This is a genomic window from Neolewinella agarilytica, from assembly GCF_900110645.1.
Lineage (GTDB): Bacteria > Bacteroidota > Bacteroidia > Chitinophagales > Saprospiraceae > Neolewinella > Neolewinella agarilytica.
In genome coordinates this window covers 1-57,671 of record NZ_FOFB01000033.1, presented here as the reverse complement: position 1 = coordinate 57,671, position 57,671 = coordinate 1, and the positions used below count along the sequence as shown (strand labels likewise).

Here is a 57,671-nt window from a genome sequence, read left to right as displayed (position 1 = left end):
CGCGCGCAGGCGGTCAAACTCGGCGGGGCCCACGTTATTGAGCTGCTGTTTGAGCAGCTGCCAGCGGGGGATGGGGCAGGCGGGAGGTCCTTCGGTCATGGAGACAGTTTTATCGTTACACTAAGGTAACGGTTTGGGGAAATGATGGGTTGAGTGGAGGGGTGCGAGGTAACCGGGTGCCGGGTCTTAAAAACTGGCGGGCGAACAATGAATCATGGGCGGTGCGTTATAAACGAAGACACAGGGGCAAATCAGGACTACCCCATACTCAGCGAGTCAATATTCAAATAAAACTATCCTTTATGAAAGCGTACATCACTACCCTACTCTGCTTCATGCTGGCAACGAGCCTGATCTGGAGTCAAAACACCCGCGGAGCAGCGAGCACAGAAACGACTGACTTCTCGACCGTCATCGCAAACACTAACGCAAAAAAAGGAGTCCACCCCAATAAAGCCACATTGGCTTTCGATAAAATCGGCACCATCAGCGAGGTAAACTTCGTGGAAAAAGGGGGATACGAACACATTGTTTTCAACTTCGTCTCCGACGGCGGTATGCGCCGCAGCTTTGACCTACACCTGGAGTTTCCGACTGACTTTCCCACCGAAATCGCCAAAGCCCGGGTCATCCACCTGGGGCACCAGCTGATTGTGTTCGATACGGAGAGTGAATTCAGTTTCAACTTCTTCGTACCCACGAAGAAAAACACCGTAAACCATGCAAAGGAGGTGCCGACGGTGCTGGGTATCGGGCTGGGAATATCGACTCCGAAGCGGGACTCGAATTAGCCCATATTTATAGAACTACTGAGAAACATTGGTGGAGACGCTATGCGTCGAGCCGGGCAAGGGAGCGAAGCGATTTTGACCGTGTAACGGGACCCAGGCGAAAAAAGCTACCGCACCTACACGCTCCGGGAGCCTTCGGCCCCGTTCGCGATCGACGCACAGCGTCTCCACCTGGTTCTTGACGTATTCGACAATTCCGCATTATCTTCCAGCCCAACAAAAGCCCCGCTGGATGAAAACCGTTTTCTACACCCTACTCTGCTCCCTAATCCTCCTTCCCTGCACCTGCGTCAGCGCCCAAAACACCGCTACGAAAAAGACGCCCACCATTGAAGCGAAGATCGCGGGGATGGACAAAAAGGACGGCTACTTCGATTTTTACTGGGACGATGATGCCGGCAAAATCTACCTCGAAATTGACCGTTTTGACGAGGAGTTCCTCTACGTCAACAGCCTTGCTGCCGGCCTGGGCAGCAACGATATTGGCCTGGATCGTAACCAGCTCGGCAATACCCGCGTCGTGTATTTTGATCGGGTGGGGCCGCAGGTAATGCTGCGGCAGCGTAACCTCGGTTACCGGGCCATCAGCGATAACCCGGACGAGGTGGCCAGCGTTCGCGACGCCTTCGCCCAGTCTACCCTGGCCGGCTTTAAGGTCGCCGCCAAAACCGGCGACCGGGTGCTCGTTGACCTCACGCCAATGCTCCTGACCGATGCCCACGGCGTCATCAGCCGCCTGAAGCGCAACAAACAGGGCAGCTACAAAATCGACGCCAGCCGCAGTGCGGTTTATCTCCCTAAAACGAAGAATTTCCCAAAAAACAGCGAGTTCGAAGCCAGCATCACCTTTGCCGGAGAAGCCACCGGCCGCCAGCTCCGAAGCGTAACCCCCACCAGCGGCGCGTTCACCCTACGCATGCACCACAGCTTCGTGGAACTCCCCGATGACAACTACACACCCCGCGCCTTCGACCCCCGCTCCGGTTATAATGCCCGCAGCTACGCCGACTACGCAACGCCCATTGATCAACCGCTCGTGAAGCGATTTATTCCCCGTCACCGTCTGGAGAAAAAAGACCCCAGTGCCGCTATGAGCGAACCCGTGGAGCCCATCATTTACTACCTCGACCGGGGTGCGCCGGAGCCGGTAAAATCTGCCCTCCTCGAAGGCGCCCGCTGGTGGAACCAGGCCTACGAAGCCGCTGGCTACAAAAATGCTTTCCAGGTAGAAGTCTTACCCGAAGGCGCTGACCCGATGGACGTGCGCTACAACGTCATCAACTGGGTACACCGCAGCACCCGGGGCTGGAGTTACGGCAGCTCGGTGACTGATCCGCGCACCGGCGAGATCATCAAAGGACACGTACTGCTCGGCAGCCTGCGCGTTCGACAGGATTTTCTCCTCGCTCAGGGCCTGATCAAAGCCTACGGCAAAGACGGCACAACGCCCGATCCGCGACTAGAGGAAATGGCCCTCGCCCGACTGCGGCAGCTCAGCGCCCACGAAGTGGGCCACACCATCGGTCTGGCGCACAACTTTGCGGCCTCAACGAACAACCGCGCTTCCGTGATGGATTACCCCCACCCCTACATTACGCTCAAAGATGGCGAAGTAGACTTCAGCCAGGCCTACGCCGTTGGCATTGGTGAGTGGGACAAGCAGACCATCAAGTATGGCTACAGCGATTTCCCCGAAGGCGCTGACGAAGCCGCCGAGTTGCAAAAAATCCTGGCCGAGAACCAGGCCAAAGGCTTACGCTACATCAGCGACTCCGACGCCCGGCCGCAGGGCAGCTCCCAGCCCGATGCTCACTTGTGGGACAATGGCGAGAGCCCCATCGTCGAGATGAATCGTCTGCTTGCGTTGCGTAAACATGCGCTTGACAATTTCTCGGAGGCGAATATTCCGGTTGGGATGCCACTCTCCGAGTTGGAATCGGTCTTCGTACCCGTTTACCTCATGCATCGCTACCAGGTGGAGGCTGTCGCTAAGATGATTGGTGGGTATCACTATGATTATGGGGTGCGTGGTGAGCAAGTATCACCACGGGTGAGACCCGTTTCGATAGAGGAACAAAAGGCCGCCACCCAGGCACTGCTTATGACTCTTAGCCCCTCTACGTTAGGGTTTAATGGTAAATTAAGTGGCCTCATCCCACCACCCGCGATGGGTTACTCCCGCAACCGAGAGCTGTTCAGCACGCAGAATGGCGGTGGTTTTGATCCGTTGGCGATGGCGCAGTCAGCCGCCGACAATACGTTTACTTTCCTGCTTCATCCGCACCGTCTAGCAAGAATAGCGGAGCAAGCGGCCCTTGGCCCCCTTGGCGGATACCCGAGTCTGGAAGATTATCTGGAAACAATCCGCATTGAGGTTAACCGGAACGTGAGAAAGAACACTACTAACAGGTTCCCTCTGGAATTGGCGATGATGGTCGACAAAAGATTTGTTGCTCATCTGATCCAACTAGCGGCCAATAAAGACATCAGTGAACGGGTAAGATCGGTCGCTTTTTCTAAGCTTCGTCAGATGTTAGGACCGCTCAGCAATGCCAACAACCTGACACCGATTGAAGTACACGACCATTACCTGAGCGTAACGATCAATCAGTTTTTAACGGACCCAAGGAGTGTAGAAATCAGTCCTGCGCCGAAGTTGCCGGATGGATCTCCAATTGGGTGTGGGGGTTTTCATTAGCCTGGTAGTTTTGTAGCTTGGTAGGCTGCCGCATTTTGGAGGTGTTGGAGGCTGCCGCTCTGTCGCTGCGCGGCTTTGAACACAGAGAGCACACAGAAGTCGGCAAAGTGTCTATGAGGCAGCTCGCAGAGCTTCGTAGCGCAGCACCGGCTTTAGCCGGAAAGCTTTTTCAGCGCGGCCGCAGGATGCAAAGAGGGTTGGAGGAGCAATGGGTTTCAGCACGCTTCCTTAATTTTGTCTTTATGAAACTGATCCGCACCGACAACAGCAGTGAAGACTTCCGCGCCCTCGTCAGGGCCCTCGACGCCCACCTGGCCGTGACCGATGAAGACGAACACGACTTTTACCACCAATACAATGGCCTTGATGCGATCAAGCATGTCGTGATGGCCTACGAGGGAGACAGCCCCATTGCCTGCGGCGCCATCAAGGCCTACGACGACTCGACGATGGAGGTGAAACGAATGTTCACCGCCGAGGCCGCCCGCGGGCAAGGAATCGCCGTGAAGGTGCTGGACGAACTGGAAGCCTGGTCGCGCGAACTCGGCTACACCCGCTGCCTCCTCGAAACCGGCAAGCGACAGCCCTATGCCATCCGGCTCTACGAGAAATGCGGCTATCAGGTTGTCCCGAACTATGGGCAGTATGCGGGGATGGACAATAGTGTTTGTATGGAGAAGACCGTGGGGCAGGCATAAGAGCGTGACTTGCGCCAGATTGCTGCCACAATAGTCGGAGACAAGCCTCTTTTTTCATCTAAGCATACCTGCTTCAGGTACTGGATGGTGGCAAAAGCATTTGTTTATTTGCGAGCGATTGTGAAGAATGAGGAAGCGTGTATCATCAAATCAGCGCCTCAAACAAGGCGTATTGATTGCTTTATGAGGCCCCCACTAAACAATTAGAAAAGAGAAATGACACCAAAAGAAAATTTGAAAGAACACGGATATATACTTCCAGATGCTTCCACCCCCGGAGGCAGCTATAAATCCGTAAATATTGTGGAGAATATAGCCTACATCGCGATTCAGTTTCCAATCTGGAACGAAGAATACAGGTACCAGGGAAGATTAGGAAACGAAATTTCAACGGAAGAAGGGTACAAAGCTATGGAGCTATGCGCGTTGAATGTTTTAGCACAAATAAATAAGAAGGTTGGATTTGAAAGAATTACGGGCTTAAATCATATTGATGCTTACTTCCAGTCAGGTGAAAACTGGGACGAGTCTCCCAAGGTAGTGAACGGTGCATCTGATCTGTTCGTGAAAATTCTGGGCACAAAAGGTGAGCATTCACGGGCCATATTCGGGGTGCATAAGCTTCCACGGAATTTTAGTGTTGGGTTAACCGCCTCGTTTACGATTAAAAGGCAATAAAAAAGGACTAACTTATTCGCCCGAGAAGTCCAACCATGCCCAAAAGCCTGATCATACTAACCCTTTTATTCTTCTGCCCCTTCCGCCTGCCGGCGCAGGAAAGCAACCCGACGACCTTAGCCATAGAAACCGGCCTCGTCGGGCTTTTCGATGCGGAACGATTAGGCCTCTTCCTTCATCTGGAGCCTAAGCATCGGTTTTCTAAAAACGGGGTTGTCGGGCTAAGAATCGGAATTACCCTAAACACCCAGACCATTGAAAACTATGATAGCTTTCAGTTCATCGTCAACCGGAACGAAGATGACCAACGTAGCGACAATGGAGTCATCTCCGTTGTACCAACCTATGACCATTACTTAAAGCAAGTGAATAATTTCCGTCCTTACGTGGGGGCGGGCGTTGGCTACTACATATCGGGTTCCTACGTAGAAGCTTCCCGCATTGTCCCGGTTGATCCATCCGAGGGCATCTTTGAAATTGGGGTCAATAACCAAGTCGGTCTGCTTCTAAGAGGAGGGGTGGAGTCCGATAAATTGAGACTTGGCATCGAATATAATTTCATGCCCAAAACGGACCTGAAGTTGCCAGATAGCACCATCGTCGGAACAGTAGACAAGAGTTACTTAGGGCTTTCGGTGGGGGTTAAGATTGGGAAAAAGAGAACCAATTAGGATACGAAGCCTTCTTGATGTTTAAATAGAATAAAGGCAGGCATAGATCTCAGAAAAACCTTATAGTTTATTAGCATCTACTAGACCACTATGAAACTAATAAAAAGACTAAGCATGTTACGCACGGCAAGCTATTATTGAAGCCAATATTGGCTGATAAAAATGGCGTGCTGGCATAAATTTACTCAGAATGAACTTGCGCAGAAAGCTCTCCTGGAAACAGGAATCAGGCCTCTATACCATAAACCAAGGAAAGACAGCACCTCAACTCCAGGACCAATAATGGCTGGAATATGGATGGACATCAGAAGCAAGCTGAGAAAAGAGAACGGTTTAAAAAGTGTTCATCTGGACCTGTTAAAATAGTGAGCTTCCAAAGCCAATATACCCCGTAAAAAAAGCGGTCAGCCCGCAGCACTCAGGCTAATATTACCTGATTGCTACGTGCTGACCGCTCAATTACATGGAAGCAAAAGCTGTTTCGCCTACAAAATGCGGTAGCCTGTAAGACCACCAGCACTAAGACGGCTACTCCCCTGTTCCCAGGATATATGGCGCCCCGGCTTTCTGCAATTGCGTTTGCAATTCAGGCAGCTTTCCGCTAAGGGCTTTGACCATCGGCATGATCTCAGCAATCATGTCCTTGGCGATACCGAGGCTACGCTTCTGGTTGGGGGTCGGTCCGTAAGTGGTGGACAGGCCGCGGTAGCCGGCGAAGAAGTGATCGCTCACCGAAGGCGGCGCTTTCTCCCCTACGGCATCCCGGCTGGGGCTACCATTCAGTTTACGTTCCATGTCCGCGACCTCTTTACTCAACGCGTAAACCTGCTCATGCAGAGCACCCGGCTCGATGGAAGCCAGGCTAAGGGCAGACTCCATAGCCTTCACCTGCTTGCTCAGGTCGCTGAGCATTTCTTCGCCTTTAGCCATATCGTCCTGAATGGCTTTTACCTGGTCACGGTAAGCAGCAAAAGTAGCCGGGTCTCCTCCCTTAATGGTTGGCGTGTGCAGCGGCTTGACATTGAAGCTCACCGGACCGGCCAGAGCCGTGATTTTACCGCCCACTTCCTTACTCATAGATACGGTGTACTGGCCCGGTGCGGCCATCGCACCGCCGCGGCGGCGGCCACCGCCGCCACGGGTTCCCGGCCGTACCGGCCAGGTAGGGGCCAGGCGTAGGTCCCAGGAAGTCCGCTGCAAACCTTTTCTCAGCGGCTCACTAAATGTACGCACCACGTTACCGTTGGCATCCTTGATCGTAAACCAAACCTTGGGCTTACGCTCTGCTGCTTCCTTATCCAGCGCTTCATAACCGGGGAACGTGAGCGACTTACCTGATTTCATAGCCTCTTTTTCCGCTTTCTTCCGGGCGGAGGCCATGCTCTCAAATTCCGTATTGATATTGTAGGTGAAGACCGCTCCGAAAGTCGGGTTCTCCGCCGCATACTGGTTCGCGCCTACGCCCGGATCATTGTTGCGGGGGGAATACCACCAGGCATCACGGACTGAGAACAGTGCTGCCTCCTCGTCTTCCATCGTACCGACGGTCATTTCCCGCATCGGTGCATAATTGTCCAGCACCCAGAAACTACGCCCGAAGCTGGCTCCAATCAGGTCGTTCTCCCGCTTTTGGATGGCGAGGTCGCGGAAAGGAATCGTCGGGCTTCCGGCCAGTTTCTTCCAGTCATTACCGCCGTTCATCGTCACGTAAATCCCGTTTTCCGTACCGATAAACATCAAGTTCTTTTCTTCATGGTCCTGTACCAGCCGCCAGATCAGATTGCGGTCCGGCAGGTTAGCCCGCAGTGAGGTCCAGCTTTTGCCGAGGTTCGTGCTCTTGAAAAGGTAAGGTGTGTAATCGCCTTCTTTATGATTATCAAGCGAGACGTAGACGGTGTTGGCGTCGTACTTGTCAGCCTTGATGTCATTGATAAAGGCACGCTCGGGAACGCCGGGCATTTTGGAAACCATCATTTTGTTCCAGTTCTTGCCGCCATCGGTGGTTACCTGAATGATGCCATCGTCAGTACCCGCCCAGACGATGTTTTCGTCCACTTCTGACTCCGCCAACGAAGTGATGGTGCTGTAGTTAGACATGGCGTAGATGTCCCAGGGGTTGTCCCAGCTCTGGATGCCGCCCATGATGGGGCGGGCGATGCGTTCTTCGTTACGGGTCAGGTCACCGCTGATCGGTTCCCAGTCGTCGCCCCGGCTATCGGAGCGCCAGACGCGGTAACTGGCGAAGTAGAGCCGCTTGGGGTCGTGGCTGGAGACGACGATCGGGGCGTCCCAGTTGAAGCGCTCGTGGGGATCTCCCTTCCGGGCCTGAGGCTGAACGCTGACGGGTTCACCGGTTTTAAGGTCAATCCGGTTCAGGCCGCCCTGCTGGCTTTCGGCGTAGATGATGTCGGGGTTTCCAGGCTCGGTAGCTGATTGATGCCCGTCCGCACCAAGGGTCTTGTACCAGTCACCATTACGGATGCCGGCGCGGGAATCGGTCCGGCTGGGGCCTCCGTGGGAACCGTTGTCCTGCGTACCCCCAAAGATGTGGTAGAAGGGCTCCCGGTCATCAACGGCCACTTTGTAGTACTGCGTGATGGGCATATTATCGATGAAACGCCAGTTTTCGGCCAGATCGAAGCTTTCATAGATACCCGCGTCGGTACCGATCAGCAGGTAGTTCGGGTCATCCGCGCGGAAGTTGATGGAATGGTTATCGCTGTGCTTGCGTTCTTCCTTCATTCGGCGGAAGGTTTTGCCGCCATCTTCGCTTATCTGGATGCGGACGTCCATCAGGTAAAGACGGTCGAAGTTATGGGGGCAAGCGTAGAGTTCCTGGTAGTAATGAGGGCCGGTACCGCCGGAGACTGCGTCGGACATTTTTGTCCAGCTGGAGCCCTGATTAGTGGAACGGAAGACACCTCCTTTGCGGCGATCAAGAGTAATGGCGGCATAGACGACGTCGGGTTGTTGCGGGCTGATGGCCAGGCCGATCTTACCGAGGTTCGACTTCGGAATCCCGGAGGTGAGTTTCTCCCAGGTTTCGCCGCCGTCCCGGCTGCGATGAATACCGGAGCCGGGGCCGCCGCCGAGGTAGGCCGCTACGGTACGGTGGCGATCCCAGGTAGCAGCGTAGAGCAGGTCGGGATCGCGGGGGTCCATGATGAGGTCAGTGGCACCGGTCCATTCGGTATTCCCGAGCGTACGATTCCAGGTTTCGCCACCGTCGGTAGACTTAAAAACGCCACGATCGCCGCCGCTGCTCCAAAGCGGGCCCTGGCTGGCAACCCAGATGATGTCGCTATTGCTTGGGTGAACGATGATTTTTGATACGTGCTCCGAGTTGGGCAGTCCCATTTTCTTCCAGCTCTTACCGGCATCATTGCTGCGGTAAACACCGTCGCCGTAGGCGATATGGCGACCACCAACATTCTCGCCGGTGCCTACCCAAACCGTTGCCGGGTTATTCGGATCGATGGTGATACAGCCGATGGCGTAGGAACTCTGGTTATCAAAGATGGGGTCCCAGGTAATACCGGCATTTTGGGTTTTCCAGACGCCGCCGGAAGCTACACCGACGTACCAGGTATTTTCGTGTTTGGGGTGAACGGCGATGTCCGCAATTCGGCCGGAAACGAAGGCCGGGCCAACGTTCCGGAGTTGGAAGCCGCCGAGGGTTTCGGGGGTGTCCTGAGCCGACAGGCTCGCTGCAAATAGCAGAAAAAGGCAGGAAAATAGTGCTCTCATGATGAATGGGGGTGGTTAGATTAGGACGTGAAAAGTACGATACGCAGGCCATAACCGACAATCGTTAACAATGTTCTGACAAAGCAGGTGGCGCGAACGCAGGTGCAAGGGAGAGGTTGGGGAGCGGTGTGGGGCACGCATTGTCCGACTAAAGTCGGTGCTGCGTTACGAAACTCTACGAGCTGACAAATAGCATCGTAGCTCGTAGAGCTTCGTAACACAGCACTGGTTTCCACCGGAATTCGACAAACCCTGCTCAAAAAACATCCCCTTGCACCTGCGTCCGCGCCGCGTATCTTTGCAGCCCCAAAAGATAAACGGCCACCATGTCCACCAGAAACAAGCTGCAGAAATTTGCCGAGATCCTGCAAATGCGCAACGTCTATGAGAACTTCGACCCCAAGAACCCTAAATTGGTTGGTGAGGGCGGTCAAATCGTGGAGCGCAAAGGCCAGTGGGCCAAAGCCCACTTCGGCAACGACAAGCCCATCACACTGGAGCTGGCCTGCGGGCGCGGCGAATATACCGTTGACCTGGCACGACAGTATCCCGACCGGAATTTCATCGGTGTAGACATTAAAGGTGCCCGCATCTGGAAAGGGGCTAACATCGCTCAAGACGAAGGTTTGGATAACGCTGCGTTCCTGCGCACGCGCATCGAAATCATCGCCACCTTCTTCGCAAAGGGCGAAGTGGATGAAATCTGGATCACCTTCCCGGATCCTTTCCTGAAAAAAGGAAAGGAAAATCGTCGGCTGACGGCCGCTCGTTACCTGAAGCAGTATCGTCATATTCTGAAAGAAGACGGTATTGTTCACCTCAAGACGGACAGCCGCGACCTCTACGAATGGACCCAGGAAACCTTTGCCCAACAACCTGCCATAAAGGTGCTTTACCACGATCATGACATTTACTCCAAGCCCCTCTACATTCCGGAGCTAAGCACGGAGACTTACTACGAAAAGCTGCACAAGGGGCTGGGGAAAACAATTACTTATACCCAATTCTCATTTGTGCCAGGCGTGGATATTATTGGCGGGAAAGGCATTCCGGGTTTCGAAATCTGAGATGTCGTGCTAAAAACGTTAAGTAAGCGTGAAATCAAGCTCCATTCGTCTCATCGGGGAGCGTCCTATTAGCGGAAGCCGTATTTTTGCGGAGAATAATCCCCCACTGAATCAAAATGGCCTGGACCGAAAATAATAACGCGCTGGAGCGCGAGTTCCAATTTAGCGACTTCACCGAGGCCTTTGCCTTCATGACGCGCGTGGCCTTTGCCGCCGAAGCCGCAGGCCATCATCCGGAATGGACCAATGTATATAACCGGGTCAACATCAGACTGACCACACACGATGCAGGTAATACTGTCACTGATAAGGACCGCAATCTTGCGGCAGTTATCGATCGGATCTACGAATAATATGTACCGACTACTCTTCCTTTTTTTCGTTTTCAGTAGTTCGCTGACCGGCCTGTATGCAGGTACCGACAGTGAGTACTTCTACGACTTTACGCCGCAGGCAAATGCCATCTATGAGCGGGTGATGCGCCTGGAACTGGACGGTGCGCAGGCGGACATTGATGCACTACGCAGCACAACGCCCACAAACCTGGTGGCCTATCACCTGGAGAGCTACATCGATTTTTTCCGGCTTTACCTCAAGGGTAACGAACGAATCGACGCCAAACTCGAGGCCCGTTTTGAGCGGCGTATTGACGCCCTCGAAGACGGTGACCAAGATTCCCCCTACTACAATTATGCCCTGGCGGAGGCGCGGCTGCACCGCAGTCTGATCGACCTGCGTTTTGAGCGACATCTCTCCGCCTTCCGGGAACTGAACAAAGCCAACAAGCTTCTGCGGCAGAACGCTAAGGATTTTCCCGATTTTTTGTTGACCTATAAAAACCTCGGGCTGTTGCACGCTGCTGTCGGGTCCATTCCACCGCAATACAAGTGGGGCGTTGAGTTATTTTCCAGCCTTAGTGGTACCATCGCTGAAGGGCGGGAGGAGATGGAGTTAGCTCTGACGGCCACGGACAGCCCCTTCCACCTGGAGACCGAAGTTCTTTACGCATTCCTTGAGCTCCACCTGGCCGGAGAGCCAGAACTGGCTTATCAGAAGATCAATTCGCTGGGTCTTAATCCGGCGGAGAACCCCGTTCACTGCTTTATTCTGGCTAACCTGGCAATGCGCAACGGGAAGAATGACGTAGCCCTAAAGTTACTGGAAGCTCAGCCCCGTGGCGGAGCGGCAGCGGACTTCCCCTACCTCGATTTTATGCTTGGCCTGGCCAAGCTGCGGACGCTGGACCCGGCGGCAAGGGTTCATTTTCAGTCGTTCAACATTCGGTACACAGGGCGGCATTTTAAGGAAGAGGCCAAGCAGAAGATTGCCTGGTCTTACCTGTTGGATGATGACCTGGACGGTTACGCCCGGGCCATGGAAGCCATTACGGGTGGCAGCCAGGCCGGAGGCGACCAAAATGCCGTGCGGGAAGCGGCGCGCGAACGCGCGCCACAGCCTGGCTTACTGCGTGCCCGGCTTCTCTTCGACGGCAATTATTGCACCCGCGCCCGCGCCCAGCTCGACGCCATCGAACCCAATGACCTGCACCCTACCGAACAGCTGGAATACCTGTACCGGACCGGGCGGGTACTTGACGGACTGAAAGATTACGACGGGGCGCTCTCCTTTTATGGTAAAACGATCCAACAGGGCCGGGACAACCCCGCTTTCTACGCCTGTAAATCAGCCCTTCAGGCCGGGCTGATTGAGGAAAACCGAAACAATAAGGCCAGAGCCCGGGCCTATTTCGAGACCTGCCTGGACATCTCCCCCGCAGAATATAAAACAGGCTTACACATGCTGGCGAAAGCAGGGCTTGACCGGGTGCGGTAGTAAGCCTCGCTTAGGAGTAAAAAAAGTATTCCTCTTTCACAATCTCTTAGACCAGCCGACGGATTGCCCCTTCCTTCCCCGGGTATTGGGCTGACGGTCAGGGTAAGCCGTTCGCCGACTGCTTGAATCATTGCTGAGTGTGTAGAAGCCAAGTTAAAGAAATAGCTTACCTTAATAGCTGTCTTTACACATTCACCAGATTCAACTACTTATGCTTATTCGACTACCCGCAGTAGCTCTGTGCGTACTGTTATGTTTGGCCTTGTCCGCTCAACGAAACAGTGTAGCCAATGACCTGGTATTGCTTCAGGACGGAAGTCGCATAGAGGTTGATTTGAAAAAAAACACCCCGATGGAAATGGGTCGGGCTATTTCCTTCCGTCGCCTTTCTGACGAAAAGGTGGAAAAGTTAGGCCCCGGTGCGGTGCGTGAGTACCTCTTTGCTAAGAGTAACCGTCGCTTCCGTGCGGTTGATGTTGAAATCCCGGATCCCGGCCAGAACGGAGAAGTCCGGATGACCCGTCGGTTTGGTGAAGTCCTCATCGATGGAACGGTTCAACTGATACGCGTAAACCTGGCGGGTAACGAATACAACTCTAAAGCGCTGGGTATGGAGAGCTATCTCTACCTCCTGCGGCAAGGGGAAATTGAGCTTCCGCTGGAGCTTACCTCCATTCTCATCTATGAGCGATTGCACGCTAACCCCAGCCGCTTTCGTAACAAGCTTAAATTCTTCGTGCGCGACTGCCCCGCCGCCCTATACCTGGCCCGACGAGCCGACTTTAACGATGGCGACATCATGCGGGTGCTGGACACCTACTCCCGTTGTAAAAACATTGATGACCTGAGCATGGACCGAAACCGCATCGGTGGCATTGTGAGTTTTGATCATTTTGGCCGGATCGGGAACCTGAATATCCGGGACATGAACTACGATGAGCGTCAGCTATCATTCTCCGCGGGCTATCAGGTAGAGGCACGTTTCACCAACCGTTTACGTCGTTTGGGAATGATCTTTTCATTGGACTACGTCTATCACTCCTTCCGTTGGGAAGAAACCTCTAACATCGGCCAGTCCATGTTGAAGGGTAACTTTTCCATCGGCTACAGCCCTGTTCTCACCGAAGATTTTTCCGTTCAGGTAACGGGGGGGCTTAGCAATTATAATGCCTTCTCCTCCAGTTTCAACAGTTTTTTCTCCAACAATTATTTCCTGCTAAGCAGTGGCCTAAGGGTAAGAAAAGGCAGTTACCTCTTCGGGCTTTCCTACGAGCACATGCCCAATCAGATTAAGCGACAACCAGGAAACATTTTGCTCGTTTCGGCGGGGTACCAGATTAAGTTTTAAAACAACTCTATTGTAGTACAAGCTAAGTTTTTGGCATAGAATCCGGCTCCAGACCGTCAATGGTCACGTCAGGGAATACAATACTCTGATTACTTAGTTTGTTTTTTAAACAAACTACTCTTATCTTTGCTTTACCAAATAGATAACTGCCATGAACATTGCCCTCGCCCAAATAAATGTCCACGTAGGAAACTTCGACGCCAACCTGGCGAAAATGCTGGAATTTACTGCCAAAGCAAAAGAGCAGAAAGCAGACATTGTCGTTTTCCCCGAACTGGCTACCGTTGGCTATCCGCCACGGGATTTTCTGGAGTTTGATGATTTTATTGACCGGGCAGAAGCCGTTGTTCAGCAATTGGCTAAGGCTGCAGTGGGTATTGCCATTGTAGTAGGCTCCGTTAGCCGCAACCCCGTAGTGGAAGGAAAGGATTTATACAACAGTGCCTACTTCCTGGCTAACGGCCGGGTACAGAAAGTGCAGCACAAGACCCTGCTGCCTACCTACGACATCTTTGATGAGTACCGCTACTTTGAGCCCGCTCACGAGTGGGGGGTGGTTCGTTATATGGATAAGACGATTGCGCTGGTAGTCTGTGAAGACAGCTGGAACGTCGGCAACGAAAACCCGCTTTACAAGATCAATCCGATGGATCAGATGATGGAGCATAATCCGGATATGATCATCAATGTATCGGCCAGTCCGTTTGCTTACAATCACGCCGCAAACCGCATTGAGGTGATGCAGGCCAACTGCCTGCGTTACAACCTGCCGATGTACTACGTCAATCACGTCGGTGCCCAAACGGAGGTCCTCTTCGACGGAGGCTCCATCGTGTTGAGTGCCGATGGTACTTTGGTTGATGAAATGCCCTACTTTGAAGAAGGGATGCGCATTTATAACACGGAAGAGGTTGACAACAAAGAGAACGTTTCCGGTGAGCAAACGAAGGAAAAAATCGCCCTTATCCACGACGGTATCGTGATGGGCATCAAAAATTACTTCGGCAAGCTGGGCTTCAAAAAAGCCATCCTGGGCCTTAGTGGCGGGATCGATTCGGCGCTGGTTGCCGTGCTGGCGGCACGGGCGCTGGGGCCGGACAACGTCCGTTGTATCCTGATGCCAAGCCAGTACAGCTCCGCTCACAGCGTGAACGACGCCCGGGAGCTGTCACAGAACCTGGGTTGCCAATACGACATCGTTCCGATCGAAGACATTTACAACACCTACATGGACGTGTTGAAGCCGCACTTCTGGGCCAAAGACGAAGGTCTGGCCGAAGAGAACCTGCAGGCCCGCGCCCGCGGAATGCTCCTCATGGCCTTCAGTAACAAGTTCGGCAACATCCTTCTGAACACTTCGAATAAGAGTGAAATGGCCGTTGGCTACGGCACCCTATACGGAGATATGTGTGGTGGACTGAGTGTGATCGGCGATGTCTACAAAACGGAGTGTTTCGAACTGGCCCGCTACATCAATAAGGACGGCGAAGTCATCCCCGAAAACATCATCACCAAGCCGCCGAGCGCGGAACTGAAGCCCGATCAGTTTGATTCGGACAGTCTGCCGCCCTACGACCAACTCGATGCCGTACTGTATCAGTACATCGAGCTGACTAAATCTCCGCAGGACATTATTGAAATGGGCTTCGACGAAGCGCTGGTCAAGCGGACCCTCCGCCTCGTGAATATCAATGAGTTCAAACGCTACCAGACAGCACCCGTGTTGCGGGTGAGTAAGAAGAGTTTCGGGATGGGCCGGCGGATGCCGATTGTGGCGAAGTATTTGAATTAGACGCGCTTCGCGCCTGTAGACAGCTTTGCCTTTTGGACGTAAAAGATCGCTTCGCTTTTAGGGTGGCCTTCGGCCTTTTTGGACACAGAATACACAAAGACACAGAGTGCACAAAGAGTAGATCGGTGCTGCCTGTCGACTGTTCTTTGGTACTCAAATATTAATAATCGCGGCCTTAAACCGACGTTATTGCTAATGTCTGAGTAGTTGATAACCTTTTGGCTTAGAAAACTGATTAACCGGATGCGCGGGCAGTCTTATTTGCTCAGACCCTACAGTCTTTTAACTGCAAACTTTTCAAATACCACATCCCCATGAACCCCATCACCACCGCCCTTCTCGGCCTCTCCGTTGCCGACGCCATCGGCGTGCCCGTAGAATTTCAGTCTCGGGACGAGCTGGACAAAAACCCGGTAACTGACATCCGGGGCTACGGCACCTACAATCAGCCGCCGGGCTATTTTTCGGACGACAGTAGCCTGGCCTTCGGGTTGGCGGAGAGCCTGGCGACGGGAAAGTTTGACCTGGTGGATCAGGCGAAACGACTGATCAATTATAAAGAACACGGGTATTGGACACCGGAGCATCAGATTTTCGATATCGGGATGACGACGCAGCAGTCCATTGATAAATTGAGCTCCCTGCTACGGGACGGCCGGGAAGCTGAGCTCCCTACCCTCCACGAATCTGCCCGGGAAAGTGACAATGGCAACGGTGCGCTGATGCGCATATTTCCGCTTTACGCCTACCTCCGGGATAAGCCCGTGACGGAGTGGATAGCCCCGATCTGGCAGCACTCTGCCCTGACGCACGGCCACATTCGTTCGGCTTGTTGTTGCTTTTTGTACCTGCGCTTTTGTGCGCACCTCATCCATAAAGAAACGAAGGAAAAAGCACTGGAATTTGCCCGTCGGGAATTACTGGATTTCCTGGTGGTGGCCAACCTGCCGATCGAGGAGCTGGATGCGTTAGCAACGCTCATCAAGGCGGACTTTTCCACTTTGGCGCGGACGCAGGTGCAGGGGAGTGGCTACGTCGTAGAATGTCTTGAAGCAGCACTCTGGTGCCTCTTTAATGCGGAGGATTACCGGGATACCGTTTTGAAGGCCGTGAATCTGGGCCGGGATACAGACACCACCGCCTGCGTAGCGGGCGCGCCGGCGGCCTTGCTCTACGGCGTGGAGAGCATCCCCGCTAACTGGCTCGCTGCGCTCGCCCGACGGGAGGACATCATTGAGCTGGGCAACCGGTTAGCAGGAGTGTATAAGGTCTGACGCCTCTCTCCCATTGCTCTTCCCCAACGGGAGCCAGGCCCGGCATCCTGCGGCCGCGCCAAAGATGCTGTTCTCTACGCAACCCTTCCCTTAAATTAATCGTCCACCATTATCATTTAATCCCTAACTCACCTATTATGAAAGGAGCTATTCTCGGAGACATCATCGGTAGTCGTTTCGAACGCGGCGGCGCTAAAGACTATGACTTTAGTCTCTTCACTACGGACTGTCAATTCACCGATGACACGGTGCTAACGGTCGCCATCGCTGACGCCATCCTGCATCAGGAAGATTTTGGTGAAGCCATCAAGACTTACGCCCTTCGCTACCCGGACGCTGGCTACGGCGGCACCTTCCGCAAATGGATGCGGGATGAGCTGGAAGAAGAGTACACGAGCTGGGGCAACGGCTCCGCCATGCGTGTCTCCCCCGTTGGTTGGCTTTACAACGATCTCGAAACGGTGCTCGCCCAGGCCAAAGCCACGGCTATGCCCACCCACGGCCACCCCGAAGGTGTGAAGGGAGCCCAGGCCATCGCTACCGCCATCTTCCTCGCCCGGCAGGGCGGCGGTAAGGAAGACATCCGCCAGTACGTCAGCCAAACCTTTGGTTACAACCTCCGCCGGACGATTGAGGAAATTCGGCCCGACTACGCCTTCGACGTAAGCTGCGCCGGCTCCGTTCCCGAAGCTATCATCGCCTTTCTGGATTCAAAAGATCTCGTGGACAGCATCCGCCTGGCCGTTTCCCTCGGCGGAGACACCGATACGCAAGCGGCCATGGCGGGCTGCATCGCAGAAGCTTTCTATGGCGGCATTGACCCGGCGCTGGAGGAGGTGATGAATGCCTTCCTGCCGAATGAGTTTATTGATGTGGTGGGGAAGTTTGAGCGGGCGTTGCAGGTGGGGTAGCAGATCCCCCGACTGACCGCCGGAGGCAGACGCGAAGCGCACTCGGCGGTACAAACTACTTCAACTCCAGAATATTCCCCATTGCATAGCACTTCCGGCAGCGGGCTTCGTAGGATTCCTTTTCGCCCAGAACGACGGTGTCCTGGCTGGTCGTAAGCCGGTAGGAGTGGGTCGCCAGGTTGCCACAATGTGAGCAGATGGCGTGCACCTTGGTGATGTATTCCGCGACGGCGAGGAGCTGGCAGATGGGGCCGAAGGGCTCTCCCCGAAAATCCATATCCAGTCCGGCGATGATGACGCGCTTGCCACGCTGGGCAAGAATCTGGACGTGTTTCACCACATCGGGCTCAAAAAACTGAGCTTCATCGAGGCCAATAACCGTAATCTCATCGGGGACATTCAAGAGCCTGCTGGTATCGGAAATGGGGGTAGCCAACAGGGAGTTTTTGTCGTGGCTAACCACTTCACTCTCACCATAGCGGGTATCGATTTTGGGCTTGAACACCTCAACGTGCTGGCCCGCAATTTTGGCGCGTTTTAGCCGGCGGATAAGTTCTTCGGTCTTCCCCGAAAACATACTCCCGCAAATAACCTCCAGCCAGCCGCTCCGCTGGCCACTGAAGTGTGGCTCTAAAAACATAGTTGCTTATTTCTTTGTGCCTCCTTGAAAAGGAGAATGCCAAAGATGGGTAATTCAGCCGGAAACTCTGTAGGCTGGCGGTGCAAAAAAAGGGACGCCCCGTAAGTCGGAGCGCCCCTTCACCATTTGAGACTAGTAAAACTAAAACTAAACATCTTTCTTAGTAGAGCTCGATATCCCCGTAGCTGGTTGAGATGTCGACCCTACCCTTGCCCCGGCCCGTAACCGTGCCGGTAACACTTTCGGAAGAGCCTTCTTTCGAGCTGTTTACATTCGTAGCGTTGCTTCTGTCGTAGGAGATGTCTCCGTAGCGAGCGCGCAGATCCATTTCGTATCCTGATCCGGACTCTATGTCGATTTCCACATCGATGTAGTTCGCACGGATGTATACCCGCTCGAAGCCTGCTTTCAGGTTATCGATTTCCAGGTCGCCGTAGCTGGCGTCAACTTCCAGCTCCAGCTCAACGGTACCGAGGTTGAAATCGCTGTAATTTCCGTCGAGGAATACCCGTTCGGCTCTGTCCAGATCTACTTCGTTGTAGTTTCCATCAAGACGCACCACCTTGGCGGCGTCAATTTCAAGCTCTTCGTAGCCAGCATCGATATCGAGATTGCCCGCCCGCCCAATTCGGGTTTCACTATAACGGCCATCGTACTTCAGGTCTCCAGCCATACGGATCACGCCATCGCTGTAGCGGATGCGGAAACGGCTGTCGGTACCCAGTTCATCCAGCCGGGCGGAGCCGTAGGAGATGCTGATCTCGTTGGCGCCGGTCAGGTCACCGCCCACCAGGTCACCGTAGCCTACGGTGATGCGGTTATCACCGCTCAGGTCGGGCAGGGTAACGTCGCAATACTTAGCCTCAGTTTCCAGGCTGGCGGAGGCCGGCATTTTTACGGAGTAGTATACTTTGAAGTCATTGCTGGAGTTTCCTCCCCAGCTCCAGTCGCCGTCAAAGATTCTTTCAAAAATTCCTTTGCTGCTGCGGCGGCTGTTTCCAATGGAGGTCGTCGCGGAGGCGCTGTTGCCGCCCCCGGACATATTAATTTCGATACGGTCGAAGGTTTTGTCCGCATCCTCCTGGTCATCGGCGGAGACTTTGATGCGTACATCAATCCGTACTTCGTCACGCTCCCAGGTTTCCACCACGATGGAGCCGTAGCGATTTTCAAGGCGGACATTACCGCTGCCGTTTACGTCAAATGTTTTGGAATATTTTTTCTCAAAGTCTTGCCGGAAGACCAACGGGAAGTCGGCCGACTGGAGGGGAAGCTGCAGCAGCAAAAACGCTGGCAGCAGCATCGCCATGATGGTTTTATAATTCATTGTTTGGTTGTTGAGTAGTAGTCGAAGGAGAGGGCAGGTGCTGCTGAATGCGCAGCAGAATATCCAGTTTGGTTCGGTAGGTTTCAATCAGTTTCTGAACGAGGGCTGGCCGTTGAGAGGCGGGTACTTCGAGCAGGTTGGCACGAATTTCGGCGGTAGCCTCATCGATGGCTTCCAGGTCTTTGACCAACTGCGGGTCGTGGTTTACCTGGCTGACTTTGGTGAAGTTTTCGGCAATCGTTTCGCGGTAGTAAGACTCTGTTTCCGCCAGTTCCGGATCGATACGATCAAGTTCAGCGGCCAGCTGCTCTTCACTACCTGTCTGATAGCCGCGGTTATTCCCAATCAGGAAGGCAGCCGTAATGAGCAGCAGCATGGAGGCGGCAATGCCCAGGACAGGCATCAGGCGCCGGCGACGATGCACTACCTGCATGGGTGGCATTGGGCTTGCGCCTGCCTGTTCGCCCAGGGCGGCGAAGATGCGCCCTTCGAGCCTCGGCGGTGGGGTACTGTCATCAAAAGCATCCCGATTGGAGGCCACAAAGGCTTCGAAAGGATCATTATCGTCGTCGCCATCGGTGTGGATGGCGGATTCGATGCGGTTCCAAATGTCCGGAGAAGGTGTTTCCTCGTCGAAGGCTTCCCGGTTGTTGAGGATGAAATCCTCGAGATTATCGGTAGTCATGGGAGGATTATTTTGATTCGTTGAGTAATGCGGCCAGGCGCTTACGTGCCCGGCTGTATTGGGATTTGCTCGTCCCGACGCTAATGCCGAGGATCTGAGCAATTTCTTCGTGGTCGTAGCCTTCAAAAAGGTAGAGCGACAATACAACACGGTAGCCTTCGCTGAGTTGGCGGGTGGCTCGCTTGATGCGTTCTACACTCATGCCCTGGGCGCTCACCGCAGGTGCAGGGGAAGGGGGTTCAACAGCAGCGTCATGACGGCCGGGGTCAAAATCTGTCGTCAGTAGCCGGCGTTTCTTCAGGTGGTCAATGCAGCGATTAACGACGATGCGTTTGATCCAGGCGCTGATGGATGCGTCAAAGTTGAAGGTCTCGATCTTGCCGAAGATATCGACGAAAGCTACCTGCAAAACGTCCTCCGCGTCATGTGCGTGTTTCAGCATCCGGAGGCAAAGATTGTACATCGGCTTAGCGTAATGCCCGTAAAGCGCTCGTTGCGCTGCCCGGTCTTTACGCTGACAGCCCAGTACCAGTTCGCGGTGTGTATCGCGGTAATCGGCGGCGGTCGGCATGGATTTAAGTATTGGTTTTGCTCCCACGGTGGTTTTGGTTGCTGTATTTGTTAAGAAAGACGACCCTGGCAATAAGGGGTTGCACGCTGAGTTAAAATATTTTCCGCCAGTAGTTATATCTTTCAGCAGGTGGGCCGGTGATCATTAAAACATTGCCCTTACCAATCCCCTGCACCCTGCGGTCCCGCGCCCTAAACCGTTTCCCGGTGCCGGTCCAGCTTGAGCAGCACCGCAATCATGATCGTAAAACTGAGCAGGGAAGAACCTCCCTTAGACAAGAACGGCAACGGAATACCGATGACGGGCATCAGCCCCATGGTCATTCCGATATTCACCAATACGTGGATCAGAATAATGCCTACCACTCCGTAAGCATAAGCCCGCGCAAAGGTCAGTTTTTGTCGTTCAGCGATAATACTCAGCCGCCAGAGCAAAAACAGGAAGAGCATGATGACCGTAAAGGACCCCATAAAGCCATAGGCTTCCCCTATGGCAGTGAAAATGAAGTCGGTCTCTTGTTCAGGTACATAATCATAGCGGGTCATGGTCCCTCCGTAGCGTCCTTTCCCCGTTAAGCCTCCTGCGGCAATGGCCAGTTTAGCCTGAATAACATTGTACAGTTCTCCTCTTTCGTTCATGCCTTCTGGGCGGAGCCAGGCGTTGATCCGGTTTTGCTGATGTTCCATCAGCACGTTATTGAACGTAAAGTTCGCCAGTGTAGCGATGAGTACTCCCCATACCAGTGCGATACCGGCCACCGTAACGACCGTCCTGTTTTTACGGAGTAAGTGGTAAGAGGCTGAAGCTATAAAAATGGCCAGCAGCCCCGCCAGTACCGGCCAGCCTACTCCCTGTGAAAGGAGGAAAATGGCAGCAGCGGCAGTAGCGGCTGCGCCGCCGATCCACAACCATTGTTTGCGGGGCACAAAGAAACTCATGATAAAAATGAGCAGCATGAGTAAGCCACCCGCCAGGATTGCCGGTGGTTGCAAAATCCCCAAAATGAACATCAGAGCGGAGAAACCACCGAAGATGAGCAAAAGGCGTGGCAGTCCTTCCCGATACATCACCAGTAAGAAGGAAGAAAAGACCAGGGCAGAGCCCGGATCCGGTTGCAAAATGATTAAGGCGGCGGGGATTGCCCAGAGCGCTACACCATTAAGAATGCTGCCGGGGCGGTCCATTTTTTCACTCCACTGGCTGAGGTAAGCGGCCATGGCGAGGCAGGTCCCGAATTTGGCCAACTCACTCGGCTGAAAAGTAAAGCCAAAGAGGCTGAACCAGCTTCGCGCATTATTTATTTCTTTGCCAAAAATGAGTACCAGTAAGAGCAGCAGAACCGTGCCTGCATAGATCGGGTAAGCACCAATTACCCAGACGGAACGGTCAATTAACAGATTAATGCCAAACCATGCGGCAATAGAGATGAGGAACCATACCAGTTGCTTGCCGAATAAGGTGCCAAGCATGCCAGCATAATCCAGTTCGTAACCGTCTGGCGGACGCTCAACGGCATGGATCATCAGCAAGCCGCCGATAACCAGAAGAAAGTATAGAATGATGGTTAGGCGGTCCGTTTTGGTCCGCGACAGTGCGTTCGGCAGCATGAGCGGGCTTAGTACATCCGTAACAACTCATTCTCGCTAACATTATCCTTAACGAGGTAAACACCTTCGAACTGGCGGCCGAGCGTATACTTCAATCTTTCGGCTTCCTGCTTAGTCTGGAAAGCCCCGGCCCGAAGTTTATAATAGGGCTTAGTGTGTACCCAGTCAACGGGAACACTTGGATAGTTCACCTTAAACTCTGCCTGAACCGTTTCCAGTCGGCTACGATCCGTTGTAGCTAAGATCTGTACCCGCCAGCCTTCAACTTTGTTTTCTGCTTCGTTGGTGGTCTGAAAGAGTTCCAGCAGATTATCAATCCCGGTTTCGGTATTAATGGACACCGCACTCTGGGCCGAAAGACCGACGGCGAACAAAAAGGAAGTAACGAGCACGGCAAAAAAACGGGACATGATGATGCTTTTAGATTATATGATGGTAAGGCCGGCGGAAGTACCGATACGATCAGCGCCAGCTTCAACCAAGGCGGTAGCCGCTGCTTTGGTCCGGATACCACCACTGGCCTTGATGCGGATATCGGGATGAAGGGCGCTTCTCATAAATCGAACGTCTTCAACCGTAGCACCTTTCCGTGTTCCGGTAGAGGTTTTAACGTAATCCGGCTTTATCTCATTGCAAATATCGCAAACCTTACGCTTTTCTTCATCCGTAAGGGAACCGATCTCTATAATGATCTTACTTACTTTGCCCTTTAAGCGGACGGTAGTTGCTACTGCCGCCAGGTCAGAAGCGACAAAGGCCCAGTCTGCTGACTTTACCGCAGACAGGTTGATGACAATATCCAGCTCATCAGCGCCTTCCTCCATTGCCCGCCGAATTTCCTGAACCTTTACGGCAGTATCGGCATAACCATAAGGAAAGGCCACTACTGTAGCTAGCTTGACCATGCTGCCCTGTAGCTTTTTGCTGGCACGGCCAACAAAGAAAGGTGGGATACAAACCGCGTAAAAGCCGTTTTCTACGGCTTCGCGACAGACCCGGTCAACATCGCTTTCCGTGCAGTCAGCTGCAAGAAAGGTGTGATCAATTATTTCGTTCAAGAGTATACTTTCTTTATAGCCCAGTAGGGATTCCGATAGATTGTGCAGCTCAGAGTTGCCTTCTTACGCCTTAGAAAAAATGGAAAGGTTTGGATTTACACTTTGCATGGAGAGAGACAAAATAAAAAGCCTGACCGGAGACGGAACCAAAAACTGGGGGATTAAAACCCCGGCAAGCAGCCGCAATATAGGGCTAGCCGGAGTCTTAACCCCCTTGTTTGCACAGATAAAATGAAACGCTGATCAGAATCACTTACCGTGACAGTGCTTAAATTTTTTGCCGCTACCACAAGGGCACATATCATTTCGCTTCACCTTGGCTTCCTGTCGCTGAAAGGTTTCTACCTTTTGAGGGCGGCTTACGCCTTCAGCAGCCCGGCGGGCAGCGGCCTCTTCCTGGCTACGATTGGTAGTGGTGGGAGCGGAAACCGGCTTCTTTGGTGCGCGGGCTTCCTGCACATCTTTGGGGTCTTGTAAGACCAGGTCTCCCTTCGCGAGATAAGCCGTAGTTGCTTCGTTGATCTGGCGCACCAGCCCTTCGAAAAGTTTATACGCTTCCATCTTATAGACGACGAGCGGGTCTTTCTGCTCAAAGGAAGCAAGTGAAGTGGCTGACTTCAACTCGTCCATAGAGCGGAGGTGCTCCTTCCAGTGTTCATCAATGATGGCCAGGGTAACCGTTTGCTCGATATCAGAGATGATGCTCCGGCCATTGGATTCAATGGCTTTCTCAATGTCTGCCGTGATCATCAGAGGGTGGGTACTACCATCCGTGAAGGGAACGATGATTCGCTTATAGCGGCCAGGCTGCTCTTCGCTAACCCGGTGAATAGTAGGCATTACCCGATCTACCAGCAGCAGCATTTTACGTTGGTAGAAAGCCTGGAATTCTTCCAGTAGCCGGTCAGCAACGTCATTTACTTTTCCTTCGTTGAAGTCAGCAGCCTGAATATTTGTATCGAAGCCCAGGTAGCGCTGAACGGCAAAGCGGAAGCTATCGTAGTCTCCATGGTTCTTGCCGGTGAAAACGATATCGTCCAGCAGCCCCTCAAACATCGTATTCAGGTCGAGGTTAAGGCGCTGACCGCTCAATGCGTTATTACGCTTGCGATAAATGGCTTCCCGCTGGATGTTCATTACGTCATCGTACTCAAGAAGGCGCTTACGCGTTCCGAAGTTATTCTCTTCGACCTTCTTCTGAGCGTTTTCAATAGACTTAGTGACAATGCCTGCCTGGATAACATCTCCTTCCTGGTGGCCGGCACGGTCCATCCATTTAGCGATACGGTCGCTCTGGAAGAAACGCATCAGCCGGTCTTCGAGGCTGACGTAGAACTGGCTCGATCCGGGATCTCCCTGGCGGCCGGCGCGGCCGCGCAACTGGCGGTCTACCCGTCGGCTGTCATGGCGCTCCGTACCAATGATGGCCAGGCCTCCGGCAGCTTTCACTTCTTCGCTGATCTTGATATCCGTACCACGACCAGCCATGTTGGTGGCAATGGTCACTTTGCCCGGGCGGCCGGCTTCCGCAACGATATCCGCCTCCCGCTGATGCTGCTTGGCGTTCAGTACGTTGTGGGGAACGCCGCGTTCGTCCATCTTCCGGCTCAGACTCTCACTGATATCGACCGAGGTAGTACCTACCAGTACCGGACGGCCAGCAGCCGTCAGGGCCTGAATGTCGTCAATGACGGCATTGAATTTTTCCCGCGCCGTCTTGTATATAAGGTCGTTGCGATCGTCCCGTTGAATCGGGCGGTTAGTGGGGATAACCACTACATCGAGTTTGTAGATATCCCAGAATTCTCCGGCTTCCGTTTCGGCCGTACCGGTCATACCCGCCAGCTTATGGTACATCCGGAAGAAGTTCTGCAGGGTAACGGTAGCATAGGTCTGGGTAATCTCCCCGACACTGACCTGCTCCTTAGCTTCGAGTGCCTGGTGGAGTCCGTCACTGTAGCGGCGGCCTTCCATCATACGGCCCGTTTGTTCGTCTACAATTTTGACTTTTCCGTCCATGACGACATACTCGCTATCCCGCTCAAAAAGCGTGTAGGCCTTAAGCAGCTGTGAGATGGCGTGAAGGCGCTTCGACTTGACGTCGAAATCCTGAGAGATTTTATTCTTCCGGAGGGCCTTCTCTTCTGCATCAAGGTCTTCCTGCTTATCTACCTCGGCCATGCTGCTGGCCAGGTCGGTCATGATGAAGAAGTTCGGGTCTTTATTGTACTGAGACAAGTAATTGACGCCTTTCTCCGTCAGGTCTACCTGGCGGTTTTTTTCGTCGATGGTGAAGTACAACTCTGCGTCTACCTCCGGCATCCGCTTGTTGTTTTCCGCCATATAGGTATTCTCGGTTTTCTGCAGCAGTACCCGGACTCCCTCTTCGGAGAGGAACTTGATCAAAGCACCCGACTTAGGCAGCGCGCGGTGAGCACGCAGCAGAGCCAGGCCGGCTTCTCCTTCTTCCGTTCCGATGTAGCCTTCTTTAAAGAGTTTTTTTGCTTCCGCTAAAAACTTGCTGGCTACCTTTTTTTGCTCACCAACGAGCAGATCAATATTTGGCTTGAGTTCCTCGTAATCCTTATCGTCCGAGCTTCCCGTAACCGGGCCGGAGATGATGAGTGGCGTCCGGGCATCATCAATCAGTACGGAGTCTACCTCATCAATCATGGAGAAGTGGTGCTTCCCCTGAACCTTATCATCCTGCGTACGGACCATATTGTCCCGCAGGTAATCGAAGCCAAACTCGTTGTTCGTTCCGTAGGTGATATCACAGTTATAAGCCTCTCTACGCTCAGGGCTATGCGGCTTGTAGTAATCGATACAGCTGATGCTCAATTGCAGAAATTCCATCAGCGGGCCGATCCACTCTGCGTCCCGTCGGGCGAGGTAATTGTTAACGGTAATAACGTGTACTCCTTGCTGAGACAGGCCGTTGAGGTAAGCCGGGAGGGTGGCCACCAGGGTTTTACCCTCTCCCGTCTGCATTTCCGCAATTTTGCCTTCGTGAAGCGCCATACCACCGATGAGCTGCACGTCATAGTGGACCATCTTCCATTCTATCTCACCACCGGCGGCGGTCCAGACATTACTGTAGATGGCTTCATCTCCCTCAATACGAATGTGATCTTTCCTGGGGTTAGCCGCCAGATCACGATCTGCCTGAGTGGCCGTTACCCGGATTTCTCCTTCGCTGAGCCTGCGGGCGGCTTCCTTAACGGTAGCAAAAGCTGCTGGCAGTATTTCCTTAAGTACTACTTCCAACTCTTCGTCTCGCTGTTTCTTCAGCTGATCAACTTCTTTATAAATCCGATCTTTCTCCCGAAAATTCGGCTCAGTAATGGCCTCTTCATTGAGCCGGACGATTTCCTTGTCGATATCGGCCAGGTAATCAGAAATTTCGCTGCGAAATTCAAGCGTTCGGTTTCTCAACTCATCATTAGTGAGGGAAGAAAGACCAGCGTATACCTCATTGACTTGCTCAACGATGGGCATATAGGCGGCGACGTCACGGTCTTGCTTGGAGCCAAAAAGTTTTTTAAGGGCAGAAAACATATTATATCGTTAGATCGCTAAACACATTGCTCCTCAATTTACTACCGGGTGGTAAGGATGTTTTCTGTTGAAAACAGGTAGCAGGGCAGCTGAGGCCTCCCCGGAATCTGAGCTATCATTGCTCCTGCGCTCCGGCGGCAAACAAACGTGCTTGCGATTAATTTAAATCAGATAAGGCTGCAAAGATAAGCAGTCCGTAAGGCTGGCGCGCACAATCCACGCCAAAGGATAAAAAGCGACAGATTGTCGCTCCAAATAAATAACGGTCTGACAAGTCGTCGGGTTGAATTAGTTCAAAAGTGCTGATCTGGCCACGTCCAGGCGTTTTTGCCGTTCATCAAGGGAAAGCGGCAGGGGAAGCTGTGCGATACCAATAAGCCTGCGCATTATTTCAATCTGGCAGAAGCTATTGGCCAGGGAAGCATCAAAGTCACCTGGCGGGTCATAAAGCTTACCAATCATTTCCATTTGAGATGCCGTTGCGCCGGCCAGGCTAAGATGAGCCGTCAGTACGCCGAGGTCAAAAGCAGGTCTTCCCGGATGAGCAAACTCTCCATCGATGACATACAAGTGCCCTTTATCACTCATCAGGCTACCGGGATAAAAGTCGCCGTGTACAAGATGAGGCCCGTCGGATAAGTATATCTCCCCCAATTCCAGAGCTACCGCCCGCAGTTTTTCATCATACTGAAAGGGGCGTGCGACTTTAGCCAGGCCGGGATATAGCGCGTCCAGGGGGAAACCATTGTCTGGCCGGAAGGGCAGGTCAAACATATGCGCATGGTTAAGCCGTCGTAGCTCCCGGTTGGCCGGAAAATCATCAACGGGCAGCTGATGCAGGATTGATAAATAGCGCAGCATATCCTCCAGCTCACGATCACTGAGCGACTCTTTTTCCTGGTAGACGGCCGAAAGATCTTTTGCCCCTCCGAGGTCCTCCATCAGCAAGGCAAAGTTTGCGGGGTCTGCTTTGAGCAGTTCAGGGCTATGGCCACTCAGCTGCCTGTTTTCTGTTGTTATGCTCTGGTAATCCCGCTCCACCAGTATTCTATTTACCGGAGCGGCAAGGTCCGGAAATTTAGCTACCCACGGTCGACTCTGCTTTAAAATGAAGTGCCGACGATCCGTAAAGACGCGAAGTGCAAGGTTCATGTTCCCTTCACCGGCTACGGTGGTGGCTAAAATTCGTTCAGCTGGAAGCAAAAAGCCCAATTGATCTAAATAACGTTGGGTTACTTCTGGCGTATCCGCGGTCAAATACCACTCGCTGCCCGTCTCGTTCCGGAAGCGTTCTGCATTGGTTTTCATACTGGAAAGGTAGGAGATTGTGACCAAAAACCTACTTCTTTTATCTTGTTGTATCATTTCCCTGAGGTAGCCTTCTAACTGATTTTGGCGAGCACGCAGGTGCCATGATTGGATAAAGAGCCATGGCAGCCCAAAAAGAAAACCCCTGCCAATGGACTTGGCGGGGCTCCCCAAATTAAGGTTGCAAACGGCTAAAAAATGCTTCCGTTCCGGAAGGCAAAAATCATATCAGGTCGTTGACGTCTGGCCCCAATCGGGGAAAAAATGCGGAGGAACGGTCCAGCGCTCCTCCGCCTAAAAACTCACTCAAAACACAATACAGGATTCTTCCGATCAATCATTTCGATCGCCTGACAAAGATACGTTTCGCAAATTAATTTTAAAACTTATTTGTTTACTTTAATTCAAAAAAGTCAATTTGTTATTATTTTGATTACACCCTTGTTGCGCAACTTCCTACTTTTACCACATGAAAGAAAATTTTAGTCCACTCAGCATCAGTATTCTGGGTTGTGGATGGTTGGGCTTACCCTTGCTTTGCTCTCTGGTTGATGCCGGGCATGATGTGAAAGGCAGTGCCCGCCGCCCGGAGCCCCTTACGGCCATCAAAGCAGCGGGGGGAACCCCCTTTCGGATTGACCTACCGGGAGAGATACCGGAAGACTTTATTGGCGGCACGGATTCGGCTCTGATCATTACCCTTCCGCCATGCGGCCGACAATTGGGTACTGCAGCGACGGAGCACTACCTGGCCTGTTTACAGTCTGTTTCCCGCGCCTGCGGCGAAAACCAACCCAGGGTTTTCTTTACCAGTAGTACGGGAGTATACGGAGATGCAAAAGGGGAGGTTACGGAGGCCACCCCTCCCCAGCCTAACACCCACTCCTCCCGTGCCGTGCTGGCTGCTGAAGAATGGCTGCAGCGTAAGTTTACTGACCTTACTATCCTTCGTCTGGCGGGGCTGATTGCAGAAGACCGCCATCCGGGCCGCTTTTATGGCGGCCGGGATCGTCTTATTCCAAATTCGGAGGCTCCCGTCAACCTTGTTCACCGGGCGGATGTCATCAGCGCTATCCGCTTATTGCTGAAAAAGCCGCAGTCAAAAAAACTTTTTAATGTTTGTGCCGCCAGTCATCCGGCTAAAGGAGCGTTTTATAAAAGGGCGGCGAATAGCATTGGACTGCAGGTTCCAGGCTTTAAACCTGGGGGAAAAGGGGATAAGATAATTAGCTCTCATGCGCTTCGGGAACTCGGCTGGGCACCTCTCCACGAAAATTTGATGTAGCAACAGTGACTTTTAATACTGCGGCCGTCATAACTGCGAAACTAGTCCTAGAGGCTACACTTGACATTTACTATGAACTTTACAAAACAAGCCTTGAACAAGCTTAAATTTTTTCTCTTTTAGTATTTCCTACTTCTTATTTAATCCCCAAGAACTAAGCTCTTAATACGTGCCGTTCCTCCGAAATCCGGAAGAACGGCACTTTTTATTTAAACGAAACGTGAACGGTTTCCTAATTAGAACTAAACAATTCTTCCTCGATTAACTTTGTCCAACTGCCCCTTGCCTTCATTATAGCTTAAGTCGTTAAAGGCATACCCCTGATTTGCCCAAGAATCCACCACTGTGAGAAAAATACTCTGTTTACTGTTCCTTTTCCCCGTATTACTGAGCGGGCAGATGGATCCCTCTACTGCGGACATTCCGCCGACGTCCACCGCTGTCCGGTTTGAGAATGGTATCACGCTGGACGGAAAGCTGGACGAAGATGACTGGGCCCGGAGCGCTCCGGCCACTAATTTTTGGGAGACTTTTCCTTCGGACACTACCCGGGTAGCTGATCAAACGGAGATTTACTTTGGCTACGACGACCGCAATCTTTACGTTGCGGCTAAGTGCTACGTGAAGGGAACGGATTTTGTGATTCCCAGCCTCCGGCGAGACTACCGCGCTGGCGGAAATGACAACATTACCTTCCTCTTTAACCCCTTTAAGGATAAAACGAACGCCATTGTTTTCGGGATGAACCCCTACGGTGTGACCCGGGAAGCACTTATCTATAACGGAGGCGAGAGCGGAGACGACTTCCGGGAAGAGTGGGACAATAAATGGCGCGGAGAGAGCTACATCGGAAATGGCTACTGGTCATTGGAGATGATCATCCCCTTCGCCAGTCTGCGCTTCCCGGACGGTGACCCGCAATGGTATTTTAACTCCTACCGGTTTGATACACAATCCAACACCCGATCTACCTGGCACCGGATTCCACAGAATCAGATCATTATGAGTCTGGCCTACATGGGAAAGATCGACTTCATCGGTGGCGCCCCTAAAGCACAGACCAGTAATATGACCCTCATCCCGTACGTAGGTGGTGGAGCGTTTAAAGATTTTGAAGCCGGCACCAAGACGGACTGGGACGGAAACATTGGCGGCGACGCCAAGATCGGCATCGGCTCCGGGCTCAATCTTGACCTGACGGTTAACCCTGACTTCAGCCAGGTGGAAGTAGATGCGCAGGTGATCAACACAACCCGCTTTGAAGTCTTCTTCCCGGAGCGCAGGCAGTTCTTTCTGGAGAACGCCGACCTTTTCAGTTCCTTTGGTTTCTCACGTATCAATCCGTTTTTCAGCCGGCGGATCGGAGTTACCAGAGATACGGCCACTGGTGTCGCCATTCAGAACCCTATTTTCTACGGGGCTCGCCTGAGTGGAAAGCTGGATGACAACTACCGCATTGGCTTATTGAATATGCAGGCGGCCTCAGACTTTGAACAGGGCTTGCCCAGTTACAATTACACTGTAGCTGCCGGCCAGCGAAAAATCGGGGATCGCTCTGCCGTAGGGGCCATTTTTGTGAACAAGCAAAACTTTGGAGACTTCTCCGATTCGACCGAGACGAACCTGAACTTTAACCGGGTTGCGGGGATAGATTACAACCTGGCTACGAAGAACAATAAGTGGAACGGAAAGACTTTCCTCCACCGCAGTTTCTCAGACCGGGAAGACGGTGACGACTATGTACACGGCCTGAACCTGGAGTTTCGGGAACGCCACTGGAACATTGGATATTTCCACTCCTACGTTGGAGAAGAGTATAACGCAGAGGTAGGCTTTGTACCAAGGAAAGGCTTTTTCACCAGCAGCATTGAAGCTCAGCGAATTGATTACCCGGAGAACCCCAACGTCGTCCAAAAAGGTCCGGCAATTGAGTTGCAGGCCTTCACCCGGCCCGGGGAAGGGGTTACAGATTACAACTATGACTTCCGCTACGGTTGGCAATATGCCAACACCCAACGGTTAACCATTGGAGCAGGCTTCCAGAACATTTATCTTTTTGAAGAGTTTGACCCCACCCGAACGGAAGCAACGCCATTACCCGGCAGCCAGGACTATGGGTTCTGGCGAGCGGGCTTTGAATACTCAAGCGATCGGCGTAAAAAATTCAGTTCCCGCTTTGAAGTAGATGCTGGTGAGTTTTTCAACGGGTCCAGTTACGGCATCGGTGGCGGGCTGGTTTACCGCTATCAGCCGATGGGAAGTATTGACCTTCGTTTTAACTATCAATTCATTGACTTACCCGAGCCCTACGCCAGTACGGCATTATTCCTCATCGGGCCCCGTATCGATCTGACCTTCAGCAAGTCTGTCTTCCTGACCACCTTCCTGCAGTACAACGAGCAATTCGACAACTTCAACCTCAACGCCCGCCTGCAATGGCGCTTCGCCCCCGTGTCGGATTTCTTCCTGGTGTACACCAACAACTACAATACATTGGGGTGGACGGAACGGAATCGTTCGATTGTAGCGAAGGCGACTTATTGGTTGAATATATGACACTCTTTATCGGAAGAAGAGCCACTAGTGCAGTGTAACATTTAAGAAGCCTTGCCCTTGAATATTTGGGGGCCTTATTCAGGCTAAAGCCTGGAGCCTATGTTCCAAAGCTCTACGAGCTATCACGTCAAAAGAAAGCCTACGCAATGGCTACCGGACAAGCAATAAATAGCGAGTCTCACGGCTCCATTACCCTCCCCCTGCACCTGCGTCTGCGCCCCTGCTACGCCTGACGAAATGCCTGAAACCACCAAATACCCCCATCAAAGCTATCTTCGCGCTACGAAGAGACGGTTGACTCGTCCTGACGACAAGACTACCTAACCACAAGACTACCATTTGTCTTCCGCTATCATCACTTTGCTCATTGCGCTCGTAGCCGTTATTCTGTTCGTAACGGAGTGGCTGACGGTGGACGTAGTGGCCATGCTCCTCATTGTAGGTTTGGTCAGCACCGGCATCATCAGCCCCGCAGAAGGGCTCGAAGGCTTCAGTAATGGTGCCACGTTGACGGTTGCCTTCATGTTCGTCCTCTCCGCCGCCCTGCTCAAAACCGGCGCACTGCAGATGGTGGCCGGCCGTATGGCCGAACGCTTCCGGCGTCGCCCTCGCTACGCTACCTTATTATTGATGCTCATGGTGGCCTTTGTCTCCGCCTTCATCAACAATACACCGGTGGTGGCCGTGTTCATTCCCATTGTGGTACGCATTGCAGCCTCGGCAAAGATTAACCCTTCCAAGCTACTCATTCCATTGTCTTACGCCAGTATCCTTGGCGGTATGTGTACTCTGATTGGCACCTCCACAAACATTCTGGTCAGCGGCATTGCTGAATCAAAAGGCATCAACGGCTTTTCCATCTTCACGCTGGCTCCGATCGGCCTCGTCCTTCTCGCTATTGGCGTCGTTTACCTCACTTATTTCGGGAGCCGCTTACTTCCCAACCGGGAGGCAGAAAACAGCCTCGCCGATCAGTTTGCGCTGCATGACTACATGGCCGAAATCGTCATTCTTGACAACCCCAAACTCGCCGGGCGGCGGATCATGGACTCCCCCATCGTCCGGGAGTTTGACATGGACATCATCGAGGTCAGACGAGACGGAGCACGCTTTACCCTCCCGCCAGGAGACTTCCGGCTGGCGGCGGACGACACCCTCAAGGTGCGCTGCGACCGGGAAAAAATAAAGAGCCTGAAAGATTGGGTTCGCATTGTGGATGGCGCCAACAGCGTCCGATTAATGGGAACGGGGCTGGACCGGGACAATTCCTCGCTCGTTGAAATGGTCATCACCCCAAATTCAGAATTCGTGGGTAAAACGCTGCGGCAGGTGGATTTTCGCCGCAGTTACCGCGCCGTCCCGCTGGCCGTTCGCCAACGGGAAGAAACACTGCATGAGCGCCTGTACGAACTTCCGCTTACCGCTGGAGATGTAATTCTGGCGGAGGTGAAAAGTCACTACATGATCGAGTTGCAGCGCATTGAGCAGCAACAGGACAGCCCTTTCATTCTGCTGTCCAGCGATGCCATGAGCGATTTTAAGCGCACCCGTTTTTACTTCGTTCTTTTGACCATCCTTGCCGTTATCGGAATGGCCACTGCAGGGATCTTCCCCATCAGCATTGCCGCGCTGATTGGCGTTTGCACCCTGGTGCTGGGGCGTACCTTAAGCATGCAGGAAGCTTACGAAGCCATCGACTGGAAGATCGTTTTCCTGCTCGCCGGCGCACTCAGCCTCGGCAAGGCGATGGGTAATAGCGGCTTGGATCAGGATATTGCCGGTTTGATCACCGGCTCGCTCAACAGCTGGGGGGTTTATGGCCTGATCGCCCTGTTGTACATCGTGACGAACATTCTGACCGAGCTGATGAGTAACAACGCTACGGCGGCATTACTCGCACCGGTGGCTATCGCCGCTGCCCAGCAGATGGGGATGGACCCCATGCCCTTGCTCGTCACGGTGGCCATCGCTGCTTCGGCCAGCTTCATGACGCCCGTAGGCTACCAGACGAACGCGATGGTCTATTCCGCCGGCCGCTACAAATTCTCAGATTTTACCCGCATCGGTACTCCTCTGAACCTCATTTGCTGGCTGGTAACCACACTTCTCGTACCACTCATTTTTGGTATGTAGCGATTATCCGGTGAATAGGTGAACTCTATCCCGCCTGAAGTTTTAAAAGTAAAATGCTTACTCTGACGTGAAAACTCCTCCTGACATACTCCTCACCGGCGCAACCGGTTTCCTTGGCGGCTATCTGGCCCGCGGGTTGAAGGAGCATTTAGGGGGCGCTGACCGCAGGTGCCGGCTTTTGGTCAGAGAAAGCAGTGATTTAACGGGCTTAGGTCCGCTGCCAAAAGGCTGGGAGACCACCGTTGGCGACCTCAACGACCCGGAGAGTTTGCTGGACGCTCTTGAGGGCATTGACACCATTATCCACGCCGCAGCGATGGTATCCTTTCAGCCCGAAGACCGCGACAAGATGCAGCTCGTCAACGGTGAAGGCACCGCCAACCTGGTCAATATGGCCTTAGCGGCCGGCACCCGCCGGCTGGTCCACCTCAGTTCCGTCGCCGTACTGAACCGCCGTAGTGGAGGCCCGGTCGTCACCCTGAAAGATCGGTGGCCGGAGGAGAAACCCAACAGCAGCTACGCGGAGAGCAAGTTCGCCGCCGAGCGGGAAGTCTGGCGCGGGCAGGCAGAAGGACTCTCCGTCGCCGTTTTATACCCCTCTACCATTCTCGGAGCAGGAGACTTCAGCGGCCACAACACACCGGCACTTTGGCGGATGGCTGCTTCGGGCCGCAACATTTATCCGGATGGGAGTGCTGGCTTCGTCGCCGTTGAAGACGTCGTAGACGCCACTCTCTTCGCCCTTGACCGGGACATTGACGGAGACCGCTTCCTGCTCAATGCCGCCAACCTCTCCTGGAAGGATACCCAGCGGATGATCGCTGAAAGCATCGGCGCCAAACCTCCTGCCTATCGTATGCCCGCCTGGCAATCGGCCCTGCTATGGCCCATCGAAGGCCTGCGCGCCAGGCTGACGGGCAAGCGACCACTCATCACCCGGGAAACGCACCATAGTGTGCAGTCCTCCTTTCAATACGATGGCTCCGATTATGTGAAAGCCAGTGGACGAGCGTATCGGGATATTGGGGAGGTGATCAGCAAGATAGGCCATTGGTACCGCCGACTTCAGTCGGCGGAATCTACTGCTAACTGAGGTCAGCAGCACGAACCTACTGTCCCCCCACCAACAAAATCTTAGCCTGATACCCCAAGCCTTCGTGCCCCAGTCGGATCAGGTAGGAACCAGCTGGCAGCCTTCGCTTCAGGTCAAAGCGAAAAGCCTGACCGGGGTAATGCTGATAGGACTCGGTGAACATTACTTTGCCGTTCAGATAATAGACCTGTAGTAACATCGTCTCTCCACTTTCCATGCCTTCAGTACGGACACTGAAGTGCTTACCCGTGTTGGGGTTAGGGAAAAGGTTAAACGACCAGTCAGCCGCGTTGGAGTACTGTACCTCTACGAGGTGGGACATACTCACCGCCCCGTCAAAGTCCGTCGTCTTTAGTCGGTAGAAGGAGGTACCCTGGTAAGGCTCATTATCCCGCATCTCGTAGTGCAAGCGTTCGCCGGGCTCTGAGAAGCCGGCGGCTTCCGTGTCTCCTACGTAAGCGAAGGAAGTTCCGTCGGTGGTTTTCTCGATGGTGAAGAAATCCGTGGCGACCTCATCTTCCGTCACCCATTTGAGTACGACGTAGTCCTGCTCCGGGAAAGCATCAAAGCTGATGAGCGTAAGTGGCAATGGAATACTGCCTGCGTAGAGGGAGACATCGAAGCCGTCCCCCCCGCCGCCACCAAAGAGGGCGGCCAGGCTCTGACCACTAAGCGTGGTGGAATACTGCCGGGCATCGAATCCGTCTCCGGATCCGCCACCAAAGAGTTGAGCCAGACCCAGGCCGCTCAGCACTACCGTCACTGACTTTTCATCGAAGCCGTCGCCATCTCCGCCGCCGAAGAGCGTTGCCAATGATTCACCGCTGAGGGTGGCATTGATCGTCTTCCCGTTGAATCCATCACCGTCACCGCCAGCAAAAAGGGTAGCAAGACTCTCCCCGCTCAGAACGATTGAAGCTGACTCCTTATCGAAGCCATCTCCATCTCCGCCGCCGAAGAGCGCCGCCAGATCCTGACCACTGAGGGCAACACTGGCCGTCATCTGATCAAAGCCATCACCTCGTCCACCGCCAAAGAGGACGGAAAGATTGGCTCCGGAGAGTGTCAGACTGCTGGTGGATTCGTCAGTTCCATCTCCGTCTCCACCGACAAAGAGCGCCGTTACTCCAGCAGGAATACCGTCGATGGTTATTTGTACGATGCGCTTGTTGGTGAAGCCATCCCCGTCGCCGCCCGTAAACTGAGCGTAAAGTGGCGTGGCAAATAAGGTTCCCAGAAAGAGCACCAGCATTCGCCACGTATTGTTTTTATCATTCATGGCTAATTAATTGAGACGTTAAAAGAGTACGTCAACCCGATTAATTAGCCGAACGAACGCCGCGGAAGCCAAGACGGTTATTGGAGCCATCTAGCACGGAAGAGGCGTCATAACGATCGGACAAACGAATGAATCTTGCCCCATTAAAGTACGAGCCACCACGGTAACCAAAGCCTGTGTTGTTATCAGCGGGCCAGTTCTCAACGTTGTGGCTTCCATTAAATCGTAGTTGTCCGTCTCCGTGAGCCCCCGTAAAGGCACGTCCTTCGGGGTTACCTACAGAAATACAGCGTTCGTAGAGATTACCCGTTAACTCCATGACACCGTAATATCCGGCACCAGTTTCTTCCCGGGTAGGGTTTACAGCACTCGCTGCTAAAGCTCCACAACGCTTTGGGCCAGTTGGGGTACCATTTGTATCATTATAGACGGCATTACCAACACCTTCACCAGGATTAGAAACCCCCTCCCCGGGCGTACCGAGATTTTGGTACTCATAATCCATTGCGTGAATATTGGCGTTACCCCAGGCGAATTCGTTGTTAATGGGTTGGGCGGGGCCTCTGCCAGCCTTTTCGTATTCCAGCTCGGTCATGGGGCGCAGGCCTGACCAGTCCAGGTAAGCCAGTAGAGTGTTATTATTGACATAGTTCAACGGTACATCGGGGAGAGTAGTGGTGGCGTTACCGGCTTCGTCCCAACTTACACCATTCCGGTTGAGTTCTGTATCCTGGCCTTTGCCGTCCACTCCCGTTACGTCAAGGTTCGTACGTTGAGTTTGGGTTAGCGTATTGAAGAAAGCGACGTATTGCGACTGCGACATTTCGTATTTCATACAATAGAAGGCGGCAAATCCTTTGGGGAAGGCCGCGGGAATGGGGCCGAGTTGGTCGCCCGGCCGGCCCCCTCCGTCGTTCTCATCATAATAAAGCTCTCCTAGTCCGGGGCCAACCGTAATGGCCGCCTCGGAGTCAACCGGGTAAGACTGGTAGAAGGAGGGAAATACAGCTCCTCTCGTCCGGAATTCGCCCGCTTCATTATCGACTCCGATGCCACCAAAGCCGGTGCCCAGGCTAAACTGACCTTCGGGAACGTAAACCATTTCGATGGCAAAAACCTGAACATCGACCACTGAATTGGCATCGACGCTGCTGGCTCCATAATCCCACACGAGTTGAACGTCGGAGAAGGAAACGTCTCCGCTGCCATCTCCACTACGGTAGACGAATGCACCGAGGTTATCAGCAATGCCCACCGTGCCCCCTGCGGGGGCTGCGCCGGGGCCAGCAATGACTGCGTGCCGCCAGGCACCGCCGTTGACCCGGAATTTTGCGAAGACCCAGGCCGCATCGTAGTTAGCGGGGCCGACACTGATTCGCCAGGAATTTTCCCAGCTCAGATCAAATTGAATTACCGAAGTGCCCGCGCCTTCGTTCTGATCGGTCAGTACGATGTTGGTTACTTGGATGTTGTTGGCCTGGAGGGTAACTCCCGCCATAAGGAAAAGAAATAGATAGACTAGGCGTAACATGGGTTATTGATTGTTCTGCGGGCGGAGCTTTCAGGGCGCGTCCGCAGGTGCATAAGGATGGTTTTTCAAAAGGCAAGGTGCTCAGGCGAGCTCTCTCGTTACCTTTTTATATCATCCAATCAATAAGCGTTACAAAAATCTGTCTGAATTAACGGCGGTCAGTTGTAGACACGCTTCTAAGGCTCTCTCAGTATTTTTTCCATTTTACGTCCTCTGGCCAGTTCGTCTACCAGTTTGTCCAGATACCTTACCTGCTGGGTCAGGCTGTTCTCAATCTCCTCCACCCGATAACCGCAGATCACCCCTTTGATGAGGTGGGCATTAGGGTTTAAAGTCGCTTTTTCGAAGAAGGTCTCGAAGGTCACCCGAGCCTCCAAAAGCTCCTGAAGGGTTTCTTCGTTGTAGGCCGTCAGCCATTCAATTACCTGATGCAGCTCTTCCTTTGTTCTCCCCTTTTTTTCCACTTTCGTCACGTAGTGCGGATACACGGAAGCGAAGAGCATTTTAGCAATGCGTTCATCGTGTTTGCTGGTATCTTTCATGACCCTAAATTAAGAAAACTGAACATTTCCGGCAATGGAAGCAGGTGCGAGCTCTCGTCTTTTTTAAATTAATCCGCCGACTCAAGTCGGCGGCACGAGCTCCCCTTGCACCTGCGCTCCGGCGCCCCCTAAACCGTCTTCGCCCGCTGGCTATAAATCACCATGCCCAGTCCCAGCAGTACGCAGGGTACGCTCAGCCACTGCCCCGTGGTCAGCGCTTCGCCGAAACCGCCCTGATCACTCTTAAAGTATTCCCAGATAAAGCGGAAGCCGAAGATACCGATGAACCACAGCCCGGTCAGGAAACCTGGCTTTTTCCAGGCATCCCGCTTCCAGTACAGCCAAAGTAACACAACAAAAATGGAGAGATAGCTCAGCATTTCGTATAGCTGAACGGGGTGGCGGGGAACTTCCCCGAGGCTGGCCCGCGCGGCATTCACAAACTTGAAAGCCCAGGGCTTATCACTGGGAATACCGACGATTTCGGAGTTCATAAGATTACCAAAACGAATCATCGCTCCCACCAGAGCAATGGGTGCTGCCACTTTATCGCTTACCCAGAAGAAAGATTTCTTACTCACGAATTTACTGAACAGCCAAAGGGCCGTCACCACCCCGATTACCCCGCCATGACTGGCCAGGCCGCCTTCCCAAATCTTGATGATATCGCCGGGGTTAGCACTGTAATAATCCCACTGATAGAAAAGAACGTGCCCGAGGCGAGCCCCGAGAATGGTGCCTCCGATCAGGAAGTAGAACAGATAATCGAGCCAGGCTTCCGGAGCTTTCTCCGCCAGAAACATTTTACGTACCATGTAGAAGCCCAGCATGAAACCAAGGGCAAACATGAGGCCATACCAACGCAGTTGAATGGGACCGATGGAGACTATTTCGGGGGAGGCAGTCCAGGTAATGTAGCTAAGCATGAAAGGTGGGTTATTGGGGCGAAGGTAAGCCATTGAAATGGATGAGGGCGAGAGGGTGCGCATAACAAAATGTACAACCAGGTTCCAGAGCAACCTTCATCAATAGTAATTTCAGTATTTAGCGAACGGCGTTCAGAGCCGTGCAGCCTGAAGCTGTCCGCGATGGGTTACTCAAAGAATCGGGATAGTTAAAACAGGCTCGTTTGTGCATCTGGATATCCCGTCAGAAAGACCGACTTACTTCATCCGTTCAATCAGCCGGCCGCTCACGCGCAAAAAGTCCATTTCTGTGATAATTCCCACCAGTTCCTCATTTTTAATGACGGGTAAACATCCAAGTTTTTCGCCCCTCATTACTTGCATAGCATCTTTGATCGTTGTGTCGGGGGGAATCGTTTTTGGAGAAGTGATCATAATGTCTTTTACCTTCACGAAGCCTGCCTCTGGTGCATCCGGGCGTTCTCTGCGGGTATAGTATCTCAGCAGGGTCCGGGTAGTGATGAGGCCCGTCAAACAGCCTCTGCCATCTTCTACGGGTACATATCGCAGCTTACGCCAGTCCATCAGATTAGCCACCATTTCCAGGAGGTCGTCTTCATGAACCGTAAAGAGATCTGTTTCCATGAACTCTTCAACTCTCAGCCCTACCGGCTGGTAAGCTTTCAGATCACTGACATCCGGCAACGGCCAGGTGTGAACGGGCTGTTCCGACATTTGATTCCGGATCATGGCCGAAGTGATTACCGTCAGCCCTTCGTCCTGATTGACTTCTGCGCTCAACTTGGTAAATGACTGCAAGAGCCAGCGGGCGCCGGTTTTATGAGCTTTTGCACGAGCTTCAATAACGCCCAGGTATCGCTCGATGTCCTCTTCAACAATTCCACGGCTTTGCAGGCCTTCTTTGGCGATGGGGATCAACTCATTCAGAATCAAATCACAACAACCATATTTTTTGTTGTTGAACCAGGTTAGCTCCGTATCGACTCCGAACTGGGCGGCCTTGACGAAATTGTCTTTCGCATCCGCAAAGCTCATGTGCTCCCGGATATCCTTATACTTGTTAGCCATACCGATCATGGTGCCCAGCCAGAAGGCGGAGTTGGCCACCTGATCCAGTACGGTTGGCCCCGCAGGAATAACCCGGTTTTCAATCCTGAGGTGGGGCATTCCGTTATCGCTAATCCCATAGCAGGGGCGATTCCAGCGGTATACCGTTCCGTTGTGTACCTGCAAGGCTTTCAACTTTGGAATTCCATCCTGCCGGATGGTTTCCAGGCTGTTTTCTTCCACTTCTGCCCCGAGCAATACCCGAAAGCGGGCAATGTCTTCTTTGTAGATTTCCATGATGCTCTTATCGAGCCAGTCTGTGCCGAAGCTTACCCGAGGCTCAGGCTGCCGCATATGATCCTGCGTCGTTCGCACATCAAGGGCCTGCTGAAATAAGGCAATCCGGCTTTCGTGCCACAGCCGTTTGCCGAATACCAGAGGACTGTTGGCCGAGATGGCCAGAACCGGAGCAGTAATGGCTTGAGCAATGTTATATAAGGGGGCAAAAGTATCTGGTGTCACCTGCAAATGAACCTGATAACTCGTGTTACAGGCCTCCATCAGCGGGCTGTCATGGCTGATGAATAATTCATCGATGCCCGTCAGGCGAAGCTCAAAGCCTTTACTTGATTTGGATTGGGCACGGATGGCTTCTATCAGGGCCCGGTAACGGGGCTTCGGTGTCAGGTTCTCTAAAGAAAGATCAAACTTCCGGAGTGTAGGTAGTATTCCGGTCAGGACTACCAGTGCATCACTCTTTTTTGCCGCAGCAACAATGACGTCTAACTGTGCGCGATTCTCCGTTTCCATCAGGCGCAAAGCACGACCAGTGAATTCCTGAGGAGACAGATTACATTCCAGGTTAAAGCGTGCTATCTCCGTCGTTGCCCATGGATATTCTTTCAGGCGCTTGAGCACCTGCATGTTTTTCGGTTTCGGCTTCAGGGTCTTCTTATCCACCAAACACATCTCTTGTTCTGCGCCAATCCTGATGGTCTCAGTTTCAAACCAACCATGCTTAAGCATATATTCGAGTGCCTGAACATCTTGCAGAAGATGTCGGGCAAACTTAGTGCGGCTCTCGTCAGTCGGTACGTTTACTCTCTCTTCTCCCATAAATTTTTTGTGTGCGGTAGAGGCATTTAACTTTGTTTTAGTTTCCCCATTAAAGGCTACTACCGCTAAATCTACGGAGATGTATGTTTATTCTGGAATAAACGGGTAAAGTATTATTTTAAATTCCTTTTTGGCTCCAACGGGAAGATTTTCAAGGCACCGAAGTATGGTTGCTGAGCGAAGCCAAAGCACCGCTGCAAAAGGGAGAATTAAACGTAATACAAGCCCGCAGGGGGGGCAACTTTTCCGGCTACGCTTCCGTTTTTCCAGCATGAAAACCGCTAGATTTCGTTATGTACTAAGTCTTCTTTCTGCCAGCCTTATTGCTGGGTGCTTGTACATAATTAGCCAGGAGGGCTCCTCTCTGGGCCTTTGGCTCGTCATTGTCAGTCAGTGTCTGTTGATTATCGCTATGACTCTTGGTCAGGGGCGTAAAGGGGAAAAGTTGCCTCCGGTTAGCTAAAATCAGACTTACAAGGTCTTTAAGTATTCCACTACCGCCCAGCGCTCTTCTTCGCTCAGCTTATCCCCGAAGTAGTGGCCGTCCTTCCCGTAGCCAGGCACACTGCTGTCGAAGGTCCACTTGTCTTTTTTGGGCTCCGGATCGTAGTTCCAGCCCAGCCGCTTCCAGTCGTAGTCGGTGGATTTCCCGCTGCGCGTCCATCGTTCAGGTCGGGCCTTAGAATTAAGCACCTGGTAAATCGTTGGCACCGAACCATTGTGAAAGTAGGGTGCTGAAGCCCAGATGCCGTCCAGCGGCGGGGCAACGTAGCCGTCCGTAGGTTCAAAGCGCGACTTCGGCTCGCTGGTTGCAAACCAGCTCTTGTTGTACCAGTCCACGATGCCACTCTGACGAATGTAATCCGCATATAGCCGGTCCGTTTTGATCACATTGAGGTTTACCACCTTATTGGGGTAGGTATCGCCTTGGTCGGAGTAGGTCCCGTGGCAGCCCGAGCAGTGTTCATTAAACAGCGGCGCTCCGGCCGCTGCCAGGTCTTCGTCGATCTCCTTCGGGTAAGCCGGCGCCTCCAGGGTCAGCAACCAGGCGTATACATCTCTGAATGCTTCCACCGATGTCCGGCTGTGGCTGCTGTCCGGCACGCCCAACACACTGGCCTGTAGCAGGAGCTTAGGCATACTCCCCCGCCCAATACCATTGTAATAGAGCGTATTCTTTTTCTTGACGTGCCAGAGCGGCGGGGTGTCGGTGGCAATGTTGTAATCCCACATATCATACTGTGGCTCATCAACGTAGGTCAGGTCCTCCGGGTCCCGGTGCATCATGCAGGCTTCAGCCAGGCGGAAGGCGGGGTTCGAGCCCGGCTGGGTCGTCTTGATCTTCGGCGCCATGCGCCGGAAGTATTTCCCGAAGTCTTCAAAAGCGGCTGGTTGCAGGTCTTTCTTCTTGTTGTACTTCATGGTCATGCCAAAGCGCATCATGGTGCCCATAAAAACCATACTGCGTTCGTAGTCGCTAAAGCTATCTCCCAGCCCGATTACCAGCTCGCCGTCCACGCGCCCCGCGTGGCAGGTAAAGCAGTTGCCGTTGGCCACCTTCGCGCCGTTGGGGGCCGTAAAGGCGGTCATGAAGTAAGGTATTCCTTCGTTCAGTTCGTTGCGCTCATAGGGTTTGTCCTGCGGCATTTTGGGAGCAGCAGATTGCATGATCTCCAACGGGACGCCGCTGCCGATATAATCGCCATGAATGAGAAAATCAAACCCCGCCTCCGGGTCCCCGCTCAGGTCCTGCGGGCTGGCGGGCAAGACTTTCGTCTTCCACTCTCCACCAGATACTGCTTCCACTTCCGCCAGCGGACGGTAAGCGTTACAGGCCAATAAGAACAGCAATAGGGAAAGAACGGATAGTTTTCGCACGCAGTGTTTATGATGGTTACACTGGTAGAAGGAACGGGAGGCGAAAGGGTTCACTTTGTTTTACAAAGTTCTTCGTTTTTAACGTTTTGCAGGTTGCAGGTTGCAGGTTGCAGGTTGCAGGTTGCAGGTTGCAGGTTGCAGGAATTTTGGCCGTCTGGACTAAACCTCCAAGTAAGTTGGGATTTTTAACCGTATTTGGCCAATAATTTATTACTCCATGGGAGCCAATTTGCAACAATGCAACTTGCAACTTGCAACCTGTCCCCTACTTCGAGCTCAACTCCCGATAAGTACTCAAACCGCACTCCAGAAAATTCTGGTACACTTCCGCATCCGGGGTGTAGGCAACTGGTGGGTTAAGGGTAGTGCCGTCGGGGCTGACGAGCACGTAGTAGGGCTGAGAAGATTTGGCAAAAACGGTCTGTTCCAGATAGTGCCACTTTTCACCGACTTCGTCGATGAGCTTAGTCCGGCCGGAACCATCCTGCCGCACCACTTCCCGATGCTCTTCATCCGGCAGCTTGGAGCGGTCATCAACGTAAAGGCTAACGATTACGTATTCGTCGGTGAGGTAGCGGCGGACTTCCTCCTGCGTCCACACATTTTCCTCCATTTTCCGGCAGTTGACGCAGGTGTAGCCCGTAAAGTCGAGCATCACCGGCTTGTTCACCTCTTTGGCGTAGGCCAAACCCTCTTCCAGGCTTTTGAAAGGAGTGATATTCCGGTTTTTGTCGCAGGGCAGGAAGTAATTATAACACACGGGAGGGGCGATGCCACTCAGCAGGTTACGGTTTTTGTAGGTCCCCGTATGCCCGTCGGCCGTGAGGCCGAAGGCAAGGTAAGCCGTGAAGGCAACACCCGCCACGGCAATGGCCATACCGATGGGGCCGGTCTTACGTTTCTTGCTGTCCAGCGGGAAGCTGATGAAGCCAAAGAGGTAAGCGGCGATGCCAAGCGAGCAAAGAATCCAGATCAGGAGGAAGGGCTCGATGCGCAGCAAATCCCACTCGCCGACCAGGTCGGCGTTAGAGAGGAACTTAAAGGCCAGTGCAACCTCCACAAAGCCAAGTACCACTTTCACACTGTTGAGCCAGCCACCACTCTTGGGCAAGTTGTTCAGGAAGCCGGGGAAGGCAGCAAAGAGCGCAAAGGGCAGGCCGAGAGCTACCCCGAAGCCGGCCATACCGGCCGTCAGCGGCCAGGCACCATCACTTACGGCTTCAACGAGCAGACTACCCAGAATGGGGCCCGTACAGCTGAAGCTAACCAGGGCTAAGGTCAGCGCCATGAAGAAGATGCCCGTAATTCCACCAGTTCCTTCTGCCTGGCTGGCGCGGTTACTCCAGCTTTCGGGCAGGGTCAATTCATAGAAACCGAAGAAGCTGCCAGCGAAGGCAATAAAGACGGCAAAAAAGATCAGGTTCAGAGGAACCGAACTCGCAATACTGTTTAAGATTCCTGGGTCCAGCCCATCGAGCAGGTGGAAAGGCACACTCAGCAGCACGTAAATCATGAAGATGAAAAAGCCATAGAGGCCGGCCTTACGGATGCCTTCTCCGCGGCTGCCGCCGCTCTTGGTGAAGAAGCTCACCGTCAGGGGAATCATCGGAAAAATACAGGGCATCAGCATCGCCAGCAGGCCTCCCAGAATACCGAGGCCAAAGATGGACAGCAGGCTTTTTCCGGCCGTTTCCCGGGCACCTTCACTGCAGGTACCAACGGGTTCGGGGTTAAAGGCAACACCCAGCCCCAGTTCATTTGCTGCCGGAGCTACAATGTCTCCACCGCCGGCGGAAGCTTCCGTTCCGGTCAGTCCATCGATACTGGCAACGGGCGTAGCGCCTGATAAATCCAGGCTGAAGGGCACCTCTTTAGGCGGGAAGCACATCTCATCGTCACAGGTCTGGTAGTAGACGTATCCGTTGATGGCTTTAGCGGCATCCGTCACTTCTACCAGCTGGCTGTAGGTGACCGTTCCGCCGTCGATTTTAGCCATGTCCGCTTCCCAGGTCTTATCGTACTTCACTTTAAGGGTGGCGCTCTCTTCCGTAGGCTCTCCGATGGCCGTAACGCCTTCTTCCGCTGTCACCCTAAACTCCGTGGGGATGGCCCCGGGGTCAGGGTCGGCGTCCATGCTGTAGGTTGTCCAGCCTTCCGTCAGGGTTCCCGTCAGGGAGACGCGGTATTGGTTACCGTCCAGTTTGTCGGCGGTAAAAGCCCAGCTCACCGGGTCATTTTCGCTGGCGGCAACGCCCTGCGCTTTGTAGGTTCCTGTGACGCGGAGTGGCTTTGTTTCGAGGGTGGGCTCCAATTCGTCCCGCTTAACCTTTTCGGGTTGGGTAGTGGCGGGTATTGACGTAGTGGAAGTAGTGGGCGCGGCCGCAGGTGCAGGGGTCTGTTTGGGGGCAGAGGCCTGCGTGGCATTTCCTCCCGCGCCTCCGGCGCCGGAAGAAGAGGAGGCTCCATTGCTACCCGTATTATTCTCCACGACCGGTGCCGCCGGCTCGGGCGCAGAGGGGGTATCCACCGCGCCATTGCCGGGGCCCGCCGGAGCAATCTCGTAGGTATGAACTTCATCCGTTGGCGGCAGACACTGCTCATCGTCGCAACACATGTATTCCACCATCACGTCGATGGGCTTACCGTAGTCCGTTATTTTCACCCGCTGGGTGAAGTAGACCGGTTCGTCGCTGAGGAACTTCATCACGTCTACGCCGAACATATCATCCATGCCGGACTTGAGGTGCCCTTTTTCTACCGACTTGCCCTTCAGTTCATAGTGGTCTCCCTCCGTCCAGGTGAAGCTGGTCGGTATAGGGCCGCCCTCCGGTGTGTACTGGCTGTAAATTGCCCACTTATCTTCAGCGGTAGCCTTGGCAATCAGGTTGAATTCGTCTCCCTCAATGTGCTCATAGCTGAAGTCCCAGCTAATGGGGCTGGCAAACTGGGCCGACAGGCCCAGGGTAAAGGAAAAAAGGAGGAAAGTAAAAATAGATCGCAGCATGGAAGGTGCATTTGCTTAAACGGGGCAAAAATACGGACTTATTCAACGTCTGAAAGGTCAGGAAGTTATGTCAGCCCACTTTCAATACTACAAATGTAATACTTCTTTTCGGTTCACCTTCCTTTCAGGGATCATTAACAGGGCGTTTGCATCCATGGAAATACTAACCTCCAGGGCAATCCTACCGCCGTAACTTATCTTCTTCCTTCAGGCGCTCGAGCCGCTTCCAGAAAGCTTCCTGCTCTTGTTGTTTAGCCTCAAACTCCCGTTGCTTCTTCGTTTTCACGAAGGCATCGGGCTCGAGGAAGTGTTCTTTTTCGGTCGGCTTACGGCGTTCGGCGTTCTTGCGGCGGGTTTCGATTTCGTGGTCTTCCAGCTGGTCTTTGAACAGCCAGCCGGCGAATGCGCCCATCACGCCGCCCAGCAGGTGCCCCTCCCAACTGATGCCCTCCTGCCCGGGCAGGATGCCGGCGGCCAGGCCGCCATAATAGAACACCACGATAAGCGCCACGACGATCGCCCGGAAGTCTCGCCGAAAAATGCCGCTAAAAGCCAGAAAGGTTGCCAGCGCGTAGACCAGTCCGCTGGCCCCGATGTGTGCTTCAGGCAAAACACTCAGATCGATGAGTGCATTCAGCGGTTTACCCAAGACCCAAAGTAAGCCCCCCGCACCGAGCCAGAGCGTAGCCAGCACCCTCGGCCATAGCCGTGGGTAGAAAAAGATCAACATTCCACTGAGCGACAAAAAGGGCAGCGAATTGCTCAGCAAGTGCCCCCAGCTACCGTGAAGCAGAGGCATGGCCAGTATTCCCTTCAGTCCGACCATCTCATTAGGCCGGAGCGCATACCAGTTGGTAAGGCTTCCTCCAGTCAGGTAAGTATCTACGATAAAGACTACCCACATCAGGGCCAGCATGACGATGGGCCACTTGATGACGTTGCGAAGGTTACGTTTGCTGATCATAAGCTGGGGGAATGTGTGGTTAGGAGCGCGCCTGAACGGACGACCTACTTGTCTTCCGGCATTTGGTCTTCGTCATACAGCTTATCGAAGAGATTCTCTACGCGGTTCATTTCGTCGAGCGTTTCATCGATGTAGAAAGCGATGGCCGGAATACGACGAATATGGCGCTTGAGCCGGTGTGCGAGACTAGACTTCAGTCGCTGGTGCTCTTCTTCCATTTGCAGGATGACCGCCTGCTTATTGTCCGTATTCCAGATGCTCAGGTAAATTTTAGCCTGGCTCAGATCCGGCGTCGGATGCACCTCGGTCACCGTCACCAAAGGCTGAGCGCCATAGATGTAAGGGCCTTCCTGCTGCAGGACGATGCTGAAATTGCGCTTGATCATTTCGGCAACCTGCCGCTGTCGTTTGGATTCCATGATGAGGGATTTGAGAATGAGAACGCGCGGGTTAGGGAGTCAGTTGCACCGTTGGTATAGGGAGTTGTGATGTTTGTCTTACGCGAGCCAGGAATTGCTTCATCTCTTTTTTGGGGAAGGTAGCCATTGTCGTCTGTAAGCAATGCGCTTAAAAACATCTCTTTGCACCTGCGTTTGCGCCCCAAAATCGTAGCTTTAGCCATCATGCAAAATTTCTTCCGGGACATACTGCATTCCTTTTCTGTGCAACTCCTGCTGTTGCACCTCCGGAGTAATTTTCTCCTGCTGGCGGTATGGGTGTTGTTGGTACTGATGATGAGCGGATTATTGGGCCCGAACCTGGGCCTTCAGTACCTTTTCCTGGATCCCGAGTATTTGGGAGACACGGACTTCTGGTCCTTTTTCATTGTTGGTGGTGCCTTCGGCTTTTTCACTATGAGCTGGAATCTGGGCACCTACCTGCTCATTGGCGGCTACTTTAATTTTCTCGCCAGCCTTTCCCGCCCTTTTTTTAAATACTGCATCAATAATGCACTCCTGCCGCTGGCCGTATTCCTGTTTTACTGTGGCCTGCTCGTTCATTTCCTCCGCCCCGGGAAGGACATTCAGCCCGACCGCTGGCTCATTGGCGAGAGCCTGAGCGGGCTCATTCTGGGCCTCATCATCAGTCTTTTTGTTTACGCTATTTACTTTAACCTGACCAATCGGGACATCGGCTACTATCAGCCCCGTTTCCGGGAAGCGCCACCCAACATGGGGCCCGGTCAGAGCCGTAAACGGACCAGCGGATACCGCCCCTACCGCGCCAAAGCACTGGCGCCCATGCTGACAAAAATGTACGACAACCCCTATGACGTAAAAACGTATCTGGGAGAGAACCTGCGGACTCGCCTGGTGCGCTCCGTTGCGCATTATGACTCTGCTGTGCTTCAGGGTATTTTCCGCCAAAATCACCTGAATGCCATCGTGCTTCAGCTTGGCACCATCATCGCCCTGGCCCTGCTTGGCCTGCTGATTGATCAACCCTTATTTCAGATTCCGGCCGGCGCCAGTTTCCTGGTTATGTTCAGTCTCATTGTTGCCATTATTGGCGCCATTAGCTACTGGTTTTCCGAATGGCGTTTCGTGCTGATGGTTTGCTTACTGGCAGTCTTCAACTACATTTCCAGCGGCCCTTTATTCCGCCACGGCAACCAGGCTTACGGCCTTGACTATTCCACTACGGCCGACTACACTACCGAGCGGCTGAAGGCTCTGGCCGGCAGCGAGCAGCTCGGGCAAGACATCGCCGCCTCCCGCAACATTCTGGAGCGTTGGAAAGCCCGGCAGCCAGCAGATAAACCGCCCCTCATCATCGTCTGCGCCTCCGGTGGCGGGCTGACCGCCGCGCTTTGGGCTACTCACGTCACTCAAACGCTGGAACAGTGTACCGGCGGCAACTTCATCCGGTCAACGGCGCTCATGACCGGGGCCAGTGGCGGGCAGGTGGGCCTGGCCTACCTGCGGGAGTCTTACCTGAGCGACCCTGAATTCCACCTCAATGACGCCCTCCGACTGGACCGCATCAGCCGCGACTTATTGAACCCGGTTGCCTTTTCCCTGGTAAGCAATGATCTCTTTTTACCCTTTACCCGGGTAAAAGTTGGTGGCAAATCTTACCGGCGGGACCGTGCCTATAGTTTTGAACAGGAGCTGGCCACCAATACGGGTAGTATTCTTAACAAACCGCTGTGGAAATACCGGCAGCCGGAGCAGGAAGCCCGTATCCCGATGATGTTCGTCACCCCCAGTATTGTGGAGGATGGCCGGCGGATGGTCATTTCCCCACAGGGGGTAAGTTACATGACCGCCTCACCAGCCGCTCTGCGCGGAGATTTGCCGCTGCAGCCCGACATGGTTGACTTTCGCTGGCTGCTACAGGATCAGGAACCGGACAGCCTCCATTTCGCCACTGCGCTGCGGATGAACGCTACTTATCCCTACGTACTTCCGCTCGTGCGCCTGCCCACTAAGCCTTCCATTCGTTTAATGGATGCCGGCTACCGGGACAACTATGGCGTCGTTTCCGCCGCCCGCTTTGTGACCACCTTTAAGGATTGGTTGCTGGAAAACACTTCAGGGGTCCACTTCGTGCAGATCTCCGCCTTCCGGGAAGGAGCTGAAAAAGAGGAACGGGACGACCGGCGGGGAGCCATCGAAAGTCTCTTCAGTCCGGTCGGCGTTGCCGGTAATATTCTTAGCGTACAGATTCTCGACCAGGAGGTTTTGCTGGGGCAGTTGGCGGAGTCTTTAGGGCCCGACCGTTTTTTCCTGCACCGCTTCAATTATGAGTCTGATGCAGATGACCCGCTGCGGACCTCCGTTTCCTTTCACCTCACAGACCGGGAGCAGATGCAGGTACTCCAGGCAATCGACGAAAAAGAATTTCAGGAGCGACTGGATCGTTTGATCCGGGTGATCGAATAGTTAGTAAAGTAACTATTCTGTTGATCAACGTCATAAACAGTCCAGAGCAGCCCTTACCTTCGTAATTCTAGTGGCTAAGCCCCCCGACCATAAAACCAACGAATGAAACCGCATTATCTACTATTGCTGGCCCTGGTGGTTAGTGGTCTTACCTCCTGTAATGACCAGCTGGAAGACCTCTCACAAATTGACGAGACCCGCTTTTCGGCAGAATACGCTTTGCCGCTCATTGACAGTGAGGTAAAGCTCAAAGACCTGATCGGTGACGTAACGGACAATGTCTCCCTCTCGGTAGACCCTGACGGCTTACTTCGCTTCCGCTACTCCGGAGAGGTTCCGGCAGTAGCCGGAGATGTGATCTTCGCCAGGCTCAACGCCCTGGGGCAAGGGATTTTGCTCCCCATTACCCAGCGGCGGCAGGCAGCCCCCTTTGCCGGAGCAGACGATGTAGACATCGACGAAGTCCACATCAAAAGCGGGCTGCTGAACTACAGCCTGCCCAACCGCTACGACCGCCCGGTAACGGTGACGCTGAGCATCCCCGATGCGACGCTGGACGGTGAGGCTTTTGTAATCAGCGGACAACTCCCGGCTTACAGCGGTAGCGGTACGCCTCCGGCGCTGAGTAACCCCGATGCGGCCGTCGATCTGGATGGTTACATACTGGACCTGCCGAATGACTCCCTCTACTTCGAGTACAGTATCCGGGACGATGCGGGCAACGAACTGGAGCCCGTCGATGGAACGGTGGTGACCATCATCAACCTGGCCTTCAGCTATATGGAAGGTTACCTGGGGCAAGAGCTTTATCCCGGAGGGCGGGACACCATTGCGGTCAATTTCTTTGATCGCTATCTGGAGGGGGAGGTTTACTTCGCCGACCCTACCATTACCATTACGATGCTCAACTCCTTCGGGCTACCGGCCAGGGCGCTCGTTGACGTGCTGAGCGTCATTGACCTGGACGGTAACGTGCTACCCATTACCGGGCAGGGCATTGACGATGGCTTCGACTTTGAGTACCCCCGGGTGCCGGGGGAAGAGGCAACAACGGTGTTCGTCTTTGACACCAGCAACTCCAACCTGGACCAGATCCTGAGCGCGCGGCCCGTTGCGCTGGATTACGAGATCAATGCACTCGTTAATCCGGATGCGGACACGGACATCCTGGGCTTTCTGACGGACAGCTCCGCCTACCAGGCGAAAGTAGACGTGGAGCTCCCGCTGATCGGAAGCGCCGATCGTTTTACCGTTCGGGACACCGTGCCGCTCAACATCGTGGACCAGTATGAGAACGTAACGGAAGTCACCTTCCGGCTCACGACCAAAAACGGGCTCCCCATCGACCTGGAAGCGGAGGGCACCTTCCTGGACGCGAACGACAATGCGGTGGCTGACCTGACAAACGGAGAACTCACCCTGCTGCAAGCCGGCCCCGTCGACGAAAACGGAGAGGCCCTGGAGCAAGTAAGCCTGACGCAAGACATCGTGCTGGCCGGAGAGCGGCTGGAAGCTATCCGTTCAGCGGACCGACTGGTGCTGACCTTTCGTATCTCGACCGCCGGAGGCGGGACGGACTTCGTGCGGGTAACGGACGAGCAGGAGCTCATTGTCCGGCTGGGAGCCATAATTAAGGTGGAATAATTCCTTGCTACCAAACTTTTCATTGCATCCCGCGGCTGCGCAAAAAACGTCAGGCATGAATTTTCTACGTCTATCCTCCTTTCTTCTTCTGTTGCTTACGACAACCCTTTCCGCTCAGGATCTCACCACGCCCATGCTGACGCAGATCTGGCAGTCGACCTTCAGCAACCCGGCGCTTTATGGTCAGCAAGCTGGCCGAATTACCATCGGCCTTCCGGGCGTCAGCAATGACCTGGCCGCCGAGAACATCACTTACAACGAACTGCTCTACACCGAAAACGGCCAGCGTATTCTTGACCTCAGCAGCCTGCCAGATTTGCTGAGTGAACGCAATGGCCTTCGTAATGACTTCAGCCTGGAAACCATCGGAGCCAGCCTGCGGGGCGATCGCCTGAGCGTCGGGGTTTACCACCGTTTACGCGCATTTGGTGAGGCGGACTACCCCAAAACACTCGTACAAGTCATTGCCCAGGGCAACGCTCAGTTCATCGGTCAGACCGTCGAAATTGCTCCCCTCGGCTACGCCACCAGCTACCACGAAATTGGCTTTGGCGCCAGCGTTGGCATCACCGAGAACATCTTTTTCGGCGCCCGCATCAAGTACCTGAGCGGGATCGCTGACTTGCGCACAACGCTCGACGGCAGCCTGCAACTAACTACCGGAGAGGAAAATTTCACCCTGACCCTTGATCAGGATCTGACCATCAACACCGCCGGCACGATCGACTATAATGGTCTGGATGACATCAACGTCAATTACGACCTGAACCGCATTGAAACCGACGACCTGTTTAGCAACAACAACGGCCTGGCTTTTGACCTGGGCCTTTTTGCTGATTTCGGTCCTCTCCGTGTACAAGCAGCCGCCAACGATCTGGGGGCAAAGATCAATTGGGAAAACGACGTAAACAACCTTCGCCTGGAAGGCATCGATGAGTTCAGTGGGCTCGACATTCTGGAACAGCTGCTGCAAGACTCGGTGTCTTTCGCCGGTGCTATTGATAGTCTCCGCGCTCAGTTTGAGCCCGTCGAAACCAATGAAGCCTACCGCAGTGACCTCCCTTCCACTTACCTGATCGGTGGCGAGTATGACATCACCGACCGACTGACAGCCGGGGCCCTGCTCGTACATTACAACCGCACCGTCAACTCCGAAACGGCCTTCGCCATTAATGCCCGCTATCAGGTCATTGAGCAACTTACTGTAGGTTTGAACGTCAATTCCCGCCGGGGGGCTTCGGCGAACCTTGGTATGCACCTAATGGCCAACCTTGGCCCGGTTCACCTGCTGGCCAGTACCGATAATTTGCTCACGGTGTTCCGGCAGAAAGACAGCTCCCGGGCGGCCGTACGGCTGGGCGCTGCACTGAGTTTCGGAGGGCCGAAGGCGGAGAAAAAAGGGGATGATAAACAGTAGTGCAACACCCGGCAACTTGCAACTTGCATCTTGCAACCTGTAACCTGTAACCTCCTAATACCGCTTATTCCCCTCCATATTTTTCAGGAAGATTTTATCCTGCACCCGTTTTGGCAACTGCTTAAGGATACGGACGACCCAGCTTTTGGGCATTACGAGTTGGTGAGGGCGGGGGCGGGAAGATTCCAGTGTTTTCAGGATTACACCCGCTACGTGTTCGGGCGTAACGCCACCGGCTTCGGCGTTTTCTACGTAGGGAATGAGCTTTTCCAGAATGTAGGCATAGCGGGTGCCCTCGTAGGCTTTGGTCTGGGTTTTGGCCTTAGTCCAGATGGGCGTTTTCACCGGTCCGGGGGCGATGCTGACGGCGTCGATACCGAAGGGGACCAGTTCGCGGCGCAGGCCATCCGTGACGGCTTCCATGGCAAATTTACTGGCCGAGTATATGCTGGTAAAAGGAGCCGTAACGTAGCCGGAGACACTGCTGATGTTGATGATTTTCACGTTGGCCTCGCCCGCCTCGCGGGCGGCGTGGAGTAGCGGCAGGGCCTCCTGACAAACGGCGAGGCTGCCAAAGACATTCACGTCGAACTGCCGGCGGTAGTCTTCCTCGGCGAGGGTTTCGAGTGGCCCGGAGACGGCGATACCGGAGTTGTTGATCACGGCGTGGAGCGTCTCGCCACTGGTCCGGATCGTTTCGATGGCCGCAGCGATGGATGCACGATCGGTGACGTCCATAATCAGGGCGCTGAACGCAGGATGCAGAGAAAGTTCGCTGGCATCAGAGATCCGGCGTACCGTCCCAAAGACGCGATGCCCCTTAACGAGTAAAGCTTCGGCCGTGGCCCGGCCGATGCCGGAGGAGGTGCCGGTGAGGAGGATGGTCATGGGAATTGGTATTTTGGTTCTTTGGGCTACCGCTGTTAGTAGTGAGCCAGGACGCTCGAAGGATGCTGCCGCGACGCTTTGAGGTCAGCAAATGTCCTTGCAAGAACAGCTGTTAAGCATTTGGCTGGAAAGATTTAAGACTACTTTATCAACGAAAGTATGGCATTACGTTGTCTTTACTCCGAACTTCGGTCTTACAAACAAAATATACTAACCCATGAAAACCAACTCTCTACCCCTTCTTCTCCTTCTATGCATCGGCTTACTGAGCTGGTCTTCCTGTGTAGACGACACGGATGACCCACTGGTGGATAGCCTCAACTACGACGGCCCCAACTTCACGGCTCCGAACAACGGCATTGGCTTTACCACCTTTGCCGCCTACTTCCCCGAGAACGAAGTACGTCCTTTTATCGGTCGCACGCTGGAGAGCGTTGAATTCTGGCTGGAGCGCATCCCGCTCAACACCAACGTCATCATTTATGATGAAGGCCCGGACGATTTGGCCCCCGGCGACGAAATTTACCGCATTAACCTCAACAACCGTATCAACAATACGGGCTGGATTACCCACCGTATTCCCGGCGGCATCCAGCTGGCAGGTGGCGGTATATGGCTGGCCGTAGAAACTGAAATTGATGCGGTGGGCCAGTCCGTTGGTTGTGATCAGGGCCGTAATTACAGCCCTAACGGAGACCGTCTTCAGACGCCCGATGGCACATGGACAAGCTTCAACACCATCACCGGGTCTGAACAAATAAACTGGAATATCCGCGGGCTACTGGCTGTGGAGTGATGATCGGGTTTGTACCGCCGACTGCGGTTCCCGTCTGCCTTCGGCGGTCAGTCGGCTGGCGGTCTTTCCATCGACTTCAGTCGGCGGTACAAACCATAATTCCTTACCTTAGCCACTGCATTAACCACCAAAAAAACCATCGACTCTCTATTCCAAATACGCCTCCTGCTTTGTGCCCTGCCATTACTTTGGTTAACGGCCTGCCTGCCCGACCGGCCCGATGCGGCCGACCGCTATGAGGTCGTTGGTGTAGATGTGAGCCATTATCAGGGAGTCATTGACTGGGCTGCGCTAGCAGATGATGGCCACGATTTTGCCTTTATTAAGGCTACGGAGGGCGAAGAATTACAGGATCATGCTTTTGCCGGCAACTGGTTTGAGGCTGGCAAAACGGGTATGCGTCGGGGTGCCTACCATTTCTTTCGCCCCGAAGTAGCTCCCGCCACTCAGGCCAAAAATTTCTTCTCTGCCGTGGAGCTACGGCCCGGCGATCTGCCGCCCGTCCTCGACGTCGAAGACCGCGGCAAACTCTCCCCCGCCCAGCTCGTCACCGCCGTAAAACAGTGGGGGCAAATGGTGGAAGTCCGCTACGGCGTCAAGCCCATCATCTACACCGGCCAAAACTTCTACAACCGCTTCCTGGCCGGCCAGCTGGACGACTTCCCCCTCTGGCTCGCCCGCTACGACGCCGAAGAACCCGTCACCGTCTGTGGCCGCGACTATGCCTTTTGGCAGTATACGGACGAAGGGCGTTTGCCCGGTGTCGTCGGCGATATCGACCGCAATGTTTTCCTGGGCAGCCACCTTGATCTGGCGCTGCTTTGCATCCCGCCCGTGAGGACGGGAGAGGATGACTTGGCGGAGTTTGGGGAGTGAGGAGAGAGATGGAAATTTTAAGTTATCACACAATTCGCAGGTAACTTTATCTTTGGCATGGTTGCTAACTTTAACATCAAACTATATGTCGATGGAATCCATCAAGGAATTGCAATCAAGTCTGTCAAGGATGATTTATCTAATCGCTAACCTGTCTTCGCTTAAGCAGATAAAATCTACGGTAGAGAAGTTAGTGCCCGGTAGTAACCAGCCCTCTCCATCAGATTTGCCTTGGTCCGATGCAACACTTAAGCTCAAGTCGATAACTACTTTTCAGGATGAGTGTCATTTATTTTTCTAAACATAACGATTAAAACAACTACCCTCACACCTCCTCCGTCCCCGGAATCGCAAAAGACCGCCCGCTCAAGCCATCGGTAAAGGCGTGTTTGGTGCCTTCATCAATCTGTAACTGATCAACGAGAAAGGCGGCGAGTAGTAGGCCGATGGTGGGGGTTTCGACGAGGAAGCCGTCGTGGCCGTAGTCCGACTGCATCACGTCCATGCGGCTGTTTTTAATGTAGCGGCTCAGGAAAGCCTGCTCTTCGGTGGGGAAGAGGACGTCGGTGTCGATGCTGATGATGAGCGTCGGAGAGGAGATCGTTCCCAGGGCATCTTCACTGCACCCGCGTCCGCGCCCTAAATGATGGGTATCCATGCTTCTCGTCAGTGCGTAGTAACAGGCAGGATCGAAACGTTTCCACAGCTTGTAGCCCTGGTAGCGTTGGTAGCTGCTGGCGCGGAAGTCGTCGATGTCATCGGGTGAGGTCGGTTGTTGGGTAGCGTCGTACGTGCGGTAGTGTCGGTAGGAGAGCACGGCCATGGAGCGGGCGGCTTCGAGGCCTAAGCGCCCGGCGTCCGGCGCATCGGTGCCGAGGGTAGCGTCCGCGCGGAGGGCCATCCGCTGGCTTTCGTTGAAGGCCACGCCGTAGGGGCTGTGGCGGGCGTTGGTCGCCAGCAGGCAGAGCAACTCGATTCGGTCGGGTTGCAGACAAGCCCATTCGCCTGCATGCTGGCCGCCCATACTCCCGCCCATGAGCAGGCGGATACGGTTGATGCCGAGATAGTCCGCCACCAGAGCAAAAAAGCGGGCATTATCCCTTGTGGTAACTAAGGGAAAATCGAGGCCGTAAACTTTGCCCGTCTCCGGGTTCACACTTTTTGGGCTTGTACTCCCGTAGCTACTGCCGATCATGTTGACGCAGACGATGAAGTATTGGTCTGGATCCAGGGTAAAACCTTTGCCCACCAGACCGGGCCACCAGTCTTCGGCGTCGCTGTTGGCCGTGAGGGCGTGGCAAATCCAGATGACATTGTCCTTGTTGGCATTCAGCTTTCCATAGGTATGGTAAGCCGCCGTCAGGGAAGGCAGTGTCTCGCCGGATTCGAGCGCGAAGGGGTGGTTTATGTGGAGGTATTTGGTCAAGTTGGTATTTTGGTTCTTTGGTCTTTTGCTGGACTTTAGCCATTTTTAAAGTAGAAACTCCGGCGAGTTGCATCTTCGAGGTATCTGACCACTTCGATTATGACAACCCTTCCTCCGGAGTTT

At 53.6% G+C, this 57,671-nt stretch carries 43 protein-coding genes (1 of these 43 running past the window's edge); 21 read left to right on the top strand and 22 right to left on the bottom strand.

What is annotated here, in order from left to right; genetic code table 11:
- Window positions 1-99 carry the 5' portion of a rhodanese-like domain-containing protein gene (locus BM123_RS21380; protein WP_090172753.1) on the bottom strand. It extends 252 nt beyond the left edge of the window, so only the first 99 of its 351 coding nucleotides appear in the window; it begins with the start codon at window positions 97-99; the stop codon falls past the left edge of the window.
- 203 nt (window positions 100-302) lie between these two features.
- Here BM123_RS21380 and BM123_RS21375 point away from each other — a divergent pair, with 203 nt between their 5' ends.
- The 5 genes from BM123_RS21375 to BM123_RS21355 all read left to right on the top strand — a co-directional run bounded on the left by BM123_RS21375 (window position 303) and on the right by BM123_RS21355 (window position 5,536).
- Window positions 303-791: a hypothetical protein gene (locus BM123_RS21375; protein WP_090172751.1), complete on the top strand. Its 489-nt coding sequence runs from the start codon at window positions 303-305 to the stop codon at window positions 789-791.
- 232 nt (window positions 792-1,023) lie between these two features.
- On the top strand, window positions 1,024-3,489 hold the full coding sequence (locus BM123_RS21370) for a zinc-dependent metalloprotease (protein WP_090172749.1): 2,466 nt from the start codon (window positions 1,024-1,026) through the stop codon (window positions 3,487-3,489).
- A 242-nt stretch (window positions 3,490-3,731) separates the two neighbouring features.
- Window positions 3,732-4,187 (top strand): GNAT family N-acetyltransferase, encoded by a 456-nt coding sequence (locus BM123_RS21365; RefSeq protein ID WP_090172747.1) that lies wholly within the window; start codon window positions 3,732-3,734, stop codon window positions 4,185-4,187.
- A gap of 216 nt (window positions 4,188-4,403) precedes the next feature.
- Window positions 4,404-4,865 carry a RidA family protein gene (locus BM123_RS21360; RefSeq protein ID WP_090172745.1) on the top strand — a complete coding sequence of 154 codons (462 nt, stop codon included), beginning with the start codon at window positions 4,404-4,406 and terminating at the stop codon, window positions 4,863-4,865.
- Between the two features lie 35 nt (window positions 4,866-4,900).
- Window positions 4,901-5,536 carry an OmpW family outer membrane protein gene (locus tag BM123_RS21355; RefSeq protein WP_090172743.1) on the top strand — a complete coding sequence of 212 codons (636 nt, stop codon included), beginning with the start codon at window positions 4,901-4,903 and terminating at the stop codon, window positions 5,534-5,536.
- A 528-nt stretch (window positions 5,537-6,064) separates the two neighbouring features.
- On the opposite strand, the gene BM123_RS21345 is transcribed toward BM123_RS21355, so the two are convergent.
- Window positions 6,065-9,283, bottom strand: coding sequence for a VPS10 domain-containing protein (locus tag BM123_RS21345; protein WP_090172739.1), 3,219 nt, complete (start codon window positions 9,281-9,283; stop codon window positions 6,065-6,067).
- Between the two features lie 326 nt (window positions 9,284-9,609).
- On the opposite strand from BM123_RS21345, the gene trmB reads away from it, so the two are divergent.
- The 7 genes from trmB (at window position 9,610) to BM123_RS21310 (ending at window position 17,508) form a co-directional block, all read left to right on the top strand.
- The gene (trmB, locus tag BM123_RS21340; protein ID WP_090172737.1) at window positions 9,610-10,350 is read left to right on the top strand and encodes a tRNA (guanosine(46)-N7)-methyltransferase TrmB; all 741 of its coding nucleotides are present in this window, start codon (window positions 9,610-9,612) and stop codon (window positions 10,348-10,350) included.
- A 116-nt stretch (window positions 10,351-10,466) separates the two neighbouring features.
- Window positions 10,467-10,703, top strand: a complete 237-nt coding sequence (locus tag BM123_RS21335; RefSeq protein WP_090172735.1) for a 4a-hydroxytetrahydrobiopterin dehydratase — start codon at window positions 10,467-10,469, stop codon at window positions 10,701-10,703.
- 1 nt (window position 10,704) lies between these two features.
- Window positions 10,705-12,183, top strand: coding sequence for a tetratricopeptide repeat protein (locus tag BM123_RS21330; protein WP_090172733.1), 1,479 nt, complete (start codon window positions 10,705-10,707; stop codon window positions 12,181-12,183).
- A 262-nt stretch (window positions 12,184-12,445) separates the two neighbouring features.
- Complete coding sequence (locus tag BM123_RS21325) at window positions 12,446-13,531, top strand: hypothetical protein (RefSeq protein WP_139212025.1); 1,086 nt, start codon at window positions 12,446-12,448, stop codon at window positions 13,529-13,531.
- 151 nt (window positions 13,532-13,682) lie between these two features.
- Window positions 13,683-15,323: an NAD+ synthase gene (locus BM123_RS21320; RefSeq protein ID WP_090172729.1), complete on the top strand. Its 1,641-nt coding sequence runs from the start codon at window positions 13,683-13,685 to the stop codon at window positions 15,321-15,323.
- A gap of 314 nt (window positions 15,324-15,637) precedes the next feature.
- A complete protein-coding gene (locus BM123_RS21315) occupies window positions 15,638-16,597 on the top strand; it encodes an ADP-ribosylglycohydrolase family protein (RefSeq protein WP_090172727.1) in 960 nt (319 codons plus the stop codon).
- Window positions 16,598-16,734: 137 nt separating this feature from the next.
- A complete protein-coding gene (locus tag BM123_RS21310) occupies window positions 16,735-17,508 on the top strand; it encodes an ADP-ribosylglycohydrolase family protein (RefSeq protein ID WP_090172726.1) in 774 nt (257 codons plus the stop codon).
- Between the two features lie 55 nt (window positions 17,509-17,563).
- On the opposite strand, the gene BM123_RS21305 is transcribed toward BM123_RS21310, so the two are convergent.
- From BM123_RS21305 to BM123_RS21265, 9 genes are all read right to left on the bottom strand, one after another.
- Entirely contained in the window at window positions 17,564-18,148 is a 585-nt protein-coding gene (locus BM123_RS21305) for a thymidine kinase (protein WP_090172724.1), read from the bottom strand.
- 160 nt (window positions 18,149-18,308) lie between these two features.
- Complete coding sequence (locus tag BM123_RS21300) at window positions 18,309-19,475, bottom strand: DUF4097 family beta strand repeat-containing protein (protein ID WP_090172722.1); 1,167 nt, start codon at window positions 19,473-19,475, stop codon at window positions 18,309-18,311.
- Entirely contained in the window at window positions 19,465-20,160 is a 696-nt protein-coding gene (locus BM123_RS21295) for an anti-sigma factor (protein WP_090172720.1), read from the bottom strand. Before BM123_RS21295 ends, BM123_RS21300 begins: the two co-directional genes overlap by 11 nt.
- Before the next feature lie 7 nt (window positions 20,161-20,167).
- On the bottom strand, window positions 20,168-20,731 hold the full coding sequence (locus tag BM123_RS21290; protein ID WP_090172717.1) for an RNA polymerase sigma factor: 564 nt from the start codon (window positions 20,729-20,731) through the stop codon (window positions 20,168-20,170).
- A gap of 191 nt (window positions 20,732-20,922) precedes the next feature.
- Window positions 20,923-22,338 carry a rod shape-determining protein RodA gene (rodA, locus tag BM123_RS21285; RefSeq protein WP_090172714.1) on the bottom strand — a complete coding sequence of 472 codons (1,416 nt, stop codon included), beginning with the start codon at window positions 22,336-22,338 and terminating at the stop codon, window positions 20,923-20,925.
- A gap of 8 nt (window positions 22,339-22,346) precedes the next feature.
- Window positions 22,347-22,748, bottom strand: coding sequence for an SPOR domain-containing protein (locus BM123_RS21280; protein WP_090172712.1), 402 nt, complete (start codon window positions 22,746-22,748; stop codon window positions 22,347-22,349).
- 15 nt (window positions 22,749-22,763) lie between these two features.
- Window positions 22,764-23,396 (bottom strand): deoxyribose-phosphate aldolase, encoded by a 633-nt coding sequence (gene deoC, locus BM123_RS21275; RefSeq protein ID WP_090172710.1) that lies wholly within the window; start codon window positions 23,394-23,396, stop codon window positions 22,764-22,766.
- A gap of 249 nt (window positions 23,397-23,645) precedes the next feature.
- The gene (gene secA / locus BM123_RS21270; protein WP_090172708.1) at window positions 23,646-26,954 is read right to left on the bottom strand and encodes a preprotein translocase subunit SecA; all 3,309 of its coding nucleotides are present in this window, start codon (window positions 26,952-26,954) and stop codon (window positions 23,646-23,648) included.
- A gap of 288 nt (window positions 26,955-27,242) precedes the next feature.
- Window positions 27,243-28,262, bottom strand: a complete 1,020-nt coding sequence (locus tag BM123_RS21265; RefSeq protein ID WP_175489504.1) for a phosphotransferase — start codon at window positions 28,260-28,262, stop codon at window positions 27,243-27,245.
- A gap of 469 nt (window positions 28,263-28,731) precedes the next feature.
- Between BM123_RS21265 and BM123_RS21260 the strand changes: the two genes are divergently transcribed.
- The 4 genes from BM123_RS21260 (at window position 28,732) to BM123_RS21245 (ending at window position 35,329) form a co-directional block, all read left to right on the top strand.
- Entirely contained in the window at window positions 28,732-29,547 is an 816-nt protein-coding gene (locus BM123_RS21260) for an SDR family oxidoreductase (protein ID WP_090172704.1), read from the top strand.
- Window positions 29,548-29,892: 345 nt separating this feature from the next.
- Entirely contained in the window at window positions 29,893-32,103 is a 2,211-nt protein-coding gene (locus tag BM123_RS21255; RefSeq protein ID WP_245748644.1) for a DUF5916 domain-containing protein, read from the top strand.
- A 339-nt stretch (window positions 32,104-32,442) separates the two neighbouring features.
- Complete coding sequence (locus tag BM123_RS21250; protein WP_090172702.1) at window positions 32,443-34,236, top strand: SLC13 family permease; 1,794 nt, start codon at window positions 32,443-32,445, stop codon at window positions 34,234-34,236.
- A 67-nt stretch (window positions 34,237-34,303) separates the two neighbouring features.
- Window positions 34,304-35,329, top strand: coding sequence for an NAD-dependent epimerase/dehydratase family protein (locus BM123_RS21245; RefSeq protein WP_090172701.1), 1,026 nt, complete (start codon window positions 34,304-34,306; stop codon window positions 35,327-35,329).
- Window positions 35,330-35,345: 16 nt separating this feature from the next.
- Here BM123_RS21245 and BM123_RS21240 read toward each other — a convergent pair whose 3' ends face one another.
- From BM123_RS21240 to rbfA, 9 genes are all read right to left on the bottom strand, one after another.
- The gene (locus BM123_RS21240; RefSeq protein ID WP_139212024.1) at window positions 35,346-36,608 is read right to left on the bottom strand and encodes a T9SS type A sorting domain-containing protein; all 1,263 of its coding nucleotides are present in this window, start codon (window positions 36,606-36,608) and stop codon (window positions 35,346-35,348) included.
- A gap of 40 nt (window positions 36,609-36,648) precedes the next feature.
- On the bottom strand, window positions 36,649-38,139 hold the full coding sequence (locus BM123_RS21235; protein ID WP_090172697.1) for an SUMF1/EgtB/PvdO family nonheme iron enzyme: 1,491 nt from the start codon (window positions 38,137-38,139) through the stop codon (window positions 36,649-36,651).
- Window positions 38,140-38,315: 176 nt separating this feature from the next.
- Window positions 38,316-38,681, bottom strand: a complete 366-nt coding sequence (locus BM123_RS21230; protein WP_090172696.1) for a DUF2200 domain-containing protein — start codon at window positions 38,679-38,681, stop codon at window positions 38,316-38,318.
- 128 nt (window positions 38,682-38,809) lie between these two features.
- Window positions 38,810-39,607, bottom strand: a complete 798-nt coding sequence (gene lgt / locus BM123_RS21225; RefSeq protein ID WP_090172694.1) for a prolipoprotein diacylglyceryl transferase — start codon at window positions 39,605-39,607, stop codon at window positions 38,810-38,812.
- Between the two features lie 237 nt (window positions 39,608-39,844).
- On the bottom strand, window positions 39,845-41,770 hold the full coding sequence (locus BM123_RS21220) for a CBS domain-containing protein (protein ID WP_090172692.1): 1,926 nt from the start codon (window positions 41,768-41,770) through the stop codon (window positions 39,845-39,847).
- A gap of 471 nt (window positions 41,771-42,241) precedes the next feature.
- Window positions 42,242-43,648, bottom strand: coding sequence for a c-type cytochrome (locus BM123_RS21210; RefSeq protein WP_139212022.1), 1,407 nt, complete (start codon window positions 43,646-43,648; stop codon window positions 42,242-42,244).
- 265 nt (window positions 43,649-43,913) lie between these two features.
- On the bottom strand, window positions 43,914-46,652 hold the full coding sequence (locus tag BM123_RS21205; RefSeq protein WP_217642202.1) for a protein-disulfide reductase DsbD family protein: 2,739 nt from the start codon (window positions 46,650-46,652) through the stop codon (window positions 43,914-43,916).
- Window positions 46,653-46,833: 181 nt separating this feature from the next.
- The gene (locus BM123_RS21200) at window positions 46,834-47,616 is read right to left on the bottom strand and encodes a rhomboid family intramembrane serine protease (protein WP_090172686.1); all 783 of its coding nucleotides are present in this window, start codon (window positions 47,614-47,616) and stop codon (window positions 46,834-46,836) included.
- Between the two features lie 44 nt (window positions 47,617-47,660).
- Window positions 47,661-48,035, bottom strand: a complete 375-nt coding sequence (gene rbfA, locus BM123_RS21195; protein ID WP_090172684.1) for a 30S ribosome-binding factor RbfA — start codon at window positions 48,033-48,035, stop codon at window positions 47,661-47,663.
- A 204-nt stretch (window positions 48,036-48,239) separates the two neighbouring features.
- Here rbfA and BM123_RS21190 point away from each other — a divergent pair, with 204 nt between their 5' ends.
- The 3 genes from BM123_RS21190 to BM123_RS21180 all read left to right on the top strand — a co-directional run bounded on the left by BM123_RS21190 (window position 48,240) and on the right by BM123_RS21180 (window position 53,562).
- Window positions 48,240-50,501, top strand: a complete 2,262-nt coding sequence (locus BM123_RS21190; RefSeq protein WP_139212021.1) for a hypothetical protein — start codon at window positions 48,240-48,242, stop codon at window positions 50,499-50,501.
- Window positions 50,502-50,603: 102 nt separating this feature from the next.
- Window positions 50,604-52,145, top strand: coding sequence for a hypothetical protein (locus BM123_RS21185; RefSeq protein WP_139212019.1), 1,542 nt, complete (start codon window positions 50,604-50,606; stop codon window positions 52,143-52,145).
- A gap of 55 nt (window positions 52,146-52,200) precedes the next feature.
- Window positions 52,201-53,562: a DUF5723 family protein gene (locus tag BM123_RS21180; RefSeq protein WP_090172678.1), complete on the top strand. Its 1,362-nt coding sequence runs from the start codon at window positions 52,201-52,203 to the stop codon at window positions 53,560-53,562.
- A gap of 54 nt (window positions 53,563-53,616) precedes the next feature.
- On the opposite strand, the gene BM123_RS21175 is transcribed toward BM123_RS21180, so the two are convergent.
- Entirely contained in the window at window positions 53,617-54,450 is an 834-nt protein-coding gene (locus tag BM123_RS21175) for an SDR family oxidoreductase (protein ID WP_090172676.1), read from the bottom strand.
- A 217-nt stretch (window positions 54,451-54,667) separates the two neighbouring features.
- Between BM123_RS21175 and BM123_RS21170 the strand changes: the two genes are divergently transcribed.
- Window positions 54,668-55,246, top strand: coding sequence for a hypothetical protein (locus BM123_RS21170; protein WP_090172674.1), 579 nt, complete (start codon window positions 54,668-54,670; stop codon window positions 55,244-55,246).
- A gap of 255 nt (window positions 55,247-55,501) precedes the next feature.
- The gene (locus BM123_RS21165; RefSeq protein WP_175489503.1) at window positions 55,502-56,122 is read left to right on the top strand and encodes a glycoside hydrolase family 25 protein; all 621 of its coding nucleotides are present in this window, start codon (window positions 55,502-55,504) and stop codon (window positions 56,120-56,122) included.
- 325 nt (window positions 56,123-56,447) lie between these two features.
- On the opposite strand, the gene BM123_RS21160 is transcribed toward BM123_RS21165, so the two are convergent.
- Window positions 56,448-57,548, bottom strand: coding sequence for a homoserine O-acetyltransferase family protein (locus BM123_RS21160; protein WP_090172671.1), 1,101 nt, complete (start codon window positions 57,546-57,548; stop codon window positions 56,448-56,450).
- Between the last annotated feature and the right edge of the window lie 123 nt (window positions 57,549-57,671).

Coding starts and splice junctions, on each gene's coding strand:
- rodA (WP_090172714.1), bottom strand. CDS start 22,338: ATGCTGCCGAACGCACTGTCGCGGACCAAAACGGACCGCCTAACCATC.
- BM123_RS21175 (WP_090172676.1), bottom strand. CDS start 54,450: ATGACCATCCTCCTCACCGGCACCTCCTCCGGCATCGGCCGGGCCACG.
- BM123_RS21200 (WP_090172686.1), bottom strand. CDS start 47,616: ATGATCAGCAAACGTAACCTTCGCAACGTCATCAAGTGGCCCATCGTC.
- BM123_RS21300 (WP_090172722.1), bottom strand. CDS start 19,475: ATGAATTATAAAACCATCATGGCGATGCTGCTGCCAGCGTTTTTGCTG.
- BM123_RS21290 (WP_090172717.1), bottom strand. CDS start 20,731: ATGCCGACCGCCGCCGATTACCGCGATACACACCGCGAACTGGTACTG.
- BM123_RS21370 (WP_090172749.1), top strand. CDS start 1,024: ATGAAAACCGTTTTCTACACCCTACTCTGCTCCCTAATCCTCCTTCCC.
- BM123_RS21235 (WP_090172697.1), bottom strand. CDS start 38,139: ATGTTACGCCTAGTCTATCTATTTCTTTTCCTTATGGCGGGAGTTACC.
- BM123_RS21180 (WP_090172678.1), top strand. CDS start 52,201: ATGAATTTTCTACGTCTATCCTCCTTTCTTCTTCTGTTGCTTACGACA.
- BM123_RS21220 (WP_090172692.1), bottom strand. CDS start 41,770: ATGGGAGAAGAGAGAGTAAACGTACCGACTGACGAGAGCCGCACTAAG.
- BM123_RS21170 (WP_090172674.1), top strand. CDS start 54,668: ATGAAAACCAACTCTCTACCCCTTCTTCTCCTTCTATGCATCGGCTTA.
- BM123_RS21365 (WP_090172747.1), top strand. CDS start 3,732: ATGAAACTGATCCGCACCGACAACAGCAGTGAAGACTTCCGCGCCCTC.
- lgt (WP_090172694.1), bottom strand. CDS start 39,607: ATGCTTAGCTACATTACCTGGACTGCCTCCCCCGAAATAGTCTCCATC.
- BM123_RS21375 (WP_090172751.1), top strand. CDS start 303: ATGAAAGCGTACATCACTACCCTACTCTGCTTCATGCTGGCAACGAGC.
- trmB (WP_090172737.1), top strand. CDS start 9,610: ATGTCCACCAGAAACAAGCTGCAGAAATTTGCCGAGATCCTGCAAATG.
- BM123_RS21310 (WP_090172726.1), top strand. CDS start 16,735: ATGAAAGGAGCTATTCTCGGAGACATCATCGGTAGTCGTTTCGAACGC.
- BM123_RS21335 (WP_090172735.1), top strand. CDS start 10,467: ATGGCCTGGACCGAAAATAATAACGCGCTGGAGCGCGAGTTCCAATTT.
- BM123_RS21185 (WP_139212019.1), top strand. CDS start 50,604: ATGAAACCGCATTATCTACTATTGCTGGCCCTGGTGGTTAGTGGTCTT.
- BM123_RS21360 (WP_090172745.1), top strand. CDS start 4,404: ATGACACCAAAAGAAAATTTGAAAGAACACGGATATATACTTCCAGAT.
- BM123_RS21295 (WP_090172720.1), bottom strand. CDS start 20,160: ATGACTACCGATAATCTCGAGGATTTCATCCTCAACAACCGGGAAGCC.
- BM123_RS21345 (WP_090172739.1), bottom strand. CDS start 9,283: ATGAGAGCACTATTTTCCTGCCTTTTTCTGCTATTTGCAGCGAGCCTG.
- BM123_RS21320 (WP_090172729.1), top strand. CDS start 13,683: ATGAACATTGCCCTCGCCCAAATAAATGTCCACGTAGGAAACTTCGAC.
- BM123_RS21315 (WP_090172727.1), top strand. CDS start 15,638: ATGAACCCCATCACCACCGCCCTTCTCGGCCTCTCCGTTGCCGACGCC.
- BM123_RS21280 (WP_090172712.1), bottom strand. CDS start 22,748: ATGTCCCGTTTTTTTGCCGTGCTCGTTACTTCCTTTTTGTTCGCCGTC.
- BM123_RS21355 (WP_090172743.1), top strand. CDS start 4,901: ATGCCCAAAAGCCTGATCATACTAACCCTTTTATTCTTCTGCCCCTTC.
- BM123_RS21330 (WP_090172733.1), top strand. CDS start 10,705: ATGTACCGACTACTCTTCCTTTTTTTCGTTTTCAGTAGTTCGCTGACC.
- BM123_RS21240 (WP_139212024.1), bottom strand. CDS start 36,608: ATGAATGATAAAAACAATACGTGGCGAATGCTGGTGCTCTTTCTGGGA.
- secA (WP_090172708.1), bottom strand. CDS start 26,954: ATGTTTTCTGCCCTTAAAAAACTTTTTGGCTCCAAGCAAGACCGTGAC.
- rbfA (WP_090172684.1), bottom strand. CDS start 48,035: ATGGAATCCAAACGACAGCGGCAGGTTGCCGAAATGATCAAGCGCAAT.
- BM123_RS21190 (WP_139212021.1), top strand. CDS start 48,240: ATGCAAAATTTCTTCCGGGACATACTGCATTCCTTTTCTGTGCAACTC.
- BM123_RS21265 (WP_175489504.1), bottom strand. CDS start 28,262: ATGAAAACCAATGCAGAACGCTTCCGGAACGAGACGGGCAGCGAGTGG.
- BM123_RS21305 (WP_090172724.1), bottom strand. CDS start 18,148: ATGTTTTTAGAGCCACACTTCAGTGGCCAGCGGAGCGGCTGGCTGGAG.
- BM123_RS21230 (WP_090172696.1), bottom strand. CDS start 38,681: ATGAAAGATACCAGCAAACACGATGAACGCATTGCTAAAATGCTCTTC.
- BM123_RS21260 (WP_090172704.1), top strand. CDS start 28,732: ATGAAAGAAAATTTTAGTCCACTCAGCATCAGTATTCTGGGTTGTGGA.
- BM123_RS21205 (WP_217642202.1), bottom strand. CDS start 46,652: ATGCTGCGATCTATTTTTACTTTCCTCCTTTTTTCCTTTACCCTGGGC.